The organism is Pseudomonas sp. NFXW11 (assembly GCF_049887815.1).
Taxonomy (GTDB): domain Bacteria; phylum Pseudomonadota; class Gammaproteobacteria; order Pseudomonadales; family Pseudomonadaceae; genus Aquipseudomonas.
In genome coordinates this window covers 1-57,671 of the sequence record NZ_JAGEKI010000022.1, presented here as the reverse complement: position 1 = coordinate 57,671, position 57,671 = coordinate 1, and the positions used below count along the sequence as shown (strand labels likewise).

Annotated in this window: 50 protein-coding genes (1 of these 50 running past the window's edge); 32 read left to right on the top strand and 18 right to left on the bottom strand. The window is 62.3% G+C overall.

Annotation, left to right across the window (positions count from 1 at the left end; translation table 11 throughout):
• The 5 genes from serS to J4P02_RS26705 form a co-directional block, all read right to left on the bottom strand.
• On the bottom strand, positions 1-549 hold the beginning of the coding sequence (gene serS, locus J4P02_RS26725; RefSeq protein ID WP_426196003.1) for a serine--tRNA ligase. 732 nt of this gene lie to the left of the window's left edge; only the first 549 of its 1,281 coding nucleotides appear in the window; its start codon is at positions 547-549; its stop codon lies off the left edge, out of view.
• Between the two features lie 16 nt (positions 550-565).
• Positions 566-940 (bottom strand): fluoride efflux transporter CrcB, encoded by a 375-nt coding sequence (gene crcB, locus J4P02_RS26720; RefSeq protein ID WP_426196001.1) that lies wholly within the window; start codon positions 938-940, stop codon positions 566-568.
• Positions 937-2,262, bottom strand: coding sequence for a replication-associated recombination protein A (locus J4P02_RS26715; protein WP_426195999.1), 1,326 nt, complete (start codon positions 2,260-2,262; stop codon positions 937-939). Before J4P02_RS26715 ends, crcB begins: the two co-directional genes overlap by 4 nt.
• A gap of 33 nt (positions 2,263-2,295) precedes the next feature.
• Positions 2,296-2,919 carry an outer membrane lipoprotein chaperone LolA gene (gene lolA / locus J4P02_RS26710; protein WP_426195997.1) on the bottom strand — a complete coding sequence of 208 codons (624 nt, stop codon included), beginning with the start codon at positions 2,917-2,919 and terminating at the stop codon, positions 2,296-2,298.
• A 68-nt stretch (positions 2,920-2,987) separates the two neighbouring features.
• Positions 2,988-5,402, bottom strand: a complete 2,415-nt coding sequence (locus J4P02_RS26705) for a DNA translocase FtsK (protein WP_426195995.1) — start codon at positions 5,400-5,402, stop codon at positions 2,988-2,990.
• Between the two features lie 294 nt (positions 5,403-5,696).
• Here J4P02_RS26705 and trxB point away from each other — a divergent pair, with 294 nt between their 5' ends.
• The 4 genes from trxB to infA all read left to right on the top strand — a co-directional run bounded on the left by trxB (position 5,697) and on the right by infA (position 8,486).
• Positions 5,697-6,647, top strand: a complete 951-nt coding sequence (gene trxB / locus J4P02_RS26700) for a thioredoxin-disulfide reductase (protein ID WP_426195993.1) — start codon at positions 5,697-5,699, stop codon at positions 6,645-6,647.
• 72 nt (positions 6,648-6,719) lie between these two features.
• Complete coding sequence (gene aat, locus J4P02_RS26695; RefSeq protein WP_426195991.1) at positions 6,720-7,400, top strand: leucyl/phenylalanyl-tRNA--protein transferase; 681 nt, start codon at positions 6,720-6,722, stop codon at positions 7,398-7,400.
• A 58-nt stretch (positions 7,401-7,458) separates the two neighbouring features.
• A complete protein-coding gene (locus J4P02_RS26690) occupies positions 7,459-8,166 on the top strand; it encodes an arginyltransferase (RefSeq protein ID WP_426195989.1) in 708 nt (235 codons plus the stop codon).
• A gap of 101 nt (positions 8,167-8,267) precedes the next feature.
• Positions 8,268-8,486 carry a translation initiation factor IF-1 gene (gene infA, locus J4P02_RS26685; protein ID WP_002553999.1) on the top strand — a complete coding sequence of 73 codons (219 nt, stop codon included), beginning with the start codon at positions 8,268-8,270 and terminating at the stop codon, positions 8,484-8,486.
• Positions 8,487-8,716: 230 nt separating this feature from the next.
• On the opposite strand, the gene clpA is transcribed toward infA, so the two are convergent.
• Positions 8,717-10,987 (bottom strand): ATP-dependent Clp protease ATP-binding subunit ClpA, encoded by a 2,271-nt coding sequence (clpA, locus tag J4P02_RS26680; RefSeq protein WP_426195987.1) that lies wholly within the window; start codon positions 10,985-10,987, stop codon positions 8,717-8,719.
• A 29-nt stretch (positions 10,988-11,016) separates the two neighbouring features.
• Positions 11,017-11,379 (bottom strand): ATP-dependent Clp protease adapter ClpS, encoded by a 363-nt coding sequence (gene clpS, locus J4P02_RS26675; RefSeq protein ID WP_011062173.1) that lies wholly within the window; start codon positions 11,377-11,379, stop codon positions 11,017-11,019.
• Positions 11,380-11,603: 224 nt separating this feature from the next.
• On the opposite strand from clpS, the gene cspD reads away from it, so the two are divergent.
• Positions 11,604-11,861, top strand: a complete 258-nt coding sequence (gene cspD / locus J4P02_RS26670) for a cold shock domain-containing protein CspD (RefSeq protein WP_426195984.1) — start codon at positions 11,604-11,606, stop codon at positions 11,859-11,861.
• A 79-nt stretch (positions 11,862-11,940) separates the two neighbouring features.
• Here the strand turns inward: cspD and icd are convergent, their stop codons facing one another.
• Positions 11,941-13,197, bottom strand: coding sequence for an NADP-dependent isocitrate dehydrogenase (gene icd, locus J4P02_RS26665; protein ID WP_011062175.1), 1,257 nt, complete (start codon positions 13,195-13,197; stop codon positions 11,941-11,943).
• Positions 13,198-13,702: 505 nt separating this feature from the next.
• Between icd and J4P02_RS26660 the strand changes: the two genes are divergently transcribed.
• From J4P02_RS26660 to J4P02_RS26545, 24 genes are all read left to right on the top strand, one after another.
• Positions 13,703-15,928 carry an NADP-dependent isocitrate dehydrogenase gene (locus J4P02_RS26660; RefSeq protein WP_426195982.1) on the top strand — a complete coding sequence of 742 codons (2,226 nt, stop codon included), beginning with the start codon at positions 13,703-13,705 and terminating at the stop codon, positions 15,926-15,928.
• A gap of 75 nt (positions 15,929-16,003) precedes the next feature.
• Positions 16,004-16,450, top strand: coding sequence for an NUDIX hydrolase (locus J4P02_RS26655; RefSeq protein ID WP_426195980.1), 447 nt, complete (start codon positions 16,004-16,006; stop codon positions 16,448-16,450).
• Positions 16,451-16,521: 71 nt separating this feature from the next.
• Entirely contained in the window at positions 16,522-17,655 is a 1,134-nt protein-coding gene (gene mnmA / locus J4P02_RS26650) for a tRNA 2-thiouridine(34) synthase MnmA (RefSeq protein ID WP_426195978.1), read from the top strand.
• A complete protein-coding gene (gene hflD / locus J4P02_RS26645; protein WP_426195976.1) occupies positions 17,652-18,275 on the top strand; it encodes a high frequency lysogenization protein HflD in 624 nt (207 codons plus the stop codon). The genes mnmA and hflD overlap by 4 nt, the downstream gene beginning before the upstream one ends.
• A 129-nt stretch (positions 18,276-18,404) precedes the next feature.
• Positions 18,405-19,775: an adenylosuccinate lyase gene (gene purB, locus J4P02_RS26640; protein ID WP_426195973.1), complete on the top strand. Its 1,371-nt coding sequence runs from the start codon at positions 18,405-18,407 to the stop codon at positions 19,773-19,775.
• Positions 19,776-19,858: 83 nt separating this feature from the next.
• The gene (locus J4P02_RS26635; protein WP_426195971.1) at positions 19,859-21,025 is read left to right on the top strand and encodes a JmjC domain-containing protein; all 1,167 of its coding nucleotides are present in this window, start codon (positions 19,859-19,861) and stop codon (positions 21,023-21,025) included.
• A complete protein-coding gene (locus J4P02_RS26630) occupies positions 21,018-21,440 on the top strand; it encodes a GNAT family N-acetyltransferase (RefSeq protein WP_426195969.1) in 423 nt (140 codons plus the stop codon). Before J4P02_RS26635 ends, J4P02_RS26630 begins: the two co-directional genes overlap by 8 nt.
• 165 nt (positions 21,441-21,605) lie before the next feature.
• Positions 21,606-22,361, top strand: coding sequence for a secretin N-terminal domain-containing protein (locus J4P02_RS26625; RefSeq protein ID WP_426195967.1), 756 nt, complete (start codon positions 21,606-21,608; stop codon positions 22,359-22,361).
• Between the two features lie 502 nt (positions 22,362-22,863).
• Positions 22,864-24,189 (top strand): isocitrate lyase, encoded by a 1,326-nt coding sequence (gene aceA, locus J4P02_RS26620; RefSeq protein WP_025126589.1) that lies wholly within the window; start codon positions 22,864-22,866, stop codon positions 24,187-24,189.
• Positions 24,190-24,794: 605 nt separating this feature from the next.
• Positions 24,795-25,208 carry an NADH-quinone oxidoreductase subunit A gene (locus J4P02_RS26615; RefSeq protein WP_011062185.1) on the top strand — a complete coding sequence of 138 codons (414 nt, stop codon included), beginning with the start codon at positions 24,795-24,797 and terminating at the stop codon, positions 25,206-25,208.
• Positions 25,209-25,218: 10 nt separating this feature from the next.
• The gene (locus J4P02_RS26610; RefSeq protein WP_426195964.1) at positions 25,219-25,893 is read left to right on the top strand and encodes a NuoB/complex I 20 kDa subunit family protein; all 675 of its coding nucleotides are present in this window, start codon (positions 25,219-25,221) and stop codon (positions 25,891-25,893) included.
• 71 nt (positions 25,894-25,964) lie between these two features.
• Positions 25,965-27,746 (top strand): NADH-quinone oxidoreductase subunit C/D, encoded by a 1,782-nt coding sequence (gene nuoC / locus J4P02_RS26605; RefSeq protein WP_426195962.1) that lies wholly within the window; start codon positions 25,965-25,967, stop codon positions 27,744-27,746.
• A 2-nt stretch (positions 27,747-27,748) separates the two neighbouring features.
• Positions 27,749-28,246 (top strand): NADH-quinone oxidoreductase subunit NuoE, encoded by a 498-nt coding sequence (nuoE, locus tag J4P02_RS26600; RefSeq protein ID WP_426195960.1) that lies wholly within the window; start codon positions 27,749-27,751, stop codon positions 28,244-28,246.
• Positions 28,243-29,598: an NADH-quinone oxidoreductase subunit NuoF gene (gene nuoF, locus J4P02_RS26595; RefSeq protein ID WP_426195958.1), complete on the top strand. Its 1,356-nt coding sequence runs from the start codon at positions 28,243-28,245 to the stop codon at positions 29,596-29,598. Before nuoE ends, nuoF begins: the two co-directional genes overlap by 4 nt.
• 137 nt (positions 29,599-29,735) lie before the next feature.
• Complete coding sequence (gene nuoG / locus J4P02_RS26590) at positions 29,736-32,450, top strand: NADH-quinone oxidoreductase subunit NuoG (RefSeq protein ID WP_426195956.1); 2,715 nt, start codon at positions 29,736-29,738, stop codon at positions 32,448-32,450.
• Positions 32,447-33,454, top strand: a complete 1,008-nt coding sequence (nuoH, locus tag J4P02_RS26585; RefSeq protein ID WP_426195954.1) for an NADH-quinone oxidoreductase subunit NuoH — start codon at positions 32,447-32,449, stop codon at positions 33,452-33,454. Before nuoG ends, nuoH begins: the two co-directional genes overlap by 4 nt.
• Before the next feature lie 11 nt (positions 33,455-33,465).
• A complete protein-coding gene (nuoI, locus tag J4P02_RS26580) occupies positions 33,466-34,014 on the top strand; it encodes an NADH-quinone oxidoreductase subunit NuoI (RefSeq protein WP_221610035.1) in 549 nt (182 codons plus the stop codon).
• Between the two features lie 9 nt (positions 34,015-34,023).
• Positions 34,024-34,524, top strand: coding sequence for an NADH-quinone oxidoreductase subunit J (gene nuoJ, locus J4P02_RS26575; protein ID WP_233322023.1), 501 nt, complete (start codon positions 34,024-34,026; stop codon positions 34,522-34,524).
• A gap of 4 nt (positions 34,525-34,528) precedes the next feature.
• Positions 34,529-34,852: an NADH-quinone oxidoreductase subunit NuoK gene (gene nuoK / locus J4P02_RS26570; protein WP_016964784.1), complete on the top strand. Its 324-nt coding sequence runs from the start codon at positions 34,529-34,531 to the stop codon at positions 34,850-34,852.
• Positions 34,849-36,702: an NADH-quinone oxidoreductase subunit L gene (gene nuoL / locus J4P02_RS26565; protein WP_426195951.1), complete on the top strand. Its 1,854-nt coding sequence runs from the start codon at positions 34,849-34,851 to the stop codon at positions 36,700-36,702. The genes nuoK and nuoL overlap by 4 nt, the downstream gene beginning before the upstream one ends.
• A 39-nt stretch (positions 36,703-36,741) precedes the next feature.
• A complete protein-coding gene (nuoM, locus tag J4P02_RS26560) occupies positions 36,742-38,274 on the top strand; it encodes an NADH-quinone oxidoreductase subunit M (protein ID WP_426195949.1) in 1,533 nt (510 codons plus the stop codon).
• 7 nt (positions 38,275-38,281) lie between these two features.
• Positions 38,282-39,745 carry an NADH-quinone oxidoreductase subunit NuoN gene (nuoN, locus tag J4P02_RS26555; protein WP_426195947.1) on the top strand — a complete coding sequence of 488 codons (1,464 nt, stop codon included), beginning with the start codon at positions 38,282-38,284 and terminating at the stop codon, positions 39,743-39,745.
• A 238-nt stretch (positions 39,746-39,983) separates the two neighbouring features.
• On the top strand, positions 39,984-40,334 hold the full coding sequence (locus J4P02_RS26550) for a toxin (protein ID WP_426195945.1): 351 nt from the start codon (positions 39,984-39,986) through the stop codon (positions 40,332-40,334).
• Positions 40,324-40,638, top strand: coding sequence for a helix-turn-helix domain-containing protein (locus tag J4P02_RS26545; protein ID WP_426195943.1), 315 nt, complete (start codon positions 40,324-40,326; stop codon positions 40,636-40,638). The genes J4P02_RS26550 and J4P02_RS26545 overlap by 11 nt, the downstream gene beginning before the upstream one ends.
• A 70-nt stretch (positions 40,639-40,708) precedes the next feature.
• On the opposite strand, the gene cysS is transcribed toward J4P02_RS26545, so the two are convergent.
• Entirely contained in the window at positions 40,709-42,091 is a 1,383-nt protein-coding gene (cysS, locus tag J4P02_RS26540; protein ID WP_426195941.1) for a cysteine--tRNA ligase, read from the bottom strand.
• 18 nt (positions 42,092-42,109) lie between these two features.
• Positions 42,110-43,807, bottom strand: a complete 1,698-nt coding sequence (locus J4P02_RS26535; RefSeq protein ID WP_426195939.1) for a glutamine--tRNA ligase/YqeY domain fusion protein — start codon at positions 43,805-43,807, stop codon at positions 42,110-42,112.
• A 269-nt stretch (positions 43,808-44,076) separates the two neighbouring features.
• Between J4P02_RS26535 and J4P02_RS26530 the strand changes: the two genes are divergently transcribed.
• Positions 44,077-44,580 (top strand): peptidylprolyl isomerase, encoded by a 504-nt coding sequence (locus J4P02_RS26530; protein ID WP_426195937.1) that lies wholly within the window; start codon positions 44,077-44,079, stop codon positions 44,578-44,580.
• Positions 44,577-45,326 (top strand): UDP-2,3-diacylglucosamine diphosphatase, encoded by a 750-nt coding sequence (locus J4P02_RS26525; RefSeq protein ID WP_426195935.1) that lies wholly within the window; start codon positions 44,577-44,579, stop codon positions 45,324-45,326. Before J4P02_RS26530 ends, J4P02_RS26525 begins: the two co-directional genes overlap by 4 nt.
• 144 nt (positions 45,327-45,470) lie before the next feature.
• Here J4P02_RS26525 and J4P02_RS26520 read toward each other — a convergent pair whose 3' ends face one another.
• The 7 genes from J4P02_RS26520 to J4P02_RS26490 all read right to left on the bottom strand — a co-directional run bounded on the left by J4P02_RS26520 (position 45,471) and on the right by J4P02_RS26490 (position 56,551).
• Positions 45,471-47,000 (bottom strand): DHA2 family efflux MFS transporter permease subunit, encoded by a 1,530-nt coding sequence (locus J4P02_RS26520; RefSeq protein WP_426195933.1) that lies wholly within the window; start codon positions 46,998-47,000, stop codon positions 45,471-45,473.
• A 68-nt stretch (positions 47,001-47,068) separates the two neighbouring features.
• Positions 47,069-48,268 (bottom strand): HlyD family efflux transporter periplasmic adaptor subunit, encoded by a 1,200-nt coding sequence (locus tag J4P02_RS26515; RefSeq protein WP_426195931.1) that lies wholly within the window; start codon positions 48,266-48,268, stop codon positions 47,069-47,071.
• Between the two features lie 15 nt (positions 48,269-48,283).
• Entirely contained in the window at positions 48,284-49,753 is a 1,470-nt protein-coding gene (locus tag J4P02_RS26510; protein ID WP_426195929.1) for an efflux transporter outer membrane subunit, read from the bottom strand.
• The gene (locus J4P02_RS26505) at positions 49,750-50,223 is read right to left on the bottom strand and encodes a MarR family winged helix-turn-helix transcriptional regulator (protein WP_426195927.1); all 474 of its coding nucleotides are present in this window, start codon (positions 50,221-50,223) and stop codon (positions 49,750-49,752) included. The genes J4P02_RS26510 and J4P02_RS26505 overlap by 4 nt, the downstream gene beginning before the upstream one ends.
• A 211-nt stretch (positions 50,224-50,434) precedes the next feature.
• Entirely contained in the window at positions 50,435-54,112 is a 3,678-nt protein-coding gene (locus tag J4P02_RS26500) for a translocation/assembly module TamB domain-containing protein (protein WP_426195925.1), read from the bottom strand.
• On the bottom strand, positions 54,109-55,836 hold the full coding sequence (locus J4P02_RS26495) for an autotransporter assembly complex protein TamA (protein ID WP_426195923.1): 1,728 nt from the start codon (positions 55,834-55,836) through the stop codon (positions 54,109-54,111). Before J4P02_RS26495 ends, J4P02_RS26500 begins: the two co-directional genes overlap by 4 nt.
• Before the next feature lie 64 nt (positions 55,837-55,900).
• On the bottom strand, positions 55,901-56,551 hold the full coding sequence (locus J4P02_RS26490) for a GNAT family N-acetyltransferase (RefSeq protein ID WP_426195921.1): 651 nt from the start codon (positions 56,549-56,551) through the stop codon (positions 55,901-55,903).
• A gap of 174 nt (positions 56,552-56,725) precedes the next feature.
• Between J4P02_RS26490 and xthA the strand changes: the two genes are divergently transcribed.
• Positions 56,726-57,538: an exodeoxyribonuclease III gene (gene xthA / locus J4P02_RS26485; RefSeq protein ID WP_426195919.1), complete on the top strand. Its 813-nt coding sequence runs from the start codon at positions 56,726-56,728 to the stop codon at positions 57,536-57,538.
• A gap of 55 nt (positions 57,539-57,593) precedes the next feature.
• Here the strand turns inward: xthA and J4P02_RS26480 are convergent.
• On the bottom strand, positions 57,594-57,671 hold a 78-nt coding region (locus tag J4P02_RS26480), incomplete at its 5' end, for an integrase core domain-containing protein (protein ID WP_146146908.1).

The window sequence follows — 57,671 nt, the reverse complement described above, 5'->3', positions numbered from 1 at the left end:
CAGGTTGATCATGAACTGCGCCAGGGCGCGGTGCAGACGAGCGATAGGCCCGCGCAGCAGGGCGAAACGTGCGCCAGACAGCTTGGCCGCGGTTTCAAAGTCCAGCCAGCCGTGGGTTTCGCCCAGGGCCACGTGGTCCTTGATCGGGAAATCGAAGGCCGTCGGGGTGCCCCAGCGGCGCACTTCGACGTTGCCCTCTTCGTCTTCGCCCACCGGCACCGACTCGTGGGGCAGGTTGGGAATGCCGTGCAGGATCGAGTCCAGTTCGCTCTGGATGGTTTCCAATTCAGCCTTGCCGGAGCTCAGCTCGTTCCCCATGCGCTCGACGTCGGCCATCAGCGGGGCGATGTCTTCACCACGCTGCTTGGCCTGACCGATGGACTTGGAGCGCGCGTTACGTTCGGCCTGCAGTTGCTCGGTGCGGGTCTGCACGGTCTTGCGCTGTTCTTCCAGCGCCTCGATGCGTGCCACATCCAGGGCAAAGCCGCGGGATGCCAGACGATCCGCTACGTCCTGAAGGTTGCTACGTAACAGTTTGGAATCGAGCATGTCGTTCTCTCGTTTATCAAAGTTTGGTCAGGGACAGGCCAGCCCAGGTGGCAAGCAGCCCGCCGAATACACTCAGTGCCGCGTAGCCCAGGGCCAGCGCCACTTGTCCGCTTTCCAGCAGACGCACGGTATCCAGTGAAAAGGATGAAAAAGTTGTCAGGCCACCGAGGAAGCCGACGATCAATCCGGCACGCACTTCGATCGGCACTTCCGGGCGAATCAGGAACAGCCCGTACAATACGCCGATCAGCAGGCAGCCGACGATATTAACGGCCAGCGTCGCGGTATAGAAGTGCCGCGGCCAATTGGCGTTGATCCAGTTGCCGCTGGCAAAGCGCAACAGGGTGCCGGCCACACCACCAGCAGAGACTGCAAGGATCAACGGGATCACGGTTTTCTCCGCTGCAGGGGGCTGGCCCGGTCGAGGGCCGCGAGGTGCTTGAGCTTCTCGCCGATCTTCAGTTCCAGGCCGCGGGGCACTGGCTGGTAGAGGGGCAAGGGCTCGAGTTCTTCGGGGAAATAGTCTTCACCGGCAGCGTAGGCGTCCGGTTCATCGTGGGCGTAGCGGTACTCATCACCGTAACCCAGCTGCTTCATCAGCTTGGTCGGGGCATTGCGTAGGTGGATCGGCACTTCCAGCGAACCGTGCTCGGCGGCGGCGCGCATGGCGGCCTTGAAGCCCATGTACACGGCGTTGCTTTTCGGCGCGCAGGCCAGGTAGGTGATGGCCTGGGCCACCGCCAGCTCGCCTTCGGGGCTGCCCAGGCGCTCCTGCACATCCCAGGCCGCCAGGCACAGGCTCAGGGCCCGAGGGTCGGCGTTGCCGATATCCTCGCTGGCCATGCGCACCACGCGCCGCGCCAGGTACAGCGGGTCGCAGCCGCCGTCGAGCATGCGCGCGAACCAGTACAGGGCGCCGTCGGGGTTGGAGCCGCGCACGGATTTGTGCAACGCGGAAATCTGGTCGTAGAACGCCTCGCCGCCCTTGTCGAAACGCCGTCGGGTATCCCCCAGCAGGCTTTGCAGCAGCTCGACGCCGATCTCGCCGCCGTCTTCGGCCAGGTCCGAGGCGTTTTCCAGCAGGTTGAGCAGGCGCCGGCCATCGCCATCGGCGGCGGACAGCAGCATCTGCAAACCTTCGTCACTAAGGCTCAGCTGGCGCTTGCCCAGGCCGCGTTCCTCGTTCAGGGCACGCTGCACCAGCTCGCCCAGGGCTGCATCGTCCAGGCTCTTGAGCACATAGACCCGGGCCCGGGAGAGCAAGGCGTTGTTGAGTTCGAAGGACGGGTTTTCCGTGGTGGCACCGATAAAGATCAGGGTGCCGTCTTCCACGTAAGGCAGGAAGGCATCCTGCTGCGACTTGTTGAAGCGATGCACTTCGTCGACGAAGAGGATGGTGCGCCGGCCATATTGCCCGGCCTGCTGCTTGGCGATTTCCACCGCCTGGCGGATCTCCTTGACCCCGGCCAACACCGCCGAGACGGTTTCGAAGTGGGCATCCGAAACTTCCGCTAAGAGCCGCGCCAGGGTGGTCTTGCCGACCCCGGGCGGGCCCCAGAAGATCATCGAATGCAGAGCGCCCTGCTCCAGGGCCTCGCGCAGCGGCTTGCCCCGGGCCAGCAGGTGCTGCTGGCCGACGTACTCGTCCAGGTTGGCGGCACGCAGGCGTGCGGCCAGGGGCTGGGCGATCGGGGCACTACGAAACAGGTCCATGGACTACCTTCGAAACCTCGCGGTTGCGGCTGCTTACTCTTGGATCACATCGGCACCCTTGGGGATGTCGAACTTGAACTTGGACGCCGGGATCGACTCGTTGGCCTTGACCCCGGTGAACAGGATATTGGTGCGCTGGCCGACGCTGTCGATCAGTTGCATGTCGTTGATCATGCCGTTGCGGAACGACAGGCGCAGGCTGTCGAACAGGGTGTCCTTGGTTTTCGGCTTGAGGGTGAAGTCCACCACGCCGCCGGTTTCCTTGGACACGATGTCGAAGCTTTCGCTGATTTTCGACACGTCGCCGGACAGCAGCAGGGCCGGAGTCTGGGTCAGGCGCTGGTCGAGCTTCTTGATGGTCACCTGCTCCAGGTCCGGGTCCCACAGCGAGACTTTCTGGCCGTCGGAGACCATCAGCTGCTCTTGCGGTGCATCGGTGTGCCAGTAGAACAGGCCGGGACGCTGCAGGGACATCTCACCGGCAGTTTCCTGCAACTGGGTGCCGCTGCCGTCGAGGGTCAGCTGGGAGAACCGCGCGTTCAGGGTCTGGGACTTTTCCAGCAACTGGGTCAGGCGCGCCACGTCTTTCGGGTCGGCGTGGGCCGACAGGGTGGTAACGGCCAGTACCGGCAGCAGCAACATGCGAATCAGGCGCATGGAATTCCTCATAGAGTGGATGGGTGTACGAGCGGCGTGGTTTCACGCCGCTGAAAGCAAAACAGGGATCAGTCGCGGGCCGGGCTCGGTGCCAGCACTTCACGGGAGCCGTTGGTGTTCATGGCCGTCACCACCCCGGCCATTTCCATGGCCTCGATCATCCGCGCGGCGCGGTTGTAGCCGATCTTCAGCTTGCGCTGCACCGCCGAGATCGAGGCGCGGCGGCTTTCCAGCACGAACTGCACGGCTTCGTCGTAGAGCGCGTCGGCTTCCGGGTCATCGCCATCGCCACCGCCGCCGCCACCGTTCTCGAAGCCGCTGCCGGCCTCTTCGACACCGTTGAGGATGTCGTCGTTGTATTCCGGTGCGCCACGCAGCTTCCAGGCTTCCACCACCCGGTGCACTTCATCGTCGGAGACGAAGGCGCCGTGAACGCGGATCGGCAGGCTGGTGCCCGGCGGCATGTAGAGCATGTCACCGTGGCCCAGCAGTTGCTCGGCGCCACCCTGGTCGATGATGGTGCGCGAGTCGATCTTGCTCGACACCTGGAACGCCATGCGGGTCGGGATGTTGGCCTTGATCAGGCCGGTGATCACGTCCACCGACGGACGCTGGGTGGCAAGGATCAGGTGGATACCGGCGGCCCGGGCCTTCTGCGCGATACGCGCGATCAGCTCTTCGACCTTCTTGCCGACGATCATCATCATGTCGGCGAATTCGTCCACCACCACCACGATGGTCGGCAGCTTGGTCAGCAATGGCGCTTCATCGTGGATGCTTTCGCGGTTGTACAGCGGGTCGGCCAGGGGCTCGCCAGCGTCGATGGCTTCCTTGACCTTGGCGTTGAAGCCGGACAGGTTGCGCACGCCCATCTTGGCCATCAGCTTGTAGCGCCGCTCCATCTCCGCCACGCTCCAGCGCAGGGCGTTGGCGGCGTCCTTCATATCGGTGACCACTGGGCACAGCAGGTGCGGAATGCCTTCGTAGATCGACAGTTCGAGCATCTTCGGGTCGATCATGATCAGCTTGGCGTCTTCCGGGCCGGACTTGAACAGGATCGACAGGATCATCGCGTTGACCCCCACCGACTTACCGGAACCGGTGGTACCGGCCACCAGCAGGTGGGGCATTTTCGCCAGGTCGGTGATGATCGGCTTGCCGCCGATGTCGTGGCCCAGGGCCAGGGTGACCGGGGATTTGAAGTTGTCGTATTCCGGGGTCGAAAGCACTTCGGAGAAGCGCACGATCTGCCGGTCTTCGTTGGGAATCTCGATGCCCACGGTGGTCTTGCCGGGAATCACTTCCACTACGCGCACGCTGGTCACGGCCAGGGAGCGGGCCAGGTCCTTGGCCAGGTTGGCGATACGGCTGACCTTGACCCCGGCCGCCGGCTGGATTTCGTAGCGGGTGATCACCGGGCCGGGGTGGATCGAGTCCACCGCCACTTCAACGCCGAATTCCTTGAGCTTGATCTCCAGCAGGTGGCCGACCGCCGCCAGGGATTCGGGGGAATAGTTGAGCTGCTTCTTTTCCGCCGGATCGAGGATCGAGATCGGCGGCAAGGTGCCTTCCACGGCGCTGTCGACGAACAGCGGCACCTGCTTCTCTTTCTGCACGCGCTTGCTCGGTTCCGGCGCCTTGGCGGCCACCGGCGGAGTGATCACCGGCGGCACCTGTTTCTCACGCTCGGACATGTGCTTGCTCAGGGCCTGTTCGCGCTCGATCAGGCGCTCCTTGACCTTGGCCTGCTCGCGCTTGTCAGCCACGTTCGGGGTGACCACTTCATCGACCCGGGCATCCACCTCGCGCAGTTGCGCCACCAGCTGCTTGCGCTCCACGCGAGCGTCCCACCAGCGGTTGGCGGCGCCCTGGAACAGTTCGAACAGGTCGAGGGTGATCTTGCCGGTGAGGTCCATCACCTTGAACCAGGACAGGTCGGTGAACACCGTCAGGCCAAACAGGAACAGGGCAATGAACATCAGGGTGCTGCCCTGTACGTTCAGGGCATTCTTGGCCAGGTCGCCGAGGCTTTCGCCCAGGGCACCACCGGCACCGGCCGGCAGGCCCGTGGCGGCATGGAAATGGATGTGCGCCAGCGCGGCGCCGGACAGCACCAGGAACACCAGGCCGATCAGCCGCCAGGAAAACAGCCAGCCGCTCCACTGCCAGGGCTCGTGGCGCTGGCGGAAAATCTGGTAGGTCTTGATCGCCAGCAGCAGTGGGAAGATATAGGCGAAGTAACCCAGCACCATGAACAGGATATCGGCGCTGTAAGAGCCAGCCGGCCCACCGAAGTTCTGCACGTCCTCGATCTTGCTGTTATGGCTCCAACCCGGATCGTCTTTACCGTAGGTCAGAAGCGCCATCATCAAGAACAGGCACAGGGCGCCAATGGCAATCAATGCACCTTCCTTGAGTCGGTAGTGCAATTGTTGACGCCAGAGTGGCACAACGGGTTTGGATGCTGCGGTGGATTTCTTCAAAACGCGTCTTTCCTGCGCCTAGGGCGCGCCCAACGGGTGATTGACAAACAAATACTGCTCAAACAGAGCAGGTAAATAACCTTGACTGGCGTAACTGGGGCTACTTTTAACACTCTGCCCCTTGCTTCTGAAACAGGGCAACTGCGAACAACTTTGTTACAACGACGCATTGTACGGATTTGTTCGCACCATGCCAGGTCGCAACAGCCGTTCAAGCATAGCCAACGGCGTAATACGCGCGGCGCAATTGGAGCATGCATTGTCTTTTGTGACAAAGGCTTATGAGGTGTTTCCATGAACCAAACAAAGCATTCACGCCTGATCATCCTGGGCTCAGGCCCTGCCGGTTACAGTGCGGCTGTTTATGCGGCCCGAGCCAACCTCAAACCGACCCTTATCACCGGCCTGCAAGCCGGCGGTCAACTGACCACCACCATCGAAGTGGACAACTGGCCCGGCGATGTCGAAGGCCTGACCGGCCCGGTATTGATGGAGCGCATGCAGAAACACGCCGAACGCTTCGACACCCAGGTCGTCTATGACCACATTCATACCGCACAGTTGCAGCAACGCCCGTTTATCCTGGTGGGCGACAGCGGCACCTACAGCTGCGACGCCCTGATCATTGCCACTGGTGCCTCGGCGCAGTACCTGGGCCTGCCCTCGGAAGAGGCCTTTGCCGGCAAGGGGGTATCGGCCTGCGCCACCTGCGACGGCTTCTTCTATCGCAATCAGGTGGTGGCGGTGATTGGCGGCGGCAATACCGCAGTGGAGGAAGCCCTGTACCTGTCGAACATTGCCCGGGAAGTGCACCTGGTGCATCGCCGCGACAAGCTGCGGGCGGAGAAGATCCTTCAGGACAAGCTGTTCGACAAGGCTGCCAACGGCAATATTCGCCTGCACTGGAACCAGCATCTGGATGAGGTGCTGGGGGATGCCAGCGGCGTGACCGGCGCCCGACTGCGGGACAGTTTGAGTGGCAAAACCCGGGAACTGGAGCTATCAGGGGTCTTTATCGCCATCGGTCACAAGCCCAACACCGACCTGTTCCAGGGACAATTGCCGATGCGCAACGGCTACCTGCTGATCAAGGGCGGCAGCGAGGGCGATGCCACGGCCACCGGCATCCAGGGGGTGTTCGCTGCCGGCGATGTGGCCGATCACGTCTATCGCCAGGCCATCACTTCCGCGGGCGCCGGCTGCATGGCGGCCCTGGACGCGGAAAAATTCCTCGACGACCACTAAGCCCTCGCCCTAGGCTAATGGCGGGCCATGATCGGCTCGCCACCGCCCTCCCCTGCCGCAAGTCTGGATGCCATGCTGACCTGGTTACAACGCAACAACCTTGTTTTTCCACCGTTGGAAAAAGCCATGCGCGAGCCCAATGGGTTACTCGCCGCGGGCGGCGACTTGTCCGCCGAGCGCCTGGTCCAGGCCTATCGCCACGGCTGCTTCCCCTGGTATTCCGAAGGCCAGCCGATTCTCTGGTGGTCTCCGGACCCGCGCACGGTGCTCTTGCCCGAGGAGCTTCATGTGTCCCGCAGCTTGGGCAAATTGTTGCGCAAGCAGCGTTACCAGGTGACCTTCGACCAGGATTTTGCCGCCGTGATCAGTGCCTGCGCCGCGCCGCGGGCCTATGCCGACGGTACCTGGATCAGCGAGGCCATGCAGCGCGCCTATCTGGAACTGCACCGCCGCGGTCATGCGCATTCGGTGGAAGTCTGGGATCAGGGCGAACTGGTGGGCGGCCTCTACGGCCTGGCCATGGGGCAGCTGTTTTTCGGCGAGTCGATGTTCAGCCGCGCCGACAATGCCTCGAAAGTCGGTTTTGCCACCCTGGTGCAGCACCTCAGGGAATGGGGGGTCGTGCTAATCGACTGCCAGATGCCCACCGAGCATCTGCATAGCCTGGGCGCCTGCTCGATTTCACGGGCGCAGTTTGCCGACTACCTCAAGCAGCACCTGGACCAGCCAAGCCGCGCCATATGGGTTTCCTAGGCGGGTTTGACGGCAGTGGCTTACACTTAATTTCAAAGCTTATCCCGAGGGTTGACTCATGACCGAGTTGGCGCGCCTGAAGTTTTATGCCACTCAACCCCACTCTTGCAGCTACCTGCCCGGCGAACAGGCGACCACCCTGTTTCTCGATCCCAGCCAGCCCATGGATGTGCACGTCTATGCGGATCTGTCGGAAATGGGCTTTCGTCGCAGCGGCGATCATCTGTACCGCCCGCACTGCCAGAACTGCAACGCCTGCGTGCCGGCGCGCATTCCGGCGGCGCAATTTCTGCCCAATCGCCAGCAGAAACGCATCCTCAAGCGCAACAGCGACCTGAGCGTGCAGGCGGTGAAACCGGTTTTCAGTGAAGAATATTTCGACCTGTACCAGCGCTATATCGAGCAGCGCCATGCCGATGGCGATATGTTTCCGCCCAGCCGCGACCAGTTCTCCACCTTTCTGGTGCGCGACCTGCCGTTCTCGCGCTTCTACGAGTTTCGACTGGCCGGTCGCTTGCTGGCCGTTGCAGTCACCGACCTGCTGCCCAATGGCCTGTCGGCGGTGTACACCTTCTATGAACCCGACGAAGAGCGTCGCAGCCTGGGGCGTTACGCAATCCTCTGGCAGATTGGCGAAACCCTGCGCCAGGGCCTGGACGCGGTCTACCTCGGCTACTGGATCAAGAACTGCAAAAAAATGAACTACAAGACCCAATATCGCCCCATCGAGCTGCTGATTAACCAGAGATGGGTGCTCCTGAACTAGAAGCCCTTGGCTTGAACCCCACTTTTCGGGCACAATGCACGCCGCTTTTGCCTGGCGCAGTTGCACCGGGCCATTTAATTGGATACCGAGGGCTTTACTGCATGTCGAAAGAAGACAGCTTCGAAATGGAAGGCACTGTCGTCGACACCCTGCCCAACACCATGTTTCGCGTGGAGTTGGAAAATGGGCACGTCGTAACCGCGCACATCTCCGGCAAGATGCGCAAGAACTACATTCGTATTCTTACCGGTGACAAAGTGCGCGTCGAGCTGACGCCCTATGACTTGAGCAAAGGGCGCATCACTTACCGCGCTCGCTAAGCAAGTCAATACAAGACGCCCGGTTATGCCGGGCGTTTTTGTTCGTCTGGAGAAAACCTGTAGGAGCTGGCTTGCCAGCGAAGGCGTCCGCAAGAGCAATGCAAGACTGGAGGGCCTCTTCGCCGGCAAGCCGGCTCCTACAATTTCGCCCATTGCGCATGCAGACAAATCCTAGATAGCACAAAGGCACCCTCCGGTGCCTTTGGCGGTACTGCTGCGTTACGCGGCCATCAAGCCATTTCCGCCGTGGTCTCGAAATCGAAGGTCAACTCGCCATCCTTGATGTCGATGTGCACCACACCGCCATGGTCGGACAATTCGCCAAACAGGATTTCCTCGGCCAGGGGACGCTTGATCTTGTCCTGGATCAGGCGCGCCATCGGACGGGCGCCCATGGTCACGTCGTAACCACCGGCGGCCAGCCAGCTGCGTGCGGCATCGGTCACTTCCAGCTGCACGCGCTTGTCTTCCAACTGCGCCTGAAGCTCGGTAAGGAACTTGTCCACCACGCTCTTGATCACTTCGTGGCTCAGGCGACCGAACTGGATAATGGTGTCCAGGCGGTTGCGGAACTCCGGCGTGAAGCTCTTCTTGATCACTTCCATGGCATCGGAAGAGTGATCCTGATGAGTGAAGCCGATGGAGGCACGCGCCGCGGTTTCGGCACCGGCGTTGGTGGTCATGATGACGATCACATTGCGGAAATCCGCCTTGCGCCCGTTGTTGTCGGTCAGGGTGCCGTGGTCCATCACCTGCAGCAGCAGGTTGAAGACTTCCGGGTGGGCCTTCTCGATTTCATCGAGCAGCAACACGCAGTGCGGCTGCTTGGTGATGGCTTCGGTCAGCAAGCCGCCCTGGTCGAAACCGACATAACCGGGAGGCGCACCGATCAGCCGCGAAACGGTGTGCCGCTCCATGTACTCGGACATGTCGAAGCGCACCAGCTCGATCCCCATGGCCTTGGCCAGCTGACGCGCCGCCTCGGTCTTGCCGACACCGGTAGGACCGGCGAACAGGAAGGAACCGACGGGTTTATCCGGCGACTTCAGCCCGGCACGGGACAGCTTGATGGCGGTGGACAGCGAATCGATCGCCGCATCCTGGCCAAACACGGTCAACTTGAGGTCGCGCTCAAGGTTGCGCAGCAGCTCTTTATCGGAGCTGGTGACATGCTTTGGCGGAATCCGGGCGATTTTCGCCACGATATCCTCGACCTGGGCCACTTCGATGCGCTTCACGCGCTTGTCGGCCGGCTGCAGGCGCTGGAAGGCGCCCGCCTCGTCGATGACATCGATGGCCTTGTCCGGCATATGCCGGTCATTGATGTAGCGCGAGGCCAGTTCGGCTGCGGCGCGCAGGGCTTCATCGCTGTATTCGATGCTGTGATGCTGCTCGAAACGCCCCTTGAGCCCCCGCAGGATGCCGATGGTGTCTTCCACCGAAGGCTCGGACACATCGACCTTCTGGAAGCGCCGAGCCAGGGCCCGATCCTTCTCGAAGATGCCGCGAAATTCCTGAAAGGTGGTGGAACCGATGCAACGGATATCACCCGAAGACAGCAGCGGCTTGAGCAGATTCGAGGCGTCCATCACCCCACCGGATGCCGCACCGGCACCAATGATGGTATGGATTTCGTCGATGAACAGGATCGCCTGCGGACGCTTCTTCAGCTCGCCGAGCAGCGCCTTGAAGCGCTTCTCGAAGTCGCCGCGGTACTTGGTACCGGCCAGCAACGCGCCGAGATCCAGGGAATAGACCACGCTGTTGGTCAGCAGGTCCGGCACCTGGTTATCGACAATGCGCTTGGCCAGGCCTTCGGCGATCGCTGTCTTGCCGACGCCCGCCTCACCCACCAGCAACGGGTTGTTCTTGCGTCGACGAGCGAGGATCTGTGCGACGCGCTCGACCTCCTGCTCGCGACCTACCAGCGGGTCAATGCGCCCCTGGCGGGCCAGTTCATTGAGGTTGCTGGCATAGGCATCCAGGGGATTGCCCGAAGAAGAGGGCTCGCCACCCTCCTCGTCCTGCATTTCCTGTTCGCCTTCGGAATGATCGCCATGGCCCGGCACCTTGGAGATGCCATGGGCGATGTAGTTGACCACGTCGATACGGGCAACGCTCTGCTGTTTCAGCAGAAACACCGCCTGGCTCTCTTGCTCACTGAAAATCGCCACCAGCACATTGGCGCCGGTGACTTCGCGCTTGCCCGAGCTCTGTACATGAAAGACAGCACGTTGCAGCACACGCTGGAAGCCCAGGGTTGGCTGGGTTTCGCGATCTTCGTCATGGACCGGGATCAATGGCGTGGTGGAGTCGATGAACTCCTGCAGGTCGTGCTTGAGTTTGTCGAGGTTTGCTCCGCAGGCACGTAGAACGGTGGCGGCGGCCTCATTATCCAAAAGAGCCAGCAGAAGGTGTTCGACGGTCATGAACTCATGACGCTTCGAACGGGCCTCCTTGAAGGCGAGATTGAGGGTGACTTCGAGCTCGCGGTTTAACATAGCTTCACCTCATACCCAAGTGGTCGGCGTTAACCGTCCTTCTCGATTTCACAGAGTAGCGGATGCTGGCTTTCCCGGGCGTACTGGTTGACCTGCATGGCCTTGGTCTCGGCGATGTCGCGGGTAAACAATCCACACACTGCCCGCCCCTCGGTATGGACGGCCAGCATGACCTTGGTCGCCAGCTCGCGATTCAGGTTAAAAAACATCTCGAGCACTTCGACGACGAAATCCATCGGGGTGTAGTCATCATTGAACAAAACCACCTTGTACATCGGCGGCGCCTGCAGTGCGGGCTTGGCCTCCTGTACTGCCAAGCCAGCGGAATCGTCGTCGTGCAAGTCCGGGCGATCCTGATTGAATGTTAGTCGAATCTGGCTGATTGCATGCATGGAAAGAAAGGTTCGTCAGTTGTGCAAATACAGTGTTTGGGGCGCCCTGGAGCGTTTTCAATACCGACTGCCGGGTCACCTTGACTATCGGCAAAACGGTGTTACAACCAATAGGGCCCACATTGGGTAATAAACGTCCGCGGCGTCAATCTTTTTACCAAGTTTGGCGGCGGATGAACTGGATGATACTCCAGTGATGGAGTCTGTTGCAGAGGGATATGAGTATGGCTAGCGGTAAGGTCAAGTGGTTCAACAACGCCAAGGGCTATGGCTTTATTAATGAGGAGGGCAAGACTGATGATCTGTTTGCCCATTACTCGGCCATCGATATGGATGGCTACAAGACCTTGAAAGCCGGACAGGCTGTGAGCTTCGAGATCATCCAAGGCCCCAAGGGCCTGCATGCGATCAAAATCAGTGCCCTGAAGGCGCCCGGAGAAATCATCAGCACCGAGGCCCAGGCTGAAAGCGCACTGAACTGATTCACACCAACATCCAGTCATAAAAAAACCGGCCGATTCAAGGGATTGAATCGGCCGGTTTGCTTTGCCGCGCTAGCGCTTACATATGCGAGATCAGCGCATCGCCGAATGCCGACGAAGACAGCAGGGTCGCGCCATCCATCAGGCGCTCGAAGTCATAGGTCACGGTCTTGGCCGAGATCGCGCCGTTGGTGCCCTTGATGATCAGGTCGGCCGCTTCGGTCCAGCCCATGTGGCGCAGCATCATCTCGGCAGAGAGAATCAGCGAGCCTGGGTTGACCTGGTCCTTGCCGGCGTACTTCGGCGCAGTACCGTGGGTAGCTTCGAACATGGCCACGGTGTCGGACAGGTTGGCGCCCGGAGCAATGCCGATACCACCCACTTCCGCCGCCAGGGCGTCGGACAGGTAGTCACCGTTGAGGTTGAGGGTGGCGATCACATCGTATTCCGCCGGGCGCAGCAGGATCTGCTGGAGCATGGCGTCGGCGATGGCGTCCTTGACGATGACGTTCTTGCCGGTTTTCGGGTTCTTGAACTGCATCCAAGGACCACCGTCCAGCAGGGTTGCGCCGAACTCTTCGGCCGCCACTTCGTAGGCCCATTCCTTGAAGGCACCTTCGGTGAACTTCATGATGTTGCCTTTGTGCACGATGGTCAGCGAGTCGCGGTCGTTATCCACTACATATTGCAGCGCCTTGCGCGCCAGACGCTTGGTGCCCTGCAGGGAAACCGGCTTGACGCCGATGCCGCAGTTCTCGTCGAAACGGATCTTGGTGACACCCATCTCTTCTTTAAGGAACTTGATGACCTTGGTGGCTTCTGCCGAACCGGCTTTCCACTCGATGCCGGCGTAGATGTCCTCGGAGTTCTCGCGGAAGATGGTCATGTCCACATCGCCAGGCTTCTTCACCGGGCTGGGCACGCCTTCGAACCAGCGCACCGGGCGCAGGCACACATACAGGTCGAGTTGCTGACGCAGGGCCACGTTCAGGGAACGGATGCCGCCACCGACCGGAGTGGTCAGCGGGCCCTTGATGGAAACCACGTAATCCTTCACTGCGTCCAGGGTTTCCTGGGGCAGCCAGGTGTCCTGGTCGTACACTTGAGTCGCTTTTTCCCCGGCATACACTTCCATCCAGGAAATCTTGCGTTCGCCGCCGTAAGCCTTCTTAACCGCAGCATCGACAACCTTGATCATGACCGGGCTGATATCAACACCAATACCGTCGCCTTCGATGAAAGGAATAATCGGGTTGTTAGGAACATTGAGAGAATGGTCTGCATTGACGGTGATTTTGTCGCCGACTGCTGGAACCTGAATCTTCTTGTATCCCATGCTGAACTCCGTTGTGTGGATTGAACATCTGGCTGCGTTCGAGCGTAACCCAGTTGAATCTGGACGGGAACCTCATGTTCCACCCAAAGTCCCTGTAAGCCGCACACTTGGCGGCCTACAAGCCTGAATGCAAAGGGAAAAACGCCAAACTCGAGCACCTTTGGCGACTCTACGCCCCACCCTCGCCTGCGACCTTTAGACCAATGGACGAGAACGGCCTTCCATGAAGCATCGGCGTTTTGCTAGCTACCTATGTATAATGCCGCCGCTGACCACAGAGTCACGACGGCCGAACCGCTCTGCTACCGACATTACAAGCCGAGAATGGCCGCCCAAAGCCGGGTTGTTACCGCAGCCCACCCGCTTGACGCTCGACTGATGCACCCAACATCACCGCGAAGAAACCTCGACATTCGGCTCATGGATGACCTTTGAACGAAAGCGCTTACCCGGCGCACCTCGAGTTTCTGCGCACGCTTTAGCAAAGAAGAGAGTTAATCCGAATATGCCCACCCGCTCGAAGATCATCTACACCTTCACCGACGAAGCCCCGGCCCTCGCCACCTATTCCCTGCTGCCTATCGTAGAAGCCTTCACCGCTTCGGCTGATATCGCCATGGAAACCCGTGACATCTCTCTGGCCGGCCGCATCCTGGCCAGCTTCCCCGAGCAGTTGGGCGCCAAAGCGGTGCCGGACCACCTCGCCGAACTGGGCGAGCTGGCGGTCACCCCGGAAGCCAACATCATCAAGCTGCCGAACATCAGCGCCTCGGTACCGCAGCTGCAAGCCGCGATCAAAGAACTGCAAGCTCAGGGCTACGCCCTGCCGGACTACCCGGAAAACCCCAGCAGCGATGCCGAGAAGGACGTCAAAGCGCGTTACGACAAGGTCAAGGGCAGCGCCGTGAACCCGGTCCTGCGTGAAGGCAACTCCGACCGCCGCGCCCCGCTGTCGGTGAAAAACTACGCGCGCAAGCACCCGCACAAGATGGGCGCCTGGGCCAAGGACTCCAAGTCCCACGTTGCCCACATGAGCAACGGCGACTTCTACGGCAGCGAGAAAGCTGCGCTGATCGACGCCGCTGACAGCGTCAAGATCGAGTTGATCGCCCAGGACGGCACTGCCACCGTGCTGAAGGCCAAGACCGCCGTGCAAGCCGGCGAGATCCTCGATTGCGCAGTCATGAGCAAGAAGGCCCTGCGCGCCTTTATCGCCGCCGAGATCGACAGCGCCAAGCAGCAAGGCGTGCTGCTGTCGGTGCACCTCAAGGCCACCATGATGAAGGTTTCCGACCCGATCATGTTCGGCCAGATCGTTGCCGAGTTCTATCAGGATGCCCTGGCCAAGCACGCCAGCGTGCTGGAGCAAATCGGCTTCAACCTGAACAACGGTATCGGCGACCTGTACGCCCGCATCAAGGCCCTGCCAGCCGAGCAGCAAGCGGCCATCGAAGCTGACATCCAGGCGGTCTACGCTGCTCGCCCAGCCCTGGCCATGGTCAACTCCGACAAGGGCATCACCAATCTGCATGTGCCGAGCGATGTGATCGTCGACGCCTCGATGCCGGCCATGATCCGTGACTCCGGCAAGATGTGGGGCACCGACGGCCAGCTGCACGACACCAAGGCGGTGATCCCGGACCGTTGCTACGCCACCATCTACCAGGCAGTGATCGAAGACTGCAAAGCCAACGGCGCCTTCGACCCAACCACCATGGGCAGCGTGCCGAACGTGGGCCTGATGGCGAAGAAAGCCGAAGAGTATGGCTCCCACGACAAGACCTTCGAAATCAAGGCTGACGGCGTGGTTCGCGTCACCGACGGCAAAGGCGCCCTGCTGCTGGAGCAGCAAGTCGAAGCCGGCGACATCTTCCGCATGTGCCAGACCAAAGACGCGCCGATCCAGGACTGGGTCAAGCTGGCGGTCAACCGTGCCCGCGCCAGCAGCACCCCGGCGATCTTCTGGCTGGACCCGATGCGCGCCCACGACGGCGTGATGATCGAGAAGGTCCAGGCCTACCTGAAGGATCACGACACCAGCGACCTGGACATCCGCATCATGTCCCCGGTCGAAGCCATGAAGTTCACCCTGGCCCGCACTCGCGACGGCAAGGACACCATCTCGGTGACCGGCAACGTGCTGCGCGACTACCTGACCGACCTGTTCCCGATCATGGAGCTGGGCACCAGCGCCAAGATGCTGTCGATCGTACCGCTGATGAACGGCGGTGGCCTGTTCGAAACCGGCGCCGGCGGTTCGGCTCCGAAGCACGTGCAACAGCTGTTGGAAGAGAACTTCCTGCGCTGGGATTCCCTGGGTGAGTTCCTGGCCCTGGCCGCCTCCCTGGAGCACCTGGGCAACACCTACGCCAATGCCAAGGCCCTGGTGCTGGCCAAGACCCTGGACCAGGCCACCGGCCAGTTCCTGGACAACAACAAGTCGCCATCGCGCAAAGTCGGCAATATCGACAACCGCGGCAGCCACTTCTACCTGGCGCTGTACTGGGCCCAGGCCCTGGCCGCACAGACCGAGGACAGCGCCCTGCAAGCGCAGTTCGCGCCTCTGGCCAAGACCCTGACCGAGAACGAGGCGACCATCGTTGCCGAGCTCAACGCAGTCCAGGGCAAGCCTGTGGACATTGGCGACTACTACAGCGCCAACCCCGAGCTGGTGAGCCAGGCCATGCGCCCGAGCGCCACCCTCAACGCGGCCATCGCCGCGCTGGTGTAAGCTCAAGCCACCCCACAAGCCCCGGCCCCGTGCCGGGGTTTGTGTTTCTGCCCTTCCTTATAAAGGAGCCTGTTGATGGAATGGCAACCCCATATCACCGTCGCCACCATTGTCGAAGACCAGGGTCGCTTCCTGTTCGTCGAGGAGTACTCCGGCGAACAGCAGGTGCTCAACCAGCCCGCCGGGCACCTGGATGCCGATGAAAGCCTGCTGCAAGCCGCCGTCCGCGAAACCCTGGAGGAAACCGGCTGGGACGTGGAGCTGACCGGCGTGGTCGGCATCTACCTGTACACCGCCCCCAGCAATGGCGTGACCTACCAGCGCGTGTGCTTTGCCGCCAAACCGTTGCGCCATCATCCGGATTATCAACTGGACGACGGCATCATCGGCCCACGTTGGCTGACCCGCGAGCAACTGCTCGAGCAACGGGCCAACTGGCGCAGCGAGCTGATCCTGCAGTGCCTGGACGACTACCTGGACGGCCAGTTGCACAGCCTGGCGCTGATCCGCCCGTCGCTTTAACCGCAGTTTTCGCCTTGCAGGCCGCAGCCTGTTAGAATCGCGTCCTTTTTCAAGACACCCGTTGAATTCCTATGCGTGATCCAGCCCCTTCTGACATTCAAAAGAAGCGCGTCATTGTCGGCATGTCCGGCGGCGTGGATTCTTCCGTTTCCGCCCTCCTGCTGATGGAGCAGGGTTACCAGGTGGAAGGCCTGTTCATGAAGAACTGGGAGGAAGACGACGGCACCGAATACTGCACCGCCATGGATGACCTGGCCGACGCCCAGGCCGTGTGCGACAAGCTCGGCATCAAGCTGCACACCGCCAACTTCGCCGCCGAGTACTGGGACAATGTGTTCGAGCACTTCCTGGCCGAATACAAGGCCGGGCGCACGCCGAACCCGGACATCCTGTGCAACCGTGAAATCAAGTTCAAGGCGTTCCTCGACTACGCCATGATGCTCGGCGCCGACCTGATCGCCACCGGCCACTATGTGCGCCGCCGCGATATCGACGGGCGCACCGAGCTGCTCAAGGGCCTGGACCCGAACAAGGACCAGAGCTACTTCCTGCACGCGGTGGGTGGCGAGCAGATCGCCAAGACCCTGTTCCCGGTGGGCGAGCTGGAAAAACCCGAAGTACGCGCGATTGCCGAGAAGCACGACCTGGCCACGGCGAAGAAGAAAGACTCCACCGGCATCTGCTTTATCGGCGAACGACGCTTCAGCGACTTCCTCAAGCAATACCTGCCGGCCCAGCCCGGCGAGATCAAGACCACCGAAGGCGAAGTCATCGGCCGCCACCACGGCCTGATGTACCACACCATCGGCCAGCGCCAGGGCCTGGGCATCGGCGGCCTGAAAGACGCCGGCGAAGAGCCGTGGTACGTGCTGATCAAGGACCTGGAACACAACGAGCTGATCGTTGGCCAGGGCAACGATCACCCCTGGCTGTTCTCCCGCGCCCTGCTGGCCTCCGACATCTATTGGGTCAACCCCATCGACCTCAGCCAGCCACGGCGCCTGACCGCCAAGGTGCGCTACCGCCAGAGCGACCAGCCCTGCACCCTGGAGCAGACCGCCAGCGGCTACCGCGCCACCTTCGACGACCCGCAACGAGCGGTGACGCCCGGGCAGTCCGTGGTGTTCTACGACGGTGAAATCTGCCTCGGTGGCGGGGTGATCGAAGTGGCCGAACCCTGGACCAGCAAGGACCTACGTCCATGAGCCCGATCCAGGAGCAACTGACGGCGCTGGGCGGCGTGTTTCTCGCGGCAGTGCTGGTGGACCGGATCGCCAAGACCGGCCAGGTCAGCGAGGCCGCCCTGAGCTGCATGCTCGGCAGCCTGCTGATTCGTGACCCCAAGGACACCCTGGAGGTCTATGGCGGTGACGACATCAACCTGCGCGAAGGCTACCGCGCGCTGATCGGCGCCCTGGAACGCGACCCCAGCACCCTGCAGCGCGAACCCCTGCGCTACGCCCTGTCGATGCTGGGCCTGGAGCGTCAGCTGGCCAAGCGCGACGACCTGCTGGAAACCATCGGCAAGCGCCTGCCGCAGATCCAGTCCCAGGTCGAGCATTTCGGCCCGGCCCACGAGAACGTGATTGCCGCGTGCGGCGGGCTTTACCAGGACACCCTGAGCACCCTGCGCCAGCGCATCCAGGTGCACGGCGATATGCGCAACCTGCAGCAGCCGAGCAATGCCTCGAAGATCCGCGCCCTGCTGCTGGCCGGCATCCGCTCCGCGCGCCTGTGGCGCCAGCTCGGCGGCCACCGCTGGCAATTGGTGATCAGCCGGCGCAAATTGCTCAAAGAACTCTATCCATTGATGCGCAGCACCTGAGCTGCGCTCGCCCCAAACGCTTTTTTAAAGAGCTGCGCGTAAGACGCCGGTCAGTTGGCAACGGACCGGCGGATATTTTCATGTATGATACGCGCCCCATTTCGTTGCCCGACTGTCCGAGAACACCCCATGCAGCTCTCTTCGCTCACTGCGGTTTCCCCTGTTGACGGCCGCTACGCCGGCAAAACCCAGGCCCTGCGCCCCATTTTCAGCGAATACGGCCTGATCCGTGCTCGCGTCCTCGTTGAAGTGCGCTGGCTCCAGCGCTTGGCCGCCCATAGCGCCATCAGCGAAGTGCCGGCGTTTTCCGCCGAAGCCAATGCGGTGCTCAATGCCCTGGCAGAGAACTTCTCCCTGGAGCACGCCGAGCGCGTCAAAGAGATCGAGCGCACCACCAACCACGACGTCAAGGCCATCGAGTACCTGCTCAAGGAACAAGCCGCCAAGCTGCCTGAGCTGGCCAACGTCAGTGAGTTCATCCACTTCGCCTGCACCAGCGAGGACATCAACAACCTGTCCCACGCCCTGATGCTGCGCGAAGGCCGTGATGAGGTGATGCTGCCGCTGATGCGCCAGACCGCCAACGCCATCCGCGAACTGGCGATCCGCTTCGCCGAAGTGCCGATGCTGTCGCGCACCCACGGCCAGCCGGCGTCGCCGACCACCCTGGGCAAGGAACTGGCCAACGTGGTTTACCGCCTGGAGCGCCAGATCGCTCAGGTGGCCGCCGTGCCGCTGCTGGGCAAGATCAACGGCGCCGTGGGCAACTACAACGCCCACCTCTCGGCCTACCCGGACATCGACTGGGAAGCCAACGCCCGCGCCTTTATCGAAGACGAGCTGGGCCTGGCCTTCAACCCCTACACCACGCAGATCGAGCCGCACGACTACATCGCCGAGCTGTTCGACGCCATCGCCCGCTTCAACACCATCCTGATCGACTTCGATCGCGATATCTGGGGCTACATCTCCCTGGGCTATTTCAAGCAGCGCACCATCGCCGGCGAAATCGGCTCCTCGACCATGCCGCATAAGGTCAACCCGATCGACTTCGAAAACTCCGAAGGCAACCTGGGCATCGCTAACGCGCTGTTCCAGCACCTGGCGAGCAAACTGCCGATCTCCCGCTGGCAGCGCGACCTGACCGACTCCACCGTGCTGCGCAACCTGGGCGTGGGTTTTGCCCACAGCGTGATCGCCTACGAGGCCAGCCTCAAGGGCATCAGCAAGCTGGAGCTCAACGCCGAGAAAATCGCTGCCGACCTGGACGCCTGCTGGGAAGTCCTGGCCGAGCCGATCCAGACCGTGATGCGCCGCTACAACATCGAGAACCCCTACGAGAAGCTCAAGGAGCTGACTCGCGGCAAGGGCATCAGCCCGCAAGCGCTGCAGACTTTCATCGACGGGCTGGACATGCCCGCCGCCGCCAAGGCCGAGCTCAAACAGCTCACCCCGGCCAGCTATATCGGTAATGCCGCAGCCCAGGCCAAGCGCATCTGACCTGCCGCTCGACCTGTTGACGCCCGGCCGCGCCGGGCGTTTTTATTCATGCTCGAAAAGTACAATTTTTCAATAGGTTACACATGAATCCTGATACTCCTCTGCAACTTCTGGGCGGCCTTACTGCACGGGAATTCCTGCGCGACTACTGGCAGAAGAAACCCCTGCTGGTGCGCCAGGCCATGCCAGACTTCGAAAGCCCGATCGACGCCGACGAACTGGCCGGCCTGGCCCTGGAAGAAGAAGTCGAATCGCGCCTGGTGATCGAGAACGGCGAGCGCCCCTGGGAGCTGCGTCGCGGCCCGTTTGCCGAGGACGAGTTCAGCAAGCTGCCGGAGCGCGACTGGACCCTCTTGGTGCAGGCCGTCGACCAGTTCGTGCCAGAAGTCGCCGAGCTGCTGGAGCATTTCCGCTTCCTGCCCAGCTGGCGCATCGACGATGTGATGATCAGCTTCGCCGCACCTGGCGGCAATGTCGGCCCGCACTTCGACAACTACGACGTGTTCCTGCTTCAGGGCCACGGCAAGCGCAACTGGAAGATCGGCCAGATGTGCGACGCCGAGAGCCCGCTGCTGCAACACGCGGACCTGCGCATTCTCGCCGAGTTCGAAGAAACCGAGAGCTGGGTGCTGGAGCCCGGTGACATGCTCTACCTGCCACCGCGCCTGGCCCATTACGGCATTGCGGTGAACGACTGCATGACCTACTCGGTCGGCTTCCGCGCGCCAAGCGCAGCTGAAGTGCTGACCCACTTCACCGACTTCCTCAGCCAGTTCCTGCCGGACGAAGAGCGCTACACCGACGCCGACGTGCAGCCGGCCAGCGACCCGCACCAGATCCAGCAAGACGCCCTGGACCGCCTCAAGGGCCTGCTGGCCGAGCACATGAGCGACGAGCGCCTACTGCTGACCTGGTTCGGCCAGTTCATGACCGAGCCGCGTTACCCGGAACTGGTGGTAGGCCCTGAACTGGAAGAAGACGACCTGCTGGGCAGCCTGGAACAGGGCGCGATCCTGATCCGCAACCCGAGTGCGCGCCTGGCCTGGTCGGAAGTGGACGAAGACCTGCTGCTGTTCGCCAGCGGCCAGAGCCGCCTGCTTCCCGGTAAACTGCGTGAGCTGCTGAAAATGATTTGCGCCGCCGATGCCCTGCATATCGACAACCTCGGCCCCTGGCTGGCGGATGACGATGGGCGCGGCCTGTTGTGTGAACTGGTCAAGCAAGGGAGCCTGGGATTTGCCGATGAATAAGATTCGCGTAGAGGTCGCAGACTGGCACAAGGACAACGCCGAGATCCGGCGCATTCGTGAAGCGGTATTCATTGCCGAGCAAGCGGTGCCGCCGGAGCTCGAGTGGGACGCCGAAGACGACGGCGCCGTGCACTTCCTGGCGTTCGAGGGCGACTTCCCCATCGGCACCGCGCGCCTGCTGCCCGACGGTCATATCGGCCGGGTCTCGGTGCTCAAGGACTGGCGCGGCCTCAAGGTCGGCGATGCGCTGATGCGCGCCGTCATCGACGAAGCGCAAAAGCGCGGCCTCAAGCAGCAGATGCTCAGCGCGCAAGTCCAGGCCACACCGTTCTACGAGCGCCTGGGCTTTGCCATCGTCAGCGAGGAGTTCCTCGAAGCAGGCATTCCTCACGTGGACATGGTTCGCGGCGCCTGATCCCTAGCCGCTTCAGCCAAACGCCCCGCCATCCCTCCCCTGTCAACTCGGCAGGGGATCAGGATGCCGGGGCGTTTTGCCGCGCGGGATTCAACTTGCCCCACGCCAAGCCGACAAAGTGTCAAACTCAAGGCCTTACGCCAGCCATTCGCGGAGATAACGGATATGTCCCTACGCACCCTGCTCACCACCCTGCTGCTGGGCCTCAGCTGCTCGGTGATGGCCGCTACCGAGATCGTGCCGCTGAACAACCGCACCAGCGCCGACCTGCTGCCCGTGGCGCAGAACTTTCTCGGCAAGGACGGCAAGGTCAGCGCCTACGGCAACCAGCTGATCGTCAACGCCGAACCGGGCAGGATCGCCGAACTGCGGGCCTTTATCGCCCAGCTCGACACCGCGGCCAAGCGCCTGCTGATCACCGTCGACACCAACGAAAACAACTTCCAGGACAACCAGGGCTACTCGGTCAACGGCGCGCCGCAAACCCGGATCATCAATCGCAGCACTGAGAGCCGCGACGGCGGCATCCAGCAAGTGCAGGCCAGCGAAGGTGTGCCGGCGCTGATCCAGGTGGGCCAGAGCGTGCCCCTGACCAGCACCCAGACCGATCCCTACGGACGCCTGCAGAACCAGACCCAATACCGCAATGTCACCCAGGGCTTCTATGTCACCGCCAGCCTCACCGGCGAGACCGTGCACCTGAGCATTAGTACCAATCGTGACCGCATGAGCCAGGAACGTCCCGATGTAGTGAACGTGCAAAGCACCGACACAACCGTCAGCGGACGCCTCGGCGAGTGGATCACCCTGGCCGGGGTCAATCGCCAGACTCAGGCCGACAAGCAGGGCCTGGGCCGCAGCTATTCGACTCAAGGACGGGATGACATGACCTTGCGGGTCAAGGTCGACGCCCTGGACTAAAGCACCAAAAACTGACTGATTAGTCGTATTAGACCAAAGATGTAGTGCCATAAAAAAAGCACTACAAAACATTTGACGAGCAAAAAAACCGCGGGCATGATGGCCTCGCTCCCGCTAATCAGGGGCCCTGGCAAGGGCCTTCGGATCGTCGCTCTAACCTACCCACCTGAGCCGATTCGTGTCTGTACCGCCCACAAGGTGTGTTTGACGAGATTGCGACTGGAACGAAGTTGTCCCGAGGGACGGAAGCGTAATTAGGTAGATCGGCAACACACTGATGGAACGTACTAAGGCCCACGACGCCCGAATGCGCCCTGCAGCTGGCCTTCACCTGCTCACTTTCTCCCCCGAGCCCATCGTTCACCCGTCGCTATCACCGCCGAACCCGACTTGACCACCTAGGCTTCTGGTCAGCGAGCAGCCTCCCGCGCCTCTTTTCAACCGGCGCAGGCGGCGGAGCAGGAATTTTCCACCCAAGACCTATGCGACGAGGTTTATCTCCATGGCACTGACACGCGAACAGCAAATTGCAGCCCTTGAAAAAGACTGGGCGGAAAACCCGCGCTGGAAAGGCGTGACTCGCACTTACTCCGCTGCCGACGTGGTCCGTCTGCGTGGCTCGGTTCAACCCGAGCACACCCTGGCACGCATGGGCGCCGAGAAGCTCTGGAACCTGGTCACCCAAGGCGCCAAGCCGTCCTTCCGCCCTGAGAAAGATTTCGTCAACTGCATGGGCGCCCTGACCGGCGGCCAGGCTGTACAGCAGGTCAAGGCCGGTATCCAGGCTATTTACCTGTCGGGCTGGCAAGTGGCCGCGGACAACAACTCCGCCGAATCCATGTACCCCGACCAATCGCTGTACCCGGTGGACTCGGTGCCAACCGTGGTCAAGCGCATCAACAACTCGTTCCGCCGCGCCGACCAGATCCAGTGGAAAGCCGGCAAGAACCCGGGCGACGACGGCTACATCGACTACTTCGCGCCTATCGTGGCTGACGCCGAAGCCGGTTTCGGCGGCGTACTGAACGCCTACGAGCTGATGAAGAGCATGATCGAAGCAGGCGCCGCCGGCGTTCACTTCGAAGACCAGCTGGCTTCCGTGAAGAAGTGCGGCCACATGGGCGGCAAGGTACTGGTACCCACCCAGGAAGCCGTGCAGAAACTCACCGCTGCCCGTCTGGCGGCCGACGTTGCCGGCGTACCGACCATCATCCTGGCCCGTACCGACGCCAACGCCGCCGACCTGCTGACCTCCGACTGCGACCCGTACGACCAACCGTTCGTGACCGGCACCCGCACCCAGGAAGGCTTCTACAAAGTTAAAGCCGGCCTGGACCAGGCGATTGCCCGCGGCCTGGCCTACGCGCCTTACGCCGACCTGATCTGGTGCGAAACCGCCAAGCCGGACCTGGACGAAGCCCGTCGCTTCGCCGAAGCGATCAAGAAGGAATACCCGGACCAGATCCTCTCGTACAACTGCTCGCCTTCCTTCAACTGGAAGAAGAACCTGGACGACGCGACCATCGCCAAGTTCCAGCGTGAGCTGTCCGCCATGGGCTACAAGCACCAGTTCATCACCCTGGCCGGCATCCACAACATGTGGCACAGCATGTTCAACCTGGCGCACGACTACGCCCGCAACGACATGACCGCCTACGTGAAACTGCAAGAGCAAGAGTTCGCTGACGCCGCAAAAGGCTACACCTTCGTGGCGCACCAGCAGGAAGTGGGCACCGGCTACTTCGACGACATGACCACCGTGATCCAGGGTGGTTCGTCCTCGGTAACCGCCCTGACCGGCTCCACCGAAGAAGAGCAGTTCCATTGATTCCAGGCCCCAGGCCTTGATCGAGCGGCCAATGCAGACCCGGTAAAAACAACTGCATTGCTGTAAAACTGACGCCCCGACTGGTTCGGGGCGTTTTTTTTGCCCGCCTATCTGCAGATAGCCGGCTTGCCGGGGAAGCGCACGCCCCTGCCTCACCGGCAAAATTCGCCGGCCAGCCGGTTTCCAGCAGAAAGCTGGCGAAACATTGATCCAGAGCGGTGTTGCCACTGGCAAAACGAGTTAAAAGGTGCGCCCCTGCTACTTGCAGTAACAGGGATATAACAAGCAACTTTCCCACGCCCCGAAGGAAAGTAGATTAAAGCCACCTCTAAACAATATTGATTATCATTTAGCTGTTGTAACTTTCGTTGCAACGGTGACAAAACATAATTAACAAAACCGCCCCTAATGCCCGCAGGCCGCGGCTTACGGGGCTACAGAGGTGCGCTATGTCCTTATTACGATAAACAATTTCGCTTTAGAAATTTTACTTGCCCGGTGTTTAGCCATAAAATCAGCGCGATTGATTGCGCTGCGACATATCGTCACTGCTTTATTTCTTTATCAAGCTCAGAGACTCTTGCTCTCTGTTAAGGATTACCAGCATGCCCGAAGCGACAGGACTCATGGCCCACAACTGGGGCTTTGCCATTTTCCTTCTGGGTGTCGTCGGCCTTTGCGCCTTCATGCTCGGCGTCTCCAGCCTCCTCGGGTCAAAAGCCTGGGGCCGCAGCAAAAACGAACCGTTCGAGTCCGGCATGCTACCTACAGGTGGCGCCCGCTTGCGGCTCTCAGCCAAATTCTATCTGGTCGCGATGCTCTTCGTGATCTTCGATATCGAAGCCCTCTTTCTCTTTGCCTGGTCTGTGTCCGTCCGCGAAAGCGGCTGGACCGGATTTGTCGAAGCTCTCGTTTTCATAGCAATTCTGTTGGCAGGTCTTGTCTACCTTTGGCGAGTGGGGGCTCTTGACTGGGCTCCGGAAGGTCGTCGTAAGCGGCAGGCGAAGCTAAAACAATGAGGCTTTGGCAATGCAATACAATCTCACCAGGATCGACCCGGATGCACCTAACGATCAGTACCCGATCGGCCAACGGGAAACCGTTTCCGATCCGTTAGAGGATCAGGTTCACAAAAACATCTTCATGGGCAAGCTGGAAGACGTGCTGAGCGGCGCGGTCAACTGGGGTCGCAAGAACTCCCTGTGGCCGTACAACTTCGGCCTGTCCTGCTGCTACGTGGAAATGACCACCGCCTTCACGGCGCCCCACGACATCGCGCGCTTCGGCGCCGAGGTGATCCGGGCATCGCCGCGTCAGGCGGACTTCATGGTTATCGCCGGCACCTGCTTCATCAAGATGGCGCCGATCATCCAGCGTCTCTATGAGCAAATGCTCGAGCCCAAGTGGGTTATCTCCATGGGTTCGTGCGCCAACTCCGGCGGCATGTACGACATCTACTCCGTAGTTCAGGGGGTGGACAAGTTCCTGCCCGTGGACGTCTACGTACCTGGCTGCCCGCCCCGCCCTGAAGCATTCCTGCAAGGCCTGATGCTGCTGCAGGAATCCATTGGCCAGGAGCGTCGCCCACTTTCCTGGGTCGTCGGTGATCAAGGCGTGTACCGCGCCGAAATGCCGTCGCAAAAGGAGCAGCGCCGCGAACAGCGCATTCAGGTCACCAACCTGCGCAGCCCTGACGAAGTCTGATCCAGCTCTGTTCTTGAACAAGAAACGACACTGGCTTCACTCTTTACGTTGACCCAAAGCGATAAAAAACCATGACTACAGGCAGTGCTCTGTACATCCCGCCTTACAAGGCTGACGACCAGGATGTGGTCGTCGAACTAACTAACCGTTTTGGCCCTGAGGCGTTCACCGCCCAGGCCACCCGCACCGGCATGCCGGTGCTCTGGGTTACCCGCTCCAAACTCGTTGAAGTCCTGACCTTCCTGCGCAACCTGCCCAAGCCGTACGTCATGCTCTATGACCTGCATGGCGTGGACGAGCGCCTGCGCACCAAGCGCCAGGGCCTGCCGAGTGCCGACTTCAGCGTCTTCTATCACCTGCTGTCGATCGAACGTAACAGCGACGTGATGATCAAGGTGGCCCTGTCCGAAGGCGACCTCAACCTGCCGTCCGTGACCAGCATCTGGCCCAACGCCAACTGGTACGAGCGTGAAGTCTGGGACATGTTCGGCATCGACTTCGCCGGCCACCCTCACCTGTCGCGCATCATGATGCCGCCGACCTGGGAAGGTCACCCGCTGCGCAAGGACTTCCCGGCCCGCGCCACCGAGTTCGATCCGTTCAGCCTGAACCTGGCCAAGCAGCAACTGGAAGAGGAAGCCGCGCGCTTCCGTCCGGAAGACTGGGGCATGAAGCGTTCCGGCGCCAACGAGGACTACATGTTCCTCAACCTGGGCCCGAACCACCCTTCGGCCCACGGTGCCTTCCGCATCATCCTGCAGCTGGACGGCGAAGAGATCGTCGACTGCGTACCAGACATCGGCTACCACCACCGTGGCGCCGAGAAGATGGCCGAGCGCCAGTCCTGGCACAGCTTCATCCCCTACACCGACCGTATCGACTACCTCGGCGGGGTGATGAACAACCTGCCGTACGTGCTGTCGGTGGAGAAGCTGGCCGGGATCAAGGTGCCGGAGAAGGTCGACACCATCCGCATCATGCTGGCCGAGTTCTTCCGCATCACCAGCCACCTGCTGTTCCTGGGTACCTACATCCAGGACGTGGGCGCCATGACCCCGGTGTTCTTCACCTTCACCGACCGTCAGCGCGCCTACAAGGTCATCGAGGCCATCACCGGCTTCCGCCTGCACCCGGCCTGGTACCGCATCGGCGGTGTGGCCCACGACCTGCCGCGCGGCTGGGACAAGCTGGTCAAGGAATTCGTCGACTGGCTGCCCAAGCGCCTCGACGAGTACACCAAGGCCGCCCTGCAGAACAGCATCCTCAAGGGTCGGACCATCGGCGTTGCCGCCTACAACACCAAGGAAGCCCTGGAATGGGGCACCACCGGTGCCGGCCTGCGCTCCACCGGTTGCGATTTCGACCTGCGCAAGGCGCGCCCGTACTCCGGCTACGAGAACTTCGAGTTCGAAGTACCGCTGGCCCACAACGGCGATGCCTATGACCGCTGCATGGTCCGCGTCGAGGAGATGCGCCAGAGTATCCGCATCATCGACCAGTGCCTGCGCAACATGCCGGAAGGCCCGTACAAGGCGGATCACCCGCTGACCACGCCGCCGCCGAAAGAGCGCACCCTGCAGCACATCGAAACCTTGATCACGCACTTCCTGCAGGTTTCGTGGGGCCCGGTGATGCCGGCCAACGAATCCTTCCAGATGATCGAAGCGACCAAGGGCATCAACAGTTATTACCTGACGAGCGATGGCGGCACCATGAGCTACCGCACCCGGATCCGTACCCCAAGCTTCGCCCACCTGCAGCAGATCCCTTCGGTGATCAAAGGCAGCATGGTCGCGGACTTGATCGCGTACCTGGGTAGTATCGACTTCGTTATGGCCGACGTGGACCGCTAAGCATGAACAGCACGCTTATCCAGACAGACCGTTTCGCCCTCAGCGAAACCGAGCGCTCGGCCATCGAGCACGAGATGCATCACTACGAAGACCCGCGCGCGGCGTCCATCGAAGCCCTGAAGATCGTCCAGAAGGAACGAGGCTGGGTGCCGGACGGCGCGGTCTACGCCATCGGAGAGATCCTCGGCATTCCCGCCAGCGACGTGGAAGGCGTGGCGACGTTCTACAGCCAGATCTTCCGCCAGCCAGTGGGCCGCCACATCATCCGCGTCTGCGACAGCATGGTCTGCTACATCGGCGGCCATGAGTCGGTGGTCGGCCAGATCCAGAGCGAGTTGGGCATCGGCCTCGGCCAGACCACCGCCGACGGCCGCTTCACCCTGCTGCCGGTGTGCTGCCTGGGCAACTGCGACAAGGCCCCGGCGCTGATGATCGATGACGACACTTTCGGCGACGTGCAGCCTGCTGGCGTGGCCAAACTGTTGGAGGGCTACGTATGACCCTGACCTCTTTCGGTCCTGCAAACCGCATCGCGCGCAGCGCAGAAACCCACCCCCTGACCTGGCGCCTGCGTGACGACGGCGAGCCGGTGTGGCTTGACGAGTACCAGGCCAAGAACGGCTACGCGGCGGCCCGCAAGGCCTTCGCCGACTTGTCCCAGGACGACATCGTACAAACCGTCAAGGATGCCGGCCTCAAGGGTCGCGGCGGTGCGGGCTTCCCCACCGGCGTGAAGTGGGGCCTGATGCCCAAAGACGAATCCATGAACATCCGCTACCTGCTGTGCAACGCGGATGAAATGGAACCCAACACCTGGAAGGACCGCATGCTGATGGAGCAACTGCCCCATCTGCTGATCGAAGGCATGCTGATCAGTGCCCGTGCACTGAAAACCTACCGCGGCTACATCTTCCTGCGGGGCGAGTACACCACCGCCGCCAAGCACCTGCGGCGCGCCGTGGAAGAAGCCAAGGCCGCCGGCCTTCTGGGCAAGAACATCCTGGGCAGCGGTTTTGATTTCGAGCTGTTCGTGCACACCGGTGCCGGGCGCTACATCTGCGGTGAAGAAACCGCACTGATCAACTCCCTGGAAGGCCGCCGCGCCAACCCGCGCTCCAAGCCGCCCTTCCCTGCCGCCGTCGGCGTGTGGGGCAAGCCAACCTGCGTGAACAACGTCGAAACCCTGTGCAACGTGCCGGCGATCATCGGCGACGGCGTGGAGTGGTACAAATCCCTGGCCCGCGAAGGCAGCGAAGACCACGGCACCAAGCTGATGGGCTTCTCCGGCAAGGTGAAGAACCCTGGCCTGTGGGAGCTGCCATTTGGCGTGACCGCCCGCGAGCTGTTCGAGGATTACGCCGGCGGCATGCGCGACGGCTACAAGCTCAAGTGCTGGCAGCCAGGCGGCGCCGGTACCGGCTTCCTGCTGCCCGAGCACCTGGACGCCCAGATGTACGCCGGCGGCATCGCCAAAGTGGGCACCCGCATGGGTACCGGCCTGGCCATGGCGGTGGACGACAGCATCAACATGGTGTCGCTGCTGCGCAACATGGAGCAGTTCTTCGCCCGCGAATCCTGCGGTTTCTGCACCCCGTGCCGCGATGGCTTGCCCTGGAGCGTCAAGCTGCTGATGGCCATCGAGAAGGGCGAAGGCCAGCCAGGCGACATCGAGACCCTGCTGGGTCTGGTGGGTTTCCTCGGCCCAGGCAAGACCTTCTGTGCTCACGCACCGGGTGCCGTGGAGCCTTTGGGCAGTGCCATCAAGTATTTCCGTCCAGAGTTCGAAGCCGGCATCGCGCCCACCAGCGCCGCCGTCCCGCCTCTGGCCCGACCGATAGTAGTCGGCGCGTAACGCTTAAATGAGAGCGCAGGGTCCGTGCCCTGTGCTCGACGTGCGATGACGCCGTGAACGGCTGTGTTGATTCGCACGCATAACAAGATTCCATTAGCCACGCCCGCTGACACCGGGCCAACGAAGAACTTTGAACCATGGCCACTATCCACGTAGACGGCAAAGCGCTCGAAGTCGATGGGGCGGACAACCTGTTACAGGCTTGTCTGTCACTAGGCCTCGACATCCCGTATTTCTGCTGGCACCCCGCTCTAGGTAGCGTCGGTGCCTGTCGCCAGTGCGCGGTCAAGCAGTACACCGACGAGAACGACACCCGTGGTCGCATCGTCATGTCCTGCATGACCCCAGCCACCGACAACACCTGGATCTCCATCGACGATGAAGAATCCAAGGCGTTCCGCGCCAGTGTCGTCGAGTGGCTGATGACCAACCACCCGCACGACTGCCCGGTGTGCGAGGAAGGCGGTCACTGCCACCTGCAAGACATGACAGTGATGACCGGCCACAACGAGCGCCGCTATCGCTTCACCAAGCGCACCCACCAGAACCAGGACCTCGGCCCGTTCATTTCCCACGAGATGAACCGCTGCATCGCCTGCTACCGCTGCGTGCGTTTCTACAAGGACTACGCCGGCGGCACCGACCTGGGTGTCTATGGCGCCCACGACAACGTGTACTTCGGTCGCGTTGAAGACGGCGTGCTGGAAAGCGAGTTCTCCGGCAACCTCACCGAGGTCTGCCCGACCGGTGTATTCACCGACAAGACCCACTCCGAGCGCTACAACCGCAAGTGGGACATGCAGTTCTCGCCGAGCATCTGCCATGGCTGCTCCAGCGGTTGCAACATCTCCCCGGGCGAACGCTACGGCGAACTGCGGCGCATCGAGAACCGCTACAACGGTTCGGTGAACCAGTACTTCCTCTGCGACCGTGGCCGCTTCGGCTATGGCTACGTCAACCGCAAGGACCGTCCGCGCCAGCCACGCCTGGCAGACGGCACCCAGCTGAACCTGGACCAGGCCCTGGACCAAGCAGCCGACCTGCTGCGCGGTCGCAACATCGTCGGTATCGGTTCGCCCCGCGCCAGCCTGGAAAGCAACTACGCGCTGCTGGAGCTGGTGGGTGCCGAGCACTTCTACAGCGGTATCGAAGCCTCCGAGCTAGAGCGCATTCGCCTGGTGATGCAGGTGCTGAACGACAGCCCGCTGCCGGTTCCGAACATGCGTGAAATCGAAGACCACGACGCCGTGTTCGTGTTGGGCGAAGACCTGACCCAGACCGCCGCGCGCATGGCCCTGGCCCTGCGTCAGTCGGTCAAGGGCAAGGCCGAGGACATGGCCGATGCGATGCGCGTCCAGCCTTGGCTCGACGCTGCGGTGAAGAACATCGGCCAGCACGCGCTGAACCCGCTGTTCATTGCCAGCCTGACCGACACCAAGCTCGACGACGTTGCCGAAGAGTGTGTACACGCCGCTCCCGACGACCTGGCGCGCATCGGTTTCGCCGTGGCCCACGCCATAGACCCAAGCGCCCCTGCCGTGGAAGGCCTGGACAGCGAAGCCCTGGAACTGGCCAAGCGCATCGCCGATGCCCTGCTGGCCGCCAAGCGCCCGCTGATCATTTCCGGTACTTCCCTGGGCTCCAAGGCACTGATCGAAGCCGCGGCCAACATTGCCAAGGCCCTGAAACTGCGGGACAAGGCCGGCTCCATCAGCCTGGTGGTGCCAGAGGCCAACAGCCTGGGCCTGACCATGCTCGGTGGCGAATCCCTGGATGCCGCCCTGCAAGCAGTGATCGACGGCCGTGCCGACGCCATCGTGGTGCTGGAAAACGACCTCTACACCCGCACCGACGCCGCCAAGGTGGATGCCGCGCTGAACGCAGCGAAAGTGGTGATCGTTGCCGACCACCAACAGACCGCCACCGTTGAACGCGCGCACCTGGTGCTGTCGGCGGCCAGCTTCGCCGAAGGCGACGGTACCCTGGTCAGCCAGGAAGGTCGCGCCCAGCGCTTCTTCCAGGTCTTCGATCCGACCTACCTCGACGCCAGCATCATGGTTCACGAAGGCTGGCGCTGGCTGCATGCGCTGCGCAGCACCCTGCTGAACAAGCCGGTGGACTGGACCCAACTGGACCACGTCACCGCTGCCTGCGCCGCCAGCACCGCACAGCTGGCCAGCATCGTCGATGCCGCGCCTTCCGCCGCGTTCCGCATCAAGGGCATGAAACTGGCCCGCGAACCGCTGCGCTACAGCGGCCGTACCGCCATGCGCGCCAACCAGAGCGTGCACGAACCGCGTACTCCGCAAGACCCGGATACCGCCTTCGCCTATTCCATGGAAGGTTACTCAGGCTCGGCCGAGCCGCGTTCGCAAGTGCCATTCGCCTGGTCCCCGGGCTGGAACTCGCCACAAGCCTGGAACAAGTTCCAGGACGAAGTCGGTGGCCACCTGCGTGCCGGCGACCCGGGCGCTCGCCTGATCGAAACCCAGGGCGACCGCCTGAGCTGGTTCGCCAGCGTGCCGCGGGCCTTCTCCCCGGCCCAGGGCACCTGGCAGGCAGTGCCGTTCTACCACCTGTTCGGCAGCGAGGAAAACTCCTCGAAAGCCGCTCCGGTGCAGGAACGCATTCCAGCCGCCTACGTGGCCCTGGCCAAGTCCGAAGCCGATCGCCTGGGGGTCAACGATGGCGCCCTGCTGGCGGTGACCCTGGCTGGCCAGACCCTGCGCCTGCCGCTGCGCGTCACCGAAGAGCTGGGTGCCGGCCTGGTGGGCTTGCCTGCCGGCCTGGCGGGGATTCCTCCGGCATTCTTTGGCAAATCCGTTGACGGTCTGCAGGAGGCGGCGCAATGAGTTGGTTTACCCCTGAAGTGATCGACGTGATCCTCACGGTCCTCAAGGCCGTGGTGATCCTGCTGGCGGTGGTCATCGCCGGCGCGCTGCTGAGCTTCGTCGAACGTCGCCTGCTGGGCTGGTGGCAGGACCGTTACGGTCCGAACCGCGTTGGCCCGTTCGGCATGTTCCAGATTGCCGCCGACATGCTGAAGATGTTCTTCAAGGAAGACTGGACCCCACCATTCGCCGACAAGGTGATCTTCACCCTGGCGCCAGTGGTGGCCATGAGCGCCTTGCTGATCGCCTTCGCGATCATCCCGATCACCCCGACCTGGGGCGTGGCGGACCTGAACATCGGCCTGCTGTTCTTCTTCGCCATGGCCGGCCTGTCGGTCTACGCGGTGCTGTTCGCCGGCTGGTCGAGTAACAACAAGTTCGCCCTGCTGGGCAGCTTGCGGGCCTCGGCCCAGACCGTGTCCTACGAAGTGTTCATGGGCCTGGCGCTGATGGGCATCGTGGCCCAGGTCGGTTCGTTCAACATGCGCGACATCGTCGAGTACCAGGCGCAGAACCTGTGGTTCATCATTCCGCAGTTCTTCGGCTTCTGTACCTTCTTCATCGCTGGCGTGGCCGTGACTCACCGTCACCCCTTCGACCAGCCGGAAGCGGAACAGGAACTGGCCGACGGTTACCACATTGAATACGCCGGTATGAAATGGGGCATGTTCTTCGTAGGCGAGTACATCGGCATCATCCTGATCTCGGCACTGCTGGTCACCCTGTTCTTCGGTGGCTGGCACGGTCCGTTCGGCATCCTGCCGCAACTGTCCTTCGTCTGGTTCGCCCTGAAGACCGCGTTCTTCATCATGCTGTTCATCCTGCTGCGCGCCTCTATCCCGCGCCCGCGCTATGACCAAGTGATGGACTTCAGCTGGAAATTCTGCCTGCCGCTGACCCTGATCAATTTGCTGGTGACCGCTGCGGTTGTGTTGTTGAACACGCCTGCGGGCGCGGTTCAGTGAGGATTTGACCCATGTTCAAATATATTGGCGACATCGTTAAGGGTACTGGTACCCAGTTGCGCAGCCTGGTGATGGTGTTCGGCCATGGCTTTCGCAAGCGCGACACCCTGCAATACCCGGAAGAGCAGGTGTACCTGCCACCCCGCTACCGTGGCCGCATCGTGCTGACTCGCGACCCCGACGGCGAAGAGCGTTGCGTAGCCTGCAACCTGTGCGCCGTAGCCTGCCCTGTGGGTTGCATCTCGCTGCAGAAAGCTGAAACCGAAGACGGTCGCTGGTACCCGGACTTCTTCCGCATCAACTTCTCGCGCTGCATTTTCTGCGGTCTCTGCGAGGAAGCCTGTCCGACCACCGCGATCCAGCTGACACCGGATTTCGAGATGGCCGAGTTCAAACGTCAGGACCTGGTTTACGAGAAAGAAGATCTGCTGATCTCCGGTCCCGGAAAGAACCCTGATTACAACTTCTATCGTGTTGCAGGTATGGCCATTGCCGGTAAGCCAAAAGGCTCCGCGCAGAACGAGGCCGAGCCGATCAACGTGAAGAGCTTGCTGCCTTAAGGAAGAACGATGGAATTCGCTTTCTATTTCGCATCAGGTGTTGCCGTTGTTTCCACGCTGCGCGTGGTCACCAACACCAACCCTGTGCACGCCCTGCTCTACCTGATCATTTCGTTGATCGCCGTGGCCATGACCTTCTTCAGCCTCGGCGCGCCGTTCGCCGGTGCCCTGGAAGTGATCGCCTATGCCGGCGCCATCATGGTGCTGTTCGTGTTCGTGGTGATGATGCTCAACCTCGGCCCGGCCGCGGCTCAGCAAGAGCGCATCTGGCTCACGCCCGGCATCTGGATCGGCCCAGTGATCCTCGCCGCGCTGCTGTTGGCTGAACTGCTGTACGTACTGTTCAGCCACCAGAGCGGTGCCGGCATCGGTCAAACCACCGTTGGCGCCAAGGCCGTGGGCATCAGCCTGTTCGGCCCGTACCTGCTGGTGGTCGAACTCGCCTCGATGCTGCTGCTTGCCGCAGCCGTCACGGCGTTCCACTTGGGCCGCAACGAGGCGAAGGAGTAATACCATGCCTACTATCCCTCTCGGTACTATCCCGATGGAACATGGCCTGGCAGTTGCCGGCATCCTGTTCTGCCTCGGTCTGGTCGGCCTGATGGTCCGCCGTAACATCCTCTTCGTATTGATGAGCCTGGAAGTGATGATGAACGCCTCGGCACTGGCCTTCATCGTTGCGGGCGCCCGTTGGGCGCAGCCGGATGGACAAGTGATGTTCATCCTGGTGATCAGCCTGGCAGCCGCCGAGGCCAGCATTGGCCTGGCGATCCTGCTGCAGCTGTACCGCCGCTTCCACACTCTCGATATCGATGCAGCCAGTGAGATGCGCGGATGAACCTTATCTTCCTGACTTTCGTCTTCCCCCTGATCGGTTTCCTGTTGCTGTCGTTCTCCCGTGGACGCCTCTCGGAAAACCTCGCGGCCCTGATCGGCGTCGGCTCCATTGGCCTGTCGGCCATCGTCGCTGCCTACGTGATCTGGCAATTCAACGTTGCACCGCCTGAAGGCGGCCACTACACCCTGGTGTTGTGGCAGTGGATGGCGGTCGAGGGCTTCACCCCCAACTTCGCCCTGTACATCGACGGCCTGTCGATCACCATGCTCGGCGTTGTGGTGGGGGTCGGCTTCCTGATCCACCTGTTCGCTTCCTGGTACATGCGCGGTGAAGACGGCTACTCGCGGTTCTTCGCCTACACCAACCTGTTTATCGCCAGCATGCTGTTCCTGGTGCTGGGCGATAACCTGTTGTTCCTGTACTTCGGCTGGGAAGGCGTGGGCCTGTGCTCCTACCTGTTGATCGGTTTCTACTACAGCAACCGCAACAACGGTAACGCCGCACTCAAGGCCTTTATCGTCACCCGGATCGGCGACGTGTTCATGGCCATCGGCCTGTTCATCCTGTTCCAACAGGTGGGCACGCTGAACGTCCAGGAACTGCTGGTGCTGGCACCGCAGAAATTCCAGGCCGGCGACTTCTGGATCACCCTGGCGACCCTGATGCTGCTGGGTGGCGCCGTGGGTAAATCCGCGCAACTGCCACTGCAAACCTGGCTGGCGGACGCGATGGCTGGCCCGACCCCGGTTTCGGCACTAATCCACGCCGCAACCATGGTCACCGCCGGTGTCTACCTGATCGCCCGTACCCACGGCCTGTTCACCCTGGCGCCGGAAGTCCTGCACCTGGTGGGCCTGGTGGGCGGCGTGACCTTGGTCCTGGCCGGCTTTGCCGCCCTGGTACAGACCGACATCAAGCGCATCCTCGCCTACTCCACCATGAGCCAGATCGGCTACATGTTCATGGCCTTGGGCGTTGGCGCCTGGGACGGCGCGATCTTCCACCTGATGACCCACGCCTTCTTCAAGGCCCTGCTGTTCCTTGCCTCCGGTGCGGTGATCGTTGCCTGCCACCACGAGCAGAACATCTTCAAGATGGGCGGTCTGTGGAAGAAACTGCCATTGGCCTACGCCAGCTTCATCGTCGGTGGTGCGGCCCTGGCGGCCCTGCCTCTGGTGACCGCGGGCTTCTACTCCAAGGACGAGATCCTCTGGGAAGCCTTCGCCAGCGGCAACCACGGCCTGCTGTACGCCGGCCTGGTGGGTGCGTTCATGACCTCGCTGTACACCTTCCGCCTGATCTTCATCACCTTCCACGGTGAAGCCAAGACCGAAGCCCACGCCGGCCACGGCATCTCCCACTGGCTGCCGCTGGTGGTGCTGATCGTGCTCTCCACCGGCATCGGCGCGCTGATCACTCCGCCCCTGCATGGCGTGCTGCCGCTGAGCGCCGGGCATGCCGGTGGCGAAGCCAAGCACAGCCTGGAAATCGCCTCGGGCGCCATTGCCCTGGCCGGTATCCTGCTGGCCGCCCTGTTGTTCCTTGGCAAGCGTCGCGCAGTGACCGCCATCGCCAACAGCGGCATCGGGCGTCTGCTCTCGGCCTGGTGGTTCGCCGCCTGGGGCTTCGACTGGATCTACGACAAACTGTTCGTCAAGCCATACCTGGCCATCAGCCATGTACTGCGCAAGGACCCGCTCGATCAGACCATAGGTTTGATCCCGCGTATGGCCAAGGGGGGCCACAACTCCCTGAGCCGTACCGAGACCGGTCAACTGCGTTGGTACGCCGCCTCGATGGCAGCCGGTGCCGTGCTGGTTGTCGGCGCCATTGTGCTGGTAGCGGTCTGATATGAACCTTGCGAACTTGCGAAAGGAATTGAGCCCGTCATGATTCTGCCTTGGCTAATCCTGATCCCCTTTATCGGCGGCCTGCTGTGCTGGATGGCTGAGCGCTTCGGCGCCACCCTCCCGCGCTGGATTGCGCTGTTGACCATGACTCTGGAACTCGCCCTCGGCCTCTGGCTGTGGGCCCAGGGTAACTACTCATTTGCTCCGGCGCCTGGCGCCGATCCGACTTGGGCTCTTGAGTTCAAGCATGTCTGGATCGAGCGTTTTGGCATCAACGTGCACCTGGCCCTCGATGGCCTGTCGCTGTTGATGATCCTGCTCACCGGCCTGCTGGGTATTCTCTCGGTACTCTGCTCCTGGAAAGAGATCCAGCGTCACGTGGGCTTCTTCCACCTGAACCTGATGTGGATCCTGGGCGGTGTGGTCGGCGTGTTCCTCGCCCTCGACCTGTTCATGTTCTTCTTCTTCTGGGAAATGATGCTGGTGCCGATGTACTTCCTCATCGCGCTCTGGGGTCACAGCTCGGCAGACGGCAAGAAAACCCGGATCTATGCGGCCACCAAGTTCTTCATCTTCACTCAGGCTTCCGGCCTGATCATGCTGGTGGCGATCCTTGGCCTGGTGCTGGTGAACTTCAACAACACTGGGGTGATCACCTTCGATTACGCCCAGTTGCTGAAGACCAAGATGTCCACCACCGTGGAATACATCCTGATGCTGGGCTTCTTCATCGCCTTCGCGGTGAAGCTGCCGGTGGTGCCGTTCCACTCCTGGCTGCCTGACGCTCACGCCCAGGCACCGACTGCCGGTTCCGTGGACCTGGCCGGTATCCTGCTGAAGACTGCGGCCTACGGCCTGCTGCGTTTCGCCCTGCCACTGTTCCCCAACGCTTCGGCAGAGTTCGCACCCATCGCCATGACCCTGGGTCTGGTGGGGATCTTCTACGGTGCCTTCCTGGCATTCGCGCAGACCGACATCAAGCGCCTGATCGCCTTCTCCAGCGTGTCCCACATGGGCTTCGTGCTGATCGGCATCTACTCCGGCAGCCAGCTGGCCCTGCAGGGCGCAGTGATCCAGATGCTGGCCCACGGTGTTTCGGCAGCCGCACTGTTTATCCTCAGCGGCCAGTTGTACGAGCGCACCCATACCCGCGACATGCGTGAAATGGGCGGCCTGTGGTCGAAGATCGCCTACCTGCCGGCCATCAGCCTGTTCTTCGCAGCCGCCTCCCTGGGCCTGCCGGGCACCGGCAACTTCGTCGGCGAGTTCCTGATCCTGATCGGCACCTTCGCCAGCGCGCCTTGGACCATCGCCATCGCGACGTCCGGCCTGGTGTTCGGCTCGGTCTACTCGCTGATCATGATCCACCGTGCCTATTTCGGTCCGTCCAAGTCGGATGCCGTGCTGCACGGCATGGACGCTCGCGAACTGATCATGGTGCTGGGACTGGCGGTGCTGCTGATCTACATCGGCGTGTACCCGCAACCGTTCCTCGATACCTCTGCCGCCACCATGCATGGCGTGCAGCAATGGCTCAGCACCGCCTTCACTCAACTCGCTTCGGCCCGGTAAGAGCGCTATGGACTTTACGATTCAACACTTTATCGCCCTGGCGCCGCTGTTGATCACCAGCGCCACCCTTGTGGTGGTGATGTTGGCGATCGCCTGGCGGCGCAACCACTCCCAGACCTTCCTGCTGTCGGTGGCGGGTCTGAACCTGGCGTTGCTGTCGATCTTCCCGGTGCTGAAAGTGGCACCCCTGGCGGTCACCCCGCTGCTGCAGATCGACCAGTTCGCCTGCCTCTACATGGCCCTGATCCTGGTGGCCACCCTGGCCTGCGTCACCCTGGCCCACGCCTACCTGGGCGATGGTGGCAGCGGTTACCCGGGCAACCGTGAAGAGCTGTACCTGCTGATTCTGCTGGCCGCCGCCGGTGGCCTGGTGCTGGTCAGCGCGCAGAACCTGGCCGGCCTGTTCATCGGCCTGGAACTGCTCTCGGTACCGGTCTACGGCCTGGTGGCCTATGCCTTCTTCAACAAGCGCTCGCTGGAAGCCGGCATCAAGTACATGGTGCTGTCGGCTGCCGGTTCCGGCTTCCTGTTGTTCGGCATGGCCCTGCTCTACGCCGAAGCCGGCAGCCTGAGCTTCAGCGGCATCGGCCAGGCCCTGGCGGCCACCGGCCTGCCAAGCCCGCTGGCCCAGCTGGGCCTGGGCATGATGCTGATCGGTCTGGCGTTCAAGCTGTCCCTGGTGCCTTTCCACCTGTGGACCCCGGACGTCTACGAAGGGGCCCCGGCGCCGGTGGCGGCCTTCTTGGCCACCGCCAGCAAGGTGGCGGTGTTCGCGGTGCTGGTGCGTCTGTTCCAGCTGTCGCCCGTGGCCAGCAGCGGCGTGCTGAGCAACGTGCTGACGGTGATCGCCATTGCCTCGATCCTGGTGGGCAACCTGTTGGCGCTGACCCAGAGCAACCTCAAGCGCCTGCTGGGTTACTCCTCCATCGCCCACTTCGGCTACCTGCTGATCGCCCTGGTGGCGAGCAAGGGTCTGGCCATGGAAGCCATCGGCGTGTACCTGGTCACCTACGTGATCACCAGCCTCGGCGCCTTCGGCGTGATCACTCTGATGTCCTCGCCGTACAAGGGCCGTGACGCCGACGCGCTGTACGAGTACCGCGGCCTGTTCTGGCGCCGTCCGTACCTGACCGCCGTACTCACCGTGATGATGCTGTCCCTGGCCGGTATCCCGCTGACCGCGGGCTTTATCGGCAAGTTCTACATCATCGCCACCGGTGTCGAAGCCCACCAATGGTGGCTGGTCGGTTCCCTGGTAATGGGCAGCGCCATCGGCGTCTTCTACTACCTGCGCGTGATGGTCACCCTTTACCTGATCGAGCCGAACCTGCGTCGCGTCGATGCCCAGCTGCACTGGGAACAGAAAGCCGGTGGCGTGATGCTGCTGGCTATCGCGGTGCTGGCGTTCTTCCTCGGCGTCTACCCACAGCCGCTGCTGAACCTGGTTCAGCACTCCGGCCTGGCGGGCTGATCACCCAAGCGTCAAGCGCAACACACAGAACGGCACCCTCGGGTGCCGTTTTGCATTTCTGCCCCCGCCCTCCCCTCTTCCCCGGCACAACTCGGAATCGCCCTTCTTCACCCATCGACCCAGTCTGACATCCAGCCCACGGCCGCACGGATAAACTCGAAGCAGATCAAACGCCATGCCCAACGGCACTTGACCAAAGGCCTGGCATCCACCAGCCTATACGTAGGAAGCGTATGAAATGAATGCTCTGTTTATCGAGTTACCGGCATTTCAACGACACCGAAAGGACTTCCTTGACGATGAGTTGTTCTGCGAACTGCAGATCGAATTGCTGCGCCACCCCCATGCGGGTGACCTGATCCAGGGCACCGGCGGCTTGCGCAAGATGCGCTTTGTCGATGACCGACGCCACAAGGGCAAGCGCGGTGGGCTGCGGGTGATTTACTACTGGTGGTCCGGGGCTGCGCAGTTCTGGCTCTTCACCCTGTTCGACAAGGACCAGATGGACGACCTGCAGCCGCAGCAGCGACAACGACTCAAACAACTGCTGGAGTATGAAATCGAGGCCAGAAAAGCTTATGAAACGTGACGTCTTTTCCGAACTGGTCGAGGGCCTCGAGGCCCTGACCCAGGAACGCCAGGGCAAGATCACCCTGCGCAGCCACAAGGTGAAACTGGCGAAGCTGCCCCCCATCACCGCCGCCGAGGTGATGAGCATCCGTCAGCACCTCAATCTCTCGCGCTCGGTGTTCGCCATGTACCTGCGCACCAACACCCGCACCCTGGAAAACTGGGAACAGGGCCGTGCCACCCCCAATGCCCAGGCCACCACCCTGATGCGCCTGGTGCAGCGCTACCCCGATACCGTGGAGCGCCTGGCTTCGCTGGCCTGATCGCCCTGAGGTTTTCAGCAGGCAACAAAAAACCCGCACCAGGCGGGTTTTTTGTTGGCTCAATGCCGGCTCAATCAGCCAGGCGCCAGGTGGTGCCGCCCTTGCCGTCTTCCAGGATCACGCCCATGGCAGTGATCTGGTCGCGGATACGGTCGGACTCGGCCCAGTCCTTGTTGGCCCGAGCAGCCAGACGCGCCTGGATCAGCGCCTCGACCTCTGCCGCATCGACCCGACCTTCAGCACCGGCCTGCAGGAAGTCGTCGGCCTCCAGCTGCAGTACGCCCAGCACGCTGGCCAGCTCTTTCAAACGAGCGGCCAGACCGGCCGCCGCATCGATATCGCTGTCGCGCAGGCGGTTGATCTCACGCACCATCTCGAACAGCACGGCGCAGGCTTCCGGCGTACCGAAGTCGTCGTTCATCACCTCGGTGAAACGCTCGACAAAGGCTTCGCCACCGGCCGGAGCCACTTGCGGCAGGCCCTTGAGGGCATGGTAGAAACGCTCCAGGGCGCCCTTGGCGTCCTTGAGGTTGTCTTCCGAGTAGTTGATCGCGCTGCGGTAATGGCTGGCCACCAGCAGGTAACGCACCACTTCCGGATGGTACTTGGCGAGCACGTCGCGAATGGTGAAGAAGTTGTTCAAGGACTTGGACATCTTCTCGCCATTGATGCGGATCATCCCGCAATGCATCCAGGCGTTGGCGTAGGTCTTGCCGGTGGCGGCCTCGCTCTGGGCGATCTCGTTCTCGTGGTGCGGGAACTCCAGGTCGCTGCCGCCGCCGTGGATGTCGAAGGTCTCGCCCAGGCAGCAGGTGGACATCACCGAGCACTCGATATGCCAGCCCGGACGACCCTCGCCCCACGGCGATGGCCAGCTGGGCTCGCCCGGCTTGGTGCCTTTCCACAGGACGAAGTCCAGCGGGTCCTGCTTGGATTCGTCGACCTCGATCCGTGCACCGATGCGCAGGTCTTCGATCTTCTTGCGCGACAGCTTGCCGTAGCCCATGAACTTGGCCACGCGGTAGTACACGTCACCATTGCCCGGGGCGTAGGCGTAACCCTTGTCGATCAGGGTCTGGATCATGTTCAGCATGCCCGGAATATGATCCGTGGCCCGCGGTTCCATATCCGGCTTGAGGATATTGAGGCGTGCCTCGTCCTCGTGCATCGCGGTGATCATTTCCTCGGTCAACTTCTCGAAGGGGATGCCCCGCTCGTTGGCCCGATTGATGATCTTGTCTTCGATGTCGGTGATGTTGCGCACATAGGTCAGGTCGTAGCCGCTGAAGCGCAGCCAGCGGGTCACCAGGTCGAAGGCCACCATGCTGCGGCCATGGCCGATGTGGCAGTAGTCGTACACGGTCATGCCGCACACGTACATGCGCACCTTGTTGCCATCCAGCGGCTTGAAGACTTCTTTGCTCTTGGTGAGCGTGTTGTAGATCTTTAGCACGTTAGTTCCTTGACTGAATCACTGACCCCAGGAGTCGCGCAGGGTCACGGTACGGTTGAATACCGGGGCACCTGGTTTCGAGTCCTTGATATCCGCGCAGAAGTAGCCTTCGCGCTCGAACTGGAAACGGTCCTCCGGCTGTGCGTTGCCCAGCGAGGGTTCGGCACGACAACCAGTGAGCACTTGCAGGGAGTCAGGGTTGATGTTGTCCAGGAAGCTGGCGCTGTCCTCGGCCTTTTCCGGGTTCGGCGAACGGAACAGGCGATCGTACAGACGCACTTCGCACTCGACGCTGGCGGCGGCCGGCACCCAGTGGATCACGCCCTTGACCTTGCGGCCTTCGGGGTTCTTGCCCAGGGTGTCCGGATCGTAGGAGCAGCGCAGCTCGACGATATTGCCGTCAGCGTCCTTGATCGCCTCGTCGGCGCGGATCACGTAGCTGCCACGCAGGCGCACTTCACCGGCCGGTTCCAGGCGCTTGTAGCCTTTTGGCGGCTCTTCCATGAAGTCGTCACGGTCGATGTAGATCTCACGGGCGAAGGGCAGTACGCGCACGCCCATGTCTTCCTTGGGGTGGCACGGCAGTTCGAGGTTCTCGACCTGGCCTTCCGGGTAGTTGGTGATCACCACCTTCAACGGACGCAGCACGCACATGGCGCGCGGGGCGCTGTGGTCCAGATCGTCACGGATGCTGAATTCCAGCATGCCGAAGTCCACCACGCCGTCGGAACGGTTGGTGCCGATCATTTCGCAGAAGTTGCGGATGGATTTCGGCGTGTAGCCGCGACGACGGAAGCCCGACAGGGTCGACATGCGCGGGTCGTCCCAGCCATTCACGTGCTGTTCATCCACCAATTGCTTGAGCTTGCGCTTGCTGGTGATGGTGTAGTTCAGGTTCAGGCGGCTGAACTCGTACTGGCGCGGGTTGGCCGGTACCGGCAGGTGCTCGAGGAACCATTCGTACAGCGGACGGTGGCTTTCGAACTCCAGGGTGCAGATCGAATGGGTGATGCCTTCGATGGCATCCGACTGACCGTGGGTGAAGTCGTAGTTGGGGTAGATGCACCAGGTGTCGCCGGTCTGGTGGTGATGGGCGTGGCGGATGCGGTACATGATCGGGTCGCGCAGGTTCATGTTCGGCGAGGCCATGTCGATCTTGGCCCGCAGTACCCGTGCGCCATCCGGGAACTCGCCGGCACGCATGCGGGCGAACCAGTCCAGGTTCTCTTCTACCGAACGCTCGCGGAACGGGCTGTTCTTGCCCGGCTCGGTGAGGCTGCCGCGGTATTCCTTGGCTTGTTCAGGGGTCAGGTCGCAGACATAGGCCTTGCCCGCCTTGATCAGCTCCACGGCCCAGTCGTGCAGCTGGTCGAAGTACTGCGAGGCATAGCGCACTTCACCGGACCACTCGAAGCCCAGCCACTTGACGTCGCGCTCGATGGCGTCGATGTATTCCTGGTCTTCCTTGGCCGGGTTGGTGTCGTCGAAACGCAGGTGGGTGACGCCGCCGAATTCCTGGGCCAGACCGAAGTTCACGCAGATCGACTTGGCGTGACCGATGTGCAGGTAGCCGTTGGGCTCCGGCGGGAAACGGGTCACGATCTGTGTGTGCTTACCCGAGTCCAGGTCCGCCTGGATGATCGGGCGCAGGAAGTTGACCGGCACGGCCGGTCCAGTCTTGGAATTCGAGGTAGGGTCGACAGTGGGCTTGCTCATAGGATCCTTGAACGTACAAGTGTGCGGCCGGGTGCGGCCTGGCAAATCAAAACGGATATCATAGCCGATGCTGCCAAGTGCCTGACAGAGCGCAGCTTTAAAACTGCGGCTATTAATGCCGGCCACGTTAAAAAACAGCCTCGAAATTCGCAGCTGTCACGCTAAACTGCGCTCCTTGGCTGCACAATGGCCAAATCGGTTCGGGTTGCATGCGTGCCCCAGACCCCGGATTTTCTTGAAAACGCTTTTCCTTATAAAGAGTACCGACCATGACCCAAGTCAAACTGACCACCAACCACGGCGAGATCGTGCTGGAACTGAACGCCGAGAAAGCCCCGTTGACCGTGGCCAACTTCGTCGAATACGTGAAAGCCGGTCACTATGAAAACACCGTATTTCACCGCGTCATCGGTAACTTCATGATCCAGGGCGGCGGCTTCGAACCTGGCATGAAAGAAAAGAAAGACAAGCGTCCAAGCATCCAGAACGAAGCGGACAACGGCCTTTCCAACGACAAGTACACCGTCGCCATGGCCCGTACCATGGAGCCGCATTCGGCCTCCGCGCAGTTCTTCATCAACGTCACCGACAACAGCTTCCTCAACCACAGCGGCAAGACCGTGCAGGGCTGGGGCTACGCGGTATTCGGCAAAGTGATCGCCGGCACCGAAGTGGTCGACAAGATCAAGGGCGTGGCCACCACCATGAAATCCGGCCACCAGGATGTACCGGCAGAAGACGTGATCATCGAGAAAGCCGAGATCATTGAGTGATACTGCTGATTTCAGATCTGCATCTGGAAGAGGAACGCCCGGACATCACCCGGGCGTTTCTGGATTTGCTCGGTGGGCGCGCCCGCGCCGCCGAGGCGCTGTACATCCTCGGGGACTTCTTCGAGGTATGGATCGGCGACGATGCCATGACCCCCTACCAGCTTTCCATTTGCCAGGCACTGCGCGAGCTCAGCGACAGCGGTACGCAGATCTTCCTGATGCATGGCAATCGCGACTTCATGCTCGGCCAGGCCTTCTGCAAGGCGGCGGGCGCCACCCTGCTCAAGGACCCCAGCGTCATCGACTGCTATGGCGAACCGGTGCTGCTGATGCATGGCGACAGCCTGTGCACCCGTGACGAAGCCTACATGCGCATGCGCCGTTACCTGCGTAACCCGCTGAGCCTGTGGATTCTGCGCCACCTGCCCCTGGGCACGCGGCGCAAACTGGCGCGCAAGTTGCGCAACGAAAGCCGCGCCCAGACCCGGATGAAGGCCAACGACATTGTCGACGTGACCCCCGACGAGGTGCCACGGGTGATGCAACAGCATCAGGTGCAGACCCTGGTGCACGGCCATACCCACCGCCCGGCGATTCACAAGTTGCAGATTGGCGAGCAAGCCGCCAAGCGCATCGTGCTGGGGGACTGGGATCGCCAGGGCTGGGCGTTGCAGGTGGACGAACAGGGCTTCCAGCTGGCGGCGTTCGATTTCCTGCCGACCCAGCTGGCACTGCCCAGCCAGTAGCCCCTTGTGGCGAGGGAGCTTGCTCCCGCTCGGGGCGCAGCCCCGTAGAACCTGCCGGCGCGGTGTATCAGACACAACGCGCCGACAGGCTTGAGGGCCGCTGCGCAGCCCAGCGGCAGCAAGCTCCCTCGCCACCCAGGTGCATCAATGCCCCGCAGAAGCCGGACCGGCCTTGGCAGTAAACGGCGGCTTGGCCAGCCACACCAGCACGATCAGCCCCATGAAGCCCCAGCCCAGCAAGGTGAAGTAGTCCACCGTCGACAGCATGTAGGCCTGGCTGGTGAGCACCTGGTCCAGCTGTGCATAGGCCTTGGTGCTGGCTCCGCCGAGATTGCTCAGGGCATCCCGGGTCACCGAATCGTAAGCGCTGATGCTCTCGCTCATGTAGGCATGGTGCTGATCGGCCCGGCGAATCCAGATCCAGGTGGTCAGGGACGCGGCAAAGCTGCCGCCCAGGGTCCGCAGGAAGGTCGCCAGGCCGGCGCCGTCGGCGATCTCGTGGGGCGGCAGGTCGGACATCAGGATGCTCAGGGTCGGCATGAAGAACAGCGCCACGCCAATGCCCATGAACAGCTGCACCAGGGCGATATGCTGGAAGTCCACTTCATTGGTGAAACCCGCGCGCATAAAGCAGCTCAGGCCGATGGCCAGGAACGCCAGGCCGGCCAGTACCCGCAGGTCGAACTTGTGCGCATGCTTGCCGACAAAAGGCGACATCACCACTGGCAGGATGCCGATCGGCGCCACTGCCAGGCCGGCCCAGGTGGCGGTGTAGCCCATCTGCGTCTGTAACCATTGCGGCAGGATCAGGTTGATGCCGAAGAACCCGGCATAGCCCCCCACCAGCACAATGGTGCCGATGCGGAAATTGCGGTGGGCGAACAGCCGCAGGTTGACCACCGGATGGCGGTCGGTCATTTCCCAGATCACGAACGCCGCCAGGGCGATCACCGAGATCAGCGTACCGATGATGATGAAATTGGATTCGAACCAGTCCAAGTCGTTGCCCTTGTCGAGGACGATCTGCAACGCACCGACGCCGATGATCAGGGTCAACAGGCCGATGTAGTCCATGGGCTGGCGGCTGGTGACGACCGGCCGCGCCTTGAGTTGCTGCTGCACCACCCAGGCGGCGAACAGGCCGATGGGCACATTGATAAAGAAGATCCACGGCCAGCTGTAGCTGTCGGTGATCCAGCCGCCGAGAATCGGCCCGGCAATCGGCGCCACCACCGTGACCATCGCCAATAGCGCCAGGGCCATGCCGCGTTTCGCCGGCGGGTAGACGGCAATCAGCAGGGTCTGGGTCATGGGGTACAGCGGACCGGCCACCACCCCCTGGAGCACCCGGAAGCCCACCAGCTCGGGCATGGAGGTGGCGATACCGCACAGGAACGAGGCCAGCACGAACAGCAGGGTGGCCCAGATAAACAGCTTCACTTCGCCGAAGCGCCGGCTCAGCCAGCCGGTCAGCGGCAAGGCAATGGCGTTGCTCACGGCGAACGAGGTAATGACCCAGGTGCCCTGCTCCGCGCTCACCCCGAGGTTGCCGGAAATGGTCGGCAAGGCCACGTTGGCGATGGTGGTGTCGAGCACCTGCATAAAGGTCGCCAGCGACAGGCCGATGGTGCTCAGCAGCAGGCTGGGGGGCGTGAAAGAGGCGTTATTGCTCATCGCGAATCCTTGGGAACAGGGCTGGCCCCGCGACCTCTAGCTGAGGCCACGGTGGGCGGATTGGCGAATCAGCGCTGGGCGGTCTTGCCGATGGCTGCGCTGTTGTCGTGGATCAGACGGGCGATCAAGGCATCGGCCTCGCCCAGCTGACGGTCGTAGACATTGGTGCTGAACGAGGCCTTCTGCGGCGGCTGCTGGGCCAGTACCGGGCCACTCTGGTCACGCAGGTTGACCTTGACCAGGGTCGACAGGCCGACCCGCAGCGGGTGCTTGGCCAACTCCTCGGCATTGATATGGATACGCACCGGCACCCGCTGCACGATCTTGATCCAGTTGCCGGTGGCGTTCTGCGCCGGTAGCAGGGCGAAGGCACTGCCGGTGCCGGCGCCCAGGCTGTCGATGGTGCCGCTGTACTTCACGTCGCTGCCGTAGATATCCGCCTCGATGTCCACCGGCTGGCCGATGCGCATGTCACGCAGCTGGGTTTCCTTGAAGTTGGCGTCGATCCACAGCTGGTCCAGGGGAATCACCGCCATCAGCGCGGTGCCCGGCTGGACCCGCTGGCCCAGTTGCACGGTGCGCTTGGCCACATAGCCGGTGACCGGCGCGATCAGGGTGCTGCGGGCATTGTTCAGGTAGGCCTGGCGCAATTGCGCGGCAGCGGACTGCACATCCGGGTGGTTGGAAACCACGGTGTCGTCCACCAGGGCATTGGTGGTATTGAGCTGCTGCTGGGCGTTGGCCAGGGCGTTCTGCGCCGAGGTCAGGTCATCCCGGGCATGGGACAGTTCTTCCTGGGAAATCGCCCCGCTGGCCGCCAGGTTCTTGCGGCGATTGAAGTTGTCCTGGGCTTTCTGCACTTCGGCCTTCTGCGCCGCCACCTGGGCGCGCATGCCGTCGACGTTGCTGTACAGGCCGCGCACCTGGCGCACGGTACGGGCCAGGCTGGCCTCGGCGCTTTGCAGGCCGACCTGGGCATCGTTGGGGTCGAAGTTGATCAGCACCTGGCCTTCGTGCACCAGGTCGCCGTCATCGGCGCCGATGCTGACCACCGTGCCGGTAACCAGCGGGGTGATTTCCACCACGTTGCCGTTCACATAGGCGTCGTCGGTGCTTTCATTCCAGCGCCCGTAGAGTTCGTGCCAGGCGAATACGCCCAGGCCGCCGAGGATGACGATGGCCGTCAGCCCCAGCAGCATGACTTTGCGCTTGCGCGAGTTGGCGGCGTCCGGGGTGTTTCCAGGGGTTTGAGTATCGGCAGTGGCCATGACAAATACCTCGAATTAGTTGCGCTGCGGGGCTGGGGTCGGGGCGGCGGAAGCCAGGTTCTGAGTGCTGAAACCGCCCCCCAGCGCCTGCATCAATTGAATCGACAGATCGATCTGCTGGGCATTCAGGGTGGCCAGCTGGCGCTGGGCCTGCAGCAGTTGCTGCTCGATGCTCAGTACATCCAGGTAGTTGCCGATGCCCGAACCGTAGCGCTGGACCACGGTGTTGTAGGAGTCCTGGGCAATATCAGTGGCGTGCTGCTGAGCGGCGATCTGCCGGCCGATATCCCGCAGTTGGGAGATGCTATCGCTGACATCGCCAAGGGCGCCCACCAGGATCTTGTTGTATTGCGCCACGACCAGGTCGTAGTCGGCATCCCGCGCATCCAGGTTGGCCCGCAGGCGGCCGCCATCGAAAATCGGCAGCGACACGGTGGGCGCAATGCTGAAGAAGCGGCTGGCGGAACCGAACATGGCATCCCCCAGCAACGACTCGGCGCCGGCGCTGGCGCTCAGGTTGAGGTTGGGATAGAAGCGGGTCTTGCTGGCGTCGATGCTCTTGCTCGCCGCCTCCACCCGCCAGCGTGCCGCCACCAGATCGGGGCGGCGGCCCAGCAGCTCGGCCGGCAACACCGAAGGCAGTGCCACGGCGCTGGCCTGCAAGACTTTCGGCCGGGTGATGTGGTCGGCCCGATCCGGGCCTTTGCCGAGCAATACCGCCAGGGCGATCCGGGCGCTCTGCAACTGTTTCTCGCTGTCGATCAAGCTGGCCTGGGCGCTGGCTTCCAGGCTTTCGGTCTGCTGGTACTGGTACTGGCTGTCGATCCCGGCGCTCAAGCGGCTCCGGCTCAGGTCGAGCATCTGCCGGGTGCGCTTGAGGTCTTCATCGGCCAGGTCGTGGACGATATGCGCCCGCCCCAGGTCGCTGTAGGCCCGGGCGACATCGGCGGCCAGGGTCAGGCTAGCGGCCTGGCGGTCGATTTCCGCAGCCCGGGCCTGGCCCAGCGCGGCTTCCCAGTTGGCCCGCTGGCCACCCCAGAGATCGAAGTTGTAATTGAAGCTGGCGCCCAGATTGCGCACCGTGGAATAGGCACCGCCACGGCCCTGGGGGTCTTGATCCCGAGCCAGGCGCGAACGGCTGATGCCGGCGCTGGCGTCCAGGGTCGGCATCCGCTCGGCATCCGCGGCATAGGCTGCAGCACTGGCCTGATGGGCCCGGGCGCTGGCGATCTGCATGTCCGGGCTGTCGCGCAGGGCTTCCTCGATCAGCCCATCGAGCTGGCTGTCCCCCAGGTTTTTCCACCAGTCGTGCTGCGGCCAGGCGGCCGGCGACAGGGTCACGCCATTCAAGGCCTGCCCGGCGCCGAGGCTTTTCGCCTCCAGGCTCACACCACTGGTATCCAGGCCGCTGTAGCTGGCACAGCCGGCCAGGCTCATGGCCAACAGCACCAGGCTGAGGCGCGTACGCAAGGTTCTACTGCTCATTTGTCACCTATCCGCAAAAGGGTGATCGGGTCACCGGCCGCCAGCAAGATTTTCTTGAGGATCTGTTCCAGGGTCTGCAGCTCTTCGGGCGTGATGGCGCCAGCCAGCTCGTTCATCGCATCGGCGCCGATATGTGGCAGCCGGTTGGCGAGCTTCTGCCCCTCCTCGGTGAGCACCAGTCGCACCTGGCGCCGGTCATGCTCCGAGCGCTGGCGAGCGAGAAAGTCCTTCTGTTCCAGGCGATCGAGCATGCGGGTCATCGAACCGCTGTCCAGGGACAGGTGGCGGCACAGTTCGGCCGGGGTATCGACGCCGAACTGGGCCATGATGATCAGCACCTTGAACTGCGCGGCGGTGATGCCGTGGGGTTCCATATGGGTGTCGATGATCCGGTCCTTGAGCAGGGCGGCGCGCCCCAGCAGCAGGCCGAGATGGCAATTGTGGAAATCGTCCGGTTGGAAATGTTGCATCTGGCCACCAATTAGCTGCCTAGGCAGGGAGTGTGTGACGAGATATTACTGCCTAGGCAGCCAATGTCAATGGAATAATTAGCTTGCTCTTTATTGGCATGATCAGCGGTAACGCCGCGACTCATCGGAGCGCGGCGGCGAGGGCTGTGCCAGGTGGCGGTAGAGAGAAAGCGCAGCCGCTGCCGCAGGTTGCGGCAGCGGCTAGCGGGCGCTAGAAGTCGCGCTTGTAGAAGATGTCCAGGGAGCTGGCAAAACCGCTGGCCGCCTCCAGATAGACTTTTTTGCTCAGTTTGTAGCGCAAGGCGATGGTGCTGGCCGGCTCGAATACCCCAACCCCATAGCGCAGGCTGAGCTTCTCGGAAATCGCCCCGCTGGCCACCACGCTGGTGTTGTTGCCGCTGCCTTGGGTGTCCAGCTGGAAGTCCTGGATGCCCAGGTTCTTGGCGATGCCGCCAGTGAGCTCCGAACTGCCCATCAACCCCAGGCCGAGCGCGGCCTGGGCCAGCATATTGTTGTCCTCGCTGCCGGAACTCAGCGGGCGCCCCAGCACCAGGTAGGACAAGGCCTGCTCCTGGCTCATGGCCGGTTCGGAAAAGATCTGCGTGGTGGGCTGCTCGGCGCTGCCGCTGAGGCGGATACCGGCGATCACATTGTCGGTCTGGCGCACTGCTTCGATATCCAGGTACGGCTGGTCGATGGGACCGGCAAACAGCAGCCGCGCGCGACGCACGCTCAGGCGCTGGCCGTAGGCGCGGTAACGCCCGTCGTTGAGCCACAGCTCGCCACGGGTGTCCATGTTGTCGCCGATATGCACATGGCCCTGGAGGTTGGCGGTCAGGCCGAAGCCGCTGAAGCCCAGTTTTTCGCGGCCGACGTCGACATCGATATCCATCGCCATGGCCATGGGTTTCTTGCCCTCGTCGGTCTGCTGGCCAACGATCACCGTGTCCTCGGACACCTTGACCGTCGACGGCGGCAGTTCGCGCACGGTGATCTGGCCCTTGGGGATCAGCACCTTGCCGGCAATCGCCAGCTTGTCGTCCTGCAGCGAGATCTTCAGGTCCGGTGCCACCTCCAGCGCCGCGTAGGGCTCGACGGTCACCGGCAGTTGCGTGCCCTTGAGGGCGAGGTCCACCCGCAGCGCCCGGCCCCAGGCAATAGTGCCGTTGAGACTGCCCTGCCCGGCCTTGCCGCTTTTCCAGCCGCCGTCCAGACGCACGCTCTCGCCCATGATCTGCGCGGTCAGTTGCAGGTCTTCAAGGCTGACGGGCAACTCGGAACCCGACACCTGCCCGCCACTGAGCTGCAAGTTGCCAGTGACCTGGGGCGCTAGCAGGCCACCGGACAGGCGACCGCTGCCATCCAGGTTGCCGGCGAGTTTCTCCACCATGGGCACAAAGGGTCGCACCACCGACAAATCCAGGCCACTGAGGCGGAACTCGCCGGACAGCGGCTTGTTCTTCGCCAGCGGATTGATCTGCGCCTGGAGCATCAACTGGCCCAGCTTGCCGCCATCGAACTGCAACTGATTGTCGATGCGTCGCGGGCTCAGGCGGCTGTCGAGCTTGAGCGTCTGATAGGGGAAATCCAGCCACTGCTCCTTGTCCTTGACCCGCAAGGTGCCACCGCTGGCGTCCAGCAGGATCTGGCCCTTGGGACCGCTGGCTGGCAAGTCCAGCTGGATGTCGGCATTGAGCAGGCCCTTCCAGGCGAAGTCCTTGGGCAGCCACTGGGCCAGGCTGTCGATGGGGAAGCGCTTGAGGTGATAGCGCAACTTGGGGTCGGGCATCAGCCGCTGGTCCTCGCCGCACAGGCTGGCGTCGCCACTGGCCCAGCAATGGGCACCGAAATTCAGCGTGCCATTGGCCAGGCGCTCCAGCTTGGCGGGGTTCTGCAGCTTCCAGTCCTGGCCGCCACTTTGGATTTCGCCGCTGGCCAGGCGCCCGCGCCAGTTGCCCTGGTCCAGGGTGCCGTCCACGCCCAGGGCCAGTTTCAACAAGGGGCCTTGCAGGTCCAGTTGCAGCTTCTGCTGCTTGATATCGCCCTGGCCGGCCAGGGTCAGGCTGCCCAGCTGGGTGTCGCCGACCTGGATACCGCTGCCCTTGAGGTCCAGCTGGGCCTTTTGCGCCCGATCCAGGTGAGCGTCCAGCTTGAGGTTTTGCAGGTGGTTATCGGCAAAGGCCAGTTGCTGCCCCGTCAGCTCGGCCTTGCCCTGTGGCGCGTTGAGGGTGCCCGCCAGATCGACCCGGCCATTGAGCTGCCCGCGCAGTTGCGGCCAGAGCTGGCCCAGGCGCGGCAGCTTGATCTCCAGCTGCGCGGCCAATTTCTCTTGCAGGCTGCCCTGGCCCTTGATGCTGTTGTCACCCAGGCGGATATCCAGGGCATTGAGTTGCCAGTGCTGCCCGGCGCCGTCGGCCTTGGCTTGCAGCACTGCCGGCTGCCCGCGCAGGCGGCCCTTGAGGTCGAGGTCGGCATTGAGCTTGAGCTGCTGGTCTTTCATTTCGCCCTGGCTGCGCAGCGGGCCGGCCAGGGTTCCGGGCAGCTCCGCCAGCCAGTAGGCCGGGTTGATGGCCGACAGTTCCAGGGCGGTATCCCAGGCGATACCCTCGGCGAACTTCAGGTTCAGGTGGCCTTCGGCCTTGCCCTGGCCGGCCGCCAGCTTGAACTGCGGCAGGAAGATCTGCGTCAGGTCACCGCTGAACGGGCTGCCCAGGCTGAAGGCACCGGCCGGGCCATCCAGCTGGCCCTGGAAGTTGCCCAGGTAATGACCATCGCGATACGCCACTTCGGCATTGAAGCTGCGCACCTGCACTGCCGGTTCGTCGATCAGCGGATACAGGCGATGCCAGGGAAAATCCAGCCAGGCGAGCTTGGCCTCGGCGGAGAACCCCTGGCTCCAGTCCAGTTGCCCGCTGAGCTTGAGCTGCTGTTTATCGTTGGCGCTCAGGTCCAGGGTGGCGATCTCGGCGCCCTGGGCATCGACCTTGCCTTGCAGCAACAGCGCCACGGGCCCCTGCTCCGCCGGCAGGCTGGCCTTGCCCACGAGTTGGTAGCCGCGCTTCAGGTCACCCTTGCCGGTGAGTTCCAACTGATTCAGTTGCAGGGTATCCGGCAGCTCGGCGCTGGCCTTGAAGCCATCGGCGCTGATGCGCACCTCTGCCGGCAGGTTCTCTGCCAAGGGCTGCAGTTCGCCGCTCAACTGCCCTTGCAGGTAGCCACTGCTGTCGGCGTGCAGCTTCAGGGTCTTGAGCAGGTCGCCCTCGACCTTCAGCGCCAGGGACCAGGGGCCACCGCCGGGAGCCGGCAAACCCAGGTTGCCCTGGGCCGTCAGCGGCCAGTCGCCGCTGGGTTGCAGCAGCCCGGAAAGGTCCAGGCTCAGGTCGTCGCGCTGCAGGTGCAGGGCGTCGATCTGCATGCCTTGGGCGGTCCAGTGCGCTGCCAGTTGCAAGCCCTTGAGCTGTTCGCTGCCATCGAGCAGCAGGCGTCCGACCTGCACCTGGCCCAGTTCGATGGCCAGTGGCAGTTTCAGTTCCGGCAGGCTGATGGGGCCCGAACTGGCCTCGGCTTCGCCACTGGGCGGGAACACCAGGCTGACCTGCTCGGCCTGCAACTGCTCGATGCACAGGGTCATGCGCAGCAGGCAGGCGGGTGACCAGGCGAACGTCACGGCATCGAGCTCGACCCGGTTGCCATCCTGCTGCCAGAGCAGCTGTTCGGCGCTCCATTGCCCGCCCAGGCGGCCGTTGAAATTTTCCAGGGTCAGGCCCGGTACCCGCCCCAGGGCCCAGCGACTGCCGGCCTGGGTGCCTAGAATGCTGGCCACAGCCAGAATGACCAGCAACACCAGCGCCAGAATCGCCAGCAGGGTTATCTGCAGCCCACGCTTCACAGCTCTGGCCCCATGGAGAAGTGCAAGCGGATACCTCCGTCATCATTCATTGCGTGGGCCAGGTCGACGCGGATCGGCCCCACCGGCGACACCCAGCGTACCCCCAGGCCGACCCCGGTCTTGAGGTTGGGCAACTCCAGTTTGTTGAAGGAATTGCCCTGGTCGATAAAGGTCGCGATCCGCCATTTCTCGGCGATGGAATATTGGTACTCGACGCTGCCGGCCACCATGTAGCGACCGCCGATGCGATCGCCTTCGGAGTTTTCCGGGGACAGGGTCTGATAGTCGTAGCCACGCACACTCTGGTCGCCACCGGCAAAGAAGCGCAGCGACGGCGGAATCGACTTGTAGCCATTGGTGGCGCTACCACCGAACTGCACCCGGCCAAGAAAGCGATGATTGTCCCAGACCGTGGTCAGGCCCTTGAGCAGCACCGTGCCGTACAGCAGGTTGGTGTCGGAACCGACGCCTTCCTTGGCCAGCTTGGTGTCGAACTGAATGCGATAGCCGTTGTGCGGGTCGATGCGGTTGTCGCTGCGCAGGTAGGAATAGGTAAGGCCGGGCATCAGCAGGTTACTCAGGCCCGAGTCATCCCCGAGGCGATATTCCTCACGCTGGTACTTCAGCGACAGCACCCGTTGCCAGCCGCTGGGCAGCTTGCTGTGCCACTCGGGGCCCAGCGTCAGCAACTTGCTCAAGGTGTCGGTGCCGGCGATTTCTTCATTCTGGTAACCGCCGGCAAAGCGCAGCTTGTCGGTCAGGGGCGGATCCAGGGGGATGTCGTACCACAGGCCGACGTTCTGCCGCGGTGCCGAGACTTCCGCCTCCCAGCCGTAACTGTGGCCTTGGGGGTTGACCCAATGCCGGGTCCAGTTGGCCTTGACCCGCGGGCCAACGTCGGTGGAATAGCCCAGGCCCAGGCCCATGGTCCGCGGCTTGCGGGTGTCGAGCTGGACCGCCACCGGAATCACTTCGTGCTCGGCGGCAGTCGGCGCCGCATCGACCCGCACGCCCTCGAAATAGCCGCTCGATTGCAGGGCCTGATTCAGTTCGGCGATCAGTTCGGAGTCGTAGGGCGTACCGTTCTTGAACGGCACCATGCGCCGCAGCAGGTCTTCGTCGAACAACGAGTCCCCGGTGAAGCTGACTTTGCCCAAGGCGTAGCGTGGGCCGCTGTCGTACACCAGTTCGATATCGGCAACGCCGGCCGCAGGGTCCACCGAGAGCCGCTGGCGAACAAAACGCCCGCTGAAGAAGCCGTAGCGCGAGGCCTGGTTCTGGATCAGGCGCTTGGCGTCTTCATAACGCCCATGGTTGAGCACCGCGCCAGGCTTGAGCTGCTCGCTGTCAGGGGTACGAAAGGATTTGAGAGAAGCCGCCGGACCTTCGACGCGGATGGTCACATCCCGCAGATGCACCGGCTCGCCAGGGTCGATGCGCAGCATCAGGCGCGGCTTGTCGCCTCCGCGAACTTCAGTTTCGATATGCGGCTGGTAATAACCCAGGGCCTGGGCGGCTTTCTTCGCCTGCTCCTCGGCGCCTCGGCTGAAGCGCAGCAAGGCTTGTTCATCGCGATCACCGAGATCGCCAATGTAACCCTCGACATTGGCTTTCAGCTCATCGTTGGCGGGCTTGACCCGCACTGCCAATTCGCTCTGCGCCAGCGCCGCACAGCTGGTGAACAACAGCAACAAGCCGCTGGTAAATCTTCCGGAAAACTTCATAGGCGCGGATGCTATCACGAGCTGGGAAGGCGATAGAGCGCTCAAGCTTAGGGAAAGTTCTATATCAGCCTGTTGCTCTTTGTAAGCGTTGCGGGCTCGGGTGAAAGAACACGTGTTCACGAACCGGGCCTACGGCAATCTCGCCGATGTCCTGATAACCCTGGCGCTTGTAGAACTGCAGGTAATGCGGATTGCCGGTATCGAGCACCACGCCCTGGGAGTTTTCATCCACAGCGCACCAGTTGTGCACCGCTTCCAGCAGTTGCTCGCCGAAATGCTGCCCCTGAAATTGCGGATGCACTGCCAACAACGGCAGCACATGCACGGCAGCGCTGGGCAGGCAGGCCTGCACCGATTCGTGGTATTCCAGATAGCGCCGAGTGCAGCGAAAACCGGTACGCAACACCATGCGCAGGCGCCAGGCCCAGCTTTCAGTAATGCCCAGGCGCCGTTGCGGCGGAGCGATCAGGGCGATGCCGATCAGGCGATCGTTGAGCAGCAGGCCGATGGCTGGCAGTTCCTGAAAGAAATGCTGTTTCACCAGTTCACGCACCGTGGCCCGCACGCGCTGCTCGTAACCTGGGCGTTCGGATTCGAAGATAAAAGCGAAGGTCGGCTCGTGGCGATAGGCCTGGTACAGCAGCGACCGCGCTTCGCGGGAATAGCCGCCGTCGAGCAGATGGATATCGGCAATGGCATTGGAGGTATCAGGCATGTCGGTCGTCTCCCCTGGGCTCGGCTACAAGCACCGCGCTCTTGTTATTACGAACCTGGCGCGGTGCTGATCGTTCCCGCGCCCAAGGACATTAGCAGTGCATGCAGGGCGCTGCCACGCTGGTCGACCCGGGCGTTGTCGGCTAGCATCGCTGTTTTGCCAGGACCGCCGACCATGAAGATCGTCTCGTTCAATATCAACGGGCTGCGCGCCCGCCCCCATCAGTTGGCGGCGCTGATCGACAAGCATCAGCCGGATGTGATCGGCCTGCAGGAAATCAAGGTGGCCGACGAGCAGTTCCCCCTGGCCGAAGTCCAGGCCCTGGGTTATCACGTGCACTACCACGGCCAGAAAGGCCATTACGGCGTCGCCCTGCTCTCGCGCCAGGCGCCGCTGGCCCTGCACAAGGGCTTCGAGGGCGATGAGGAAGATGCCCAGCGACGGTTTATCTGGGGCACCTTCGCCGATGCCAATGGCACCCCGGTGACCATCATGAACGGCTACTTCCCCCAAGGTGAAAGCCGTGACCACCCCACCAAGTTCCCGGCCAAGCAGCGCTTCTACAGTGATCTGCAGCAACTGCTGGAAAGCCGCTTCAGCAACGACCAGCCGCTGGTGGTGATGGGCGACGTGAACATTTCCCCGGAAGACTGCGACATCGGCATCGGCGCCGATAACGCCAAGCGCTGGCTGAAGACCGGCAAGTGCAGCTTCCTGCCGGAAGAGCGCGAATGGATGGCACGCCTGAAGAACTGGGGCCTGGTGGACAGCTTCCGCCACCTCAACCCCGAGGTGAACGACCGCTTCAGCTGGTTCGACTACCGCAGCCGCGGCTTCGAGGACGAGCCCAAGCGCGGCCTGCGCATCGACCTGATCATGGCCTCCCAGGGCCTGCTGCCACGGGTCAAGGCCGCGGGTGTCGACTATGAGCTGCGCGGCATGGAAAAACCTTCGGATCATGCACCGATCTGGCTCGAGCTGAGCTGATCGACATGTCTAGTCCTGAAATAGGTTTACACCTATACAGGTAGGCCAGTAGGCCTCAAAACGCCCGATGCACCGCATCGGGCGTTTTGTTTTTCAGGGCCATGTGAGGCCGCTCCGTGTTGTAGATTTGCAC

Coding starts and splice junctions, on each gene's coding strand:
- J4P02_RS26510 (WP_426195929.1), bottom strand. CDS start 49,753: ATGAGCAGTAGAACCTTGCGTACGCGCCTCAGCCTGGTGCTGTTGGCC.
- hflD (WP_426195976.1), top strand. CDS start 17,652: ATGAGCCCGATCCAGGAGCAACTGACGGCGCTGGGCGGCGTGTTTCTC.
- J4P02_RS26610 (WP_426195964.1), top strand. CDS start 25,219: ATGCAATACAATCTCACCAGGATCGACCCGGATGCACCTAACGATCAG.
- aceA (WP_025126589.1), top strand. CDS start 22,864: ATGGCACTGACACGCGAACAGCAAATTGCAGCCCTTGAAAAAGACTGG.
- J4P02_RS26545 (WP_426195943.1), top strand. CDS start 40,324: ATGAAACGTGACGTCTTTTCCGAACTGGTCGAGGGCCTCGAGGCCCTG.
- J4P02_RS26520 (WP_426195933.1), bottom strand. CDS start 47,000: ATGAGCAATAACGCCTCTTTCACGCCCCCCAGCCTGCTGCTGAGCACC.
- J4P02_RS26660 (WP_426195982.1), top strand. CDS start 13,703: ATGCCCACCCGCTCGAAGATCATCTACACCTTCACCGACGAAGCCCCG.
- trxB (WP_426195993.1), top strand. CDS start 5,697: ATGAACCAAACAAAGCATTCACGCCTGATCATCCTGGGCTCAGGCCCT.
- nuoC (WP_426195962.1), top strand. CDS start 25,965: ATGACTACAGGCAGTGCTCTGTACATCCCGCCTTACAAGGCTGACGAC.
- J4P02_RS26550 (WP_426195945.1), top strand. CDS start 39,984: ATGAATGCTCTGTTTATCGAGTTACCGGCATTTCAACGACACCGAAAG.
- clpS (WP_011062173.1), bottom strand. CDS start 11,379: ATGCATGCAATCAGCCAGATTCGACTAACATTCAATCAGGATCGCCCG.
- nuoI (WP_221610035.1), top strand. CDS start 33,466: ATGTTCAAATATATTGGCGACATCGTTAAGGGTACTGGTACCCAGTTG.
- J4P02_RS26515 (WP_426195931.1), bottom strand. CDS start 48,268: ATGGCCACTGCCGATACTCAAACCCCTGGAAACACCCCGGACGCCGCC.
- J4P02_RS26625 (WP_426195967.1), top strand. CDS start 21,606: ATGTCCCTACGCACCCTGCTCACCACCCTGCTGCTGGGCCTCAGCTGC.
- J4P02_RS26530 (WP_426195937.1), top strand. CDS start 44,077: ATGACCCAAGTCAAACTGACCACCAACCACGGCGAGATCGTGCTGGAA.
- nuoN (WP_426195947.1), top strand. CDS start 38,282: ATGGACTTTACGATTCAACACTTTATCGCCCTGGCGCCGCTGTTGATC.
- J4P02_RS26490 (WP_426195921.1), bottom strand. CDS start 56,551: ATGCCTGATACCTCCAATGCCATTGCCGATATCCATCTGCTCGACGGC.
- nuoF (WP_426195958.1), top strand. CDS start 28,243: ATGACCCTGACCTCTTTCGGTCCTGCAAACCGCATCGCGCGCAGCGCA.
- J4P02_RS26655 (WP_426195980.1), top strand. CDS start 16,004: ATGGAATGGCAACCCCATATCACCGTCGCCACCATTGTCGAAGACCAG.
- nuoJ (WP_233322023.1), top strand. CDS start 34,024: ATGGAATTCGCTTTCTATTTCGCATCAGGTGTTGCCGTTGTTTCCACG.
- purB (WP_426195973.1), top strand. CDS start 18,405: ATGCAGCTCTCTTCGCTCACTGCGGTTTCCCCTGTTGACGGCCGCTAC.
- J4P02_RS26615 (WP_011062185.1), top strand. CDS start 24,795: ATGCCCGAAGCGACAGGACTCATGGCCCACAACTGGGGCTTTGCCATT.
- nuoE (WP_426195960.1), top strand. CDS start 27,749: ATGAACAGCACGCTTATCCAGACAGACCGTTTCGCCCTCAGCGAAACC.
- nuoL (WP_426195951.1), top strand. CDS start 34,849: ATGAACCTTATCTTCCTGACTTTCGTCTTCCCCCTGATCGGTTTCCTG.
- J4P02_RS26535 (WP_426195939.1), bottom strand. CDS start 43,807: ATGAGCAAGCCCACTGTCGACCCTACCTCGAATTCCAAGACTGGACCG.
- clpA (WP_426195987.1), bottom strand. CDS start 10,987: ATGTTAAACCGCGAGCTCGAAGTCACCCTCAATCTCGCCTTCAAGGAG.
- lolA (WP_426195997.1), bottom strand. CDS start 2,919: ATGCGCCTGATTCGCATGTTGCTGCTGCCGGTACTGGCCGTTACCACC.
- mnmA (WP_426195978.1), top strand. CDS start 16,522: ATGCGTGATCCAGCCCCTTCTGACATTCAAAAGAAGCGCGTCATTGTC.
- icd (WP_011062175.1), bottom strand. CDS start 13,197: ATGGGATACAAGAAGATTCAGGTTCCAGCAGTCGGCGACAAAATCACC.
- J4P02_RS26635 (WP_426195971.1), top strand. CDS start 19,859: ATGAATCCTGATACTCCTCTGCAACTTCTGGGCGGCCTTACTGCACGG.
- J4P02_RS26495 (WP_426195923.1), bottom strand. CDS start 55,836: ATGAAGTTTTCCGGAAGATTTACCAGCGGCTTGTTGCTGTTGTTCACC.
- nuoG (WP_426195956.1), top strand. CDS start 29,736: ATGGCCACTATCCACGTAGACGGCAAAGCGCTCGAAGTCGATGGGGCG.
- nuoK (WP_016964784.1), top strand. CDS start 34,529: ATGCCTACTATCCCTCTCGGTACTATCCCGATGGAACATGGCCTGGCA.
- infA (WP_002553999.1), top strand. CDS start 8,268: ATGTCGAAAGAAGACAGCTTCGAAATGGAAGGCACTGTCGTCGACACC.
- nuoM (WP_426195949.1), top strand. CDS start 36,742: ATGATTCTGCCTTGGCTAATCCTGATCCCCTTTATCGGCGGCCTGCTG.
- cspD (WP_426195984.1), top strand. CDS start 11,604: ATGGCTAGCGGTAAGGTCAAGTGGTTCAACAACGCCAAGGGCTATGGC.
- J4P02_RS26630 (WP_426195969.1), top strand. CDS start 21,018: ATGAATAAGATTCGCGTAGAGGTCGCAGACTGGCACAAGGACAACGCC.
- nuoH (WP_426195954.1), top strand. CDS start 32,447: ATGAGTTGGTTTACCCCTGAAGTGATCGACGTGATCCTCACGGTCCTC.
- J4P02_RS26505 (WP_426195927.1), bottom strand. CDS start 50,223: ATGCAACATTTCCAACCGGACGATTTCCACAATTGCCATCTCGGCCTG.
- xthA (WP_426195919.1), top strand. CDS start 56,726: ATGAAGATCGTCTCGTTCAATATCAACGGGCTGCGCGCCCGCCCCCAT.
- J4P02_RS26690 (WP_426195989.1), top strand. CDS start 7,459: ATGACCGAGTTGGCGCGCCTGAAGTTTTATGCCACTCAACCCCACTCT.
- aat (WP_426195991.1), top strand. CDS start 6,720: ATGCTGACCTGGTTACAACGCAACAACCTTGTTTTTCCACCGTTGGAA.
- J4P02_RS26715 (WP_426195999.1), bottom strand. CDS start 2,262: ATGGACCTGTTTCGTAGTGCCCCGATCGCCCAGCCCCTGGCCGCACGC.